General features: G+C 57.3%; 55 protein-coding genes and 1 tRNA gene (1 of these 56 only partly in view). 30 read left to right on the top strand and 26 right to left on the bottom strand.

Features of this window, described 5'->3' with window-relative positions:
• Positions 1 to 3115, top strand: the 3' portion of a protein-coding gene (gene putA, locus E8M78_RS10710) for a trifunctional transcriptional regulator/proline dehydrogenase/L-glutamate gamma-semialdehyde dehydrogenase (RefSeq protein ID WP_137135047.1). It extends 590 nt beyond the left edge of the window; only the last 3115 of its 3705 coding nucleotides appear in the window; its start codon lies beyond the left edge, outside the window; the stop codon is at positions 3113 to 3115.
• 70 nt (positions 3116 to 3185) lie between these two features.
• Entirely contained in the window at positions 3186 to 3791 is a 606-nt protein-coding gene (locus tag E8M78_RS10705) for a DUF922 domain-containing protein (protein WP_137135046.1), read from the top strand.
• Between the two features lie 88 nt (positions 3792 to 3879).
• Here the strand turns inward: E8M78_RS10705 and E8M78_RS10700 are convergent, their stop codons facing one another.
• Positions 3880 to 5208 carry a dicarboxylate/amino acid:cation symporter gene (locus E8M78_RS10700; protein ID WP_137135045.1) on the bottom strand — a complete coding sequence of 443 codons (1329 nt, stop codon included), beginning with the start codon at positions 5206 to 5208 and terminating at the stop codon, positions 3880 to 3882.
• 257 nt (positions 5209 to 5465) lie between these two features.
• On the opposite strand from E8M78_RS10700, the gene E8M78_RS10695 reads away from it, so the two are divergent.
• The 3 genes from E8M78_RS10695 to E8M78_RS10685 all read left to right on the top strand — a co-directional run bounded on the left by E8M78_RS10695 (position 5466) and on the right by E8M78_RS10685 (position 10030).
• Complete coding sequence (locus E8M78_RS10695; RefSeq protein WP_246658291.1) at positions 5466 to 7280, top strand: ATP-binding protein; 1815 nt, start codon at positions 5466 to 5468, stop codon at positions 7278 to 7280.
• Positions 7277 to 8638 (top strand): sigma-54 dependent transcriptional regulator, encoded by a 1362-nt coding sequence (locus E8M78_RS10690; RefSeq protein ID WP_137135043.1) that lies wholly within the window; start codon positions 7277 to 7279, stop codon positions 8636 to 8638. Before E8M78_RS10695 ends, E8M78_RS10690 begins: the two co-directional genes overlap by 4 nt.
• Positions 8639 to 8728: 90 nt before the next feature.
• Positions 8729 to 10030, top strand: a complete 1302-nt coding sequence (locus E8M78_RS10685; protein WP_137135042.1) for a UDP-glucose/GDP-mannose dehydrogenase family protein — start codon at positions 8729 to 8731, stop codon at positions 10028 to 10030.
• A 10-nt stretch (positions 10031 to 10040) separates the two neighbouring features.
• Here E8M78_RS10685 and E8M78_RS10680 read toward each other — a convergent pair whose 3' ends face one another.
• Positions 10041 to 10493 (bottom strand): response regulator, encoded by a 453-nt coding sequence (locus E8M78_RS10680; RefSeq protein ID WP_137135041.1) that lies wholly within the window; start codon positions 10491 to 10493, stop codon positions 10041 to 10043.
• Complete coding sequence (locus tag E8M78_RS10675; protein WP_137135040.1) at positions 10490 to 11626, bottom strand: PAS domain-containing protein; 1137 nt, start codon at positions 11624 to 11626, stop codon at positions 10490 to 10492. Before E8M78_RS10675 ends, E8M78_RS10680 begins: the two co-directional genes overlap by 4 nt.
• A gap of 156 nt (positions 11627 to 11782) precedes the next feature.
• Here E8M78_RS10675 and E8M78_RS10670 point away from each other — a divergent pair.
• A tRNA-Pro gene (locus E8M78_RS10670) sits at positions 11783 to 11859 on the top strand.
• A gap of 69 nt (positions 11860 to 11928) precedes the next feature.
• Here E8M78_RS10670 and E8M78_RS10665 read toward each other — a convergent pair.
• The gene (locus E8M78_RS10665; protein WP_137135039.1) at positions 11929 to 12900 is read right to left on the bottom strand and encodes a helix-turn-helix domain-containing protein; all 972 of its coding nucleotides are present in this window, start codon (positions 12898 to 12900) and stop codon (positions 11929 to 11931) included.
• 164 nt (positions 12901 to 13064) lie between these two features.
• Between E8M78_RS10665 and E8M78_RS10660 the strand changes: the two genes are divergently transcribed.
• The 11 genes from E8M78_RS10660 to ccoS all read left to right on the top strand — a co-directional run bounded on the left by E8M78_RS10660 (position 13065) and on the right by ccoS (position 24326).
• Positions 13065 to 13817, top strand: a complete 753-nt coding sequence (locus E8M78_RS10660; RefSeq protein ID WP_137135038.1) for a YqcI/YcgG family protein — start codon at positions 13065 to 13067, stop codon at positions 13815 to 13817.
• Between the two features lie 24 nt (positions 13818 to 13841).
• Positions 13842 to 14537 carry a class I SAM-dependent methyltransferase gene (locus tag E8M78_RS10655; RefSeq protein ID WP_170973389.1) on the top strand — a complete coding sequence of 232 codons (696 nt, stop codon included), beginning with the start codon at positions 13842 to 13844 and terminating at the stop codon, positions 14535 to 14537.
• 110 nt (positions 14538 to 14647) lie between these two features.
• Complete coding sequence (locus E8M78_RS10650; protein ID WP_137135036.1) at positions 14648 to 15919, top strand: APC family permease; 1272 nt, start codon at positions 14648 to 14650, stop codon at positions 15917 to 15919.
• Positions 15920 to 16175: 256 nt separating this feature from the next.
• Positions 16176 to 17801 carry a cytochrome-c oxidase, cbb3-type subunit I gene (gene ccoN / locus E8M78_RS10645; RefSeq protein ID WP_137135035.1) on the top strand — a complete coding sequence of 542 codons (1626 nt, stop codon included), beginning with the start codon at positions 16176 to 16178 and terminating at the stop codon, positions 17799 to 17801.
• 12 nt (positions 17802 to 17813) lie between these two features.
• Entirely contained in the window at positions 17814 to 18545 is a 732-nt protein-coding gene (gene ccoO / locus E8M78_RS10640) for a cytochrome-c oxidase, cbb3-type subunit II (protein WP_137135034.1), read from the top strand.
• A gap of 12 nt (positions 18546 to 18557) precedes the next feature.
• Complete coding sequence (locus tag E8M78_RS10635) at positions 18558 to 18710, top strand: cbb3-type cytochrome c oxidase subunit 3 (RefSeq protein ID WP_137135033.1); 153 nt, start codon at positions 18558 to 18560, stop codon at positions 18708 to 18710.
• A gap of 2 nt (positions 18711 to 18712) precedes the next feature.
• Complete coding sequence (gene ccoP, locus E8M78_RS10630; RefSeq protein WP_137135032.1) at positions 18713 to 19576, top strand: cytochrome-c oxidase, cbb3-type subunit III; 864 nt, start codon at positions 18713 to 18715, stop codon at positions 19574 to 19576.
• Between the two features lie 226 nt (positions 19577 to 19802).
• Positions 19803 to 21383, top strand: coding sequence for a cytochrome c oxidase accessory protein CcoG (ccoG, locus tag E8M78_RS10625; protein ID WP_137135031.1), 1581 nt, complete (start codon positions 19803 to 19805; stop codon positions 21381 to 21383).
• Positions 21380 to 21874, top strand: coding sequence for a FixH family protein (locus E8M78_RS10620; protein WP_137135030.1), 495 nt, complete (start codon positions 21380 to 21382; stop codon positions 21872 to 21874). The genes ccoG and E8M78_RS10620 overlap by 4 nt, the downstream gene beginning before the upstream one ends.
• Entirely contained in the window at positions 21871 to 24177 is a 2307-nt protein-coding gene (locus E8M78_RS10615) for a cation-translocating P-type ATPase (protein WP_137135029.1), read from the top strand. Before E8M78_RS10620 ends, E8M78_RS10615 begins: the two co-directional genes overlap by 4 nt.
• Positions 24174 to 24326 carry a cbb3-type cytochrome oxidase assembly protein CcoS gene (gene ccoS, locus E8M78_RS10610; RefSeq protein ID WP_137135028.1) on the top strand — a complete coding sequence of 51 codons (153 nt, stop codon included), beginning with the start codon at positions 24174 to 24176 and terminating at the stop codon, positions 24324 to 24326. Before E8M78_RS10615 ends, ccoS begins: the two co-directional genes overlap by 4 nt.
• Before the next feature lie 12 nt (positions 24327 to 24338).
• On the opposite strand, the gene E8M78_RS10605 is transcribed toward ccoS, so the two are convergent.
• From E8M78_RS10605 to E8M78_RS10560, 10 genes are all read right to left on the bottom strand, one after another.
• Positions 24339 to 25034, bottom strand: coding sequence for a ParA family protein (locus tag E8M78_RS10605; RefSeq protein WP_137135027.1), 696 nt, complete (start codon positions 25032 to 25034; stop codon positions 24339 to 24341).
• 156 nt (positions 25035 to 25190) lie between these two features.
• Positions 25191 to 26276, bottom strand: a complete 1086-nt coding sequence (locus E8M78_RS10600; protein WP_137135026.1) for a chemotaxis response regulator protein-glutamate methylesterase — start codon at positions 26274 to 26276, stop codon at positions 25191 to 25193.
• 3 nt (positions 26277 to 26279) lie between these two features.
• Positions 26280 to 27137, bottom strand: coding sequence for a protein-glutamate O-methyltransferase CheR (locus tag E8M78_RS10595; RefSeq protein ID WP_137135025.1), 858 nt, complete (start codon positions 27135 to 27137; stop codon positions 26280 to 26282).
• 13 nt (positions 27138 to 27150) lie between these two features.
• Entirely contained in the window at positions 27151 to 27639 is a 489-nt protein-coding gene (locus tag E8M78_RS10590) for a chemotaxis protein CheW (RefSeq protein WP_137135024.1), read from the bottom strand.
• A 1-nt stretch (position 27640) separates the two neighbouring features.
• Positions 27641 to 29560, bottom strand: a complete 1920-nt coding sequence (locus E8M78_RS10585; RefSeq protein ID WP_137135023.1) for a methyl-accepting chemotaxis protein — start codon at positions 29558 to 29560, stop codon at positions 27641 to 27643.
• Positions 29561 to 29645: 85 nt separating this feature from the next.
• Complete coding sequence (locus tag E8M78_RS10580) at positions 29646 to 31328, bottom strand: methyl-accepting chemotaxis protein (protein ID WP_137135022.1); 1683 nt, start codon at positions 31326 to 31328, stop codon at positions 29646 to 29648.
• An 18-nt stretch (positions 31329 to 31346) separates the two neighbouring features.
• The gene (locus E8M78_RS10575; protein ID WP_137135021.1) at positions 31347 to 31862 is read right to left on the bottom strand and encodes a chemotaxis protein CheW; all 516 of its coding nucleotides are present in this window, start codon (positions 31860 to 31862) and stop codon (positions 31347 to 31349) included.
• Entirely contained in the window at positions 31859 to 33880 is a 2022-nt protein-coding gene (locus tag E8M78_RS10570) for a chemotaxis protein CheA (protein ID WP_137135020.1), read from the bottom strand. Before E8M78_RS10570 ends, E8M78_RS10575 begins: the two co-directional genes overlap by 4 nt.
• The gene (locus E8M78_RS10565; RefSeq protein WP_137135019.1) at positions 33877 to 34245 is read right to left on the bottom strand and encodes a response regulator; all 369 of its coding nucleotides are present in this window, start codon (positions 34243 to 34245) and stop codon (positions 33877 to 33879) included. Before E8M78_RS10565 ends, E8M78_RS10570 begins: the two co-directional genes overlap by 4 nt.
• Positions 34245 to 34568: an STAS domain-containing protein gene (locus E8M78_RS10560; protein WP_137135018.1), complete on the bottom strand. Its 324-nt coding sequence runs from the start codon at positions 34566 to 34568 to the stop codon at positions 34245 to 34247. Before E8M78_RS10560 ends, E8M78_RS10565 begins: the two co-directional genes overlap by 1 nt.
• A gap of 296 nt (positions 34569 to 34864) precedes the next feature.
• On the opposite strand from E8M78_RS10560, the gene E8M78_RS10555 reads away from it, so the two are divergent.
• Positions 34865 to 36595, top strand: coding sequence for a chemotaxis protein (locus E8M78_RS10555; protein WP_137135017.1), 1731 nt, complete (start codon positions 34865 to 34867; stop codon positions 36593 to 36595).
• Between the two features lie 14 nt (positions 36596 to 36609).
• Here E8M78_RS10555 and E8M78_RS10550 read toward each other — a convergent pair whose 3' ends face one another.
• A complete protein-coding gene (locus E8M78_RS10550) occupies positions 36610 to 37362 on the bottom strand; it encodes a siderophore-interacting protein (RefSeq protein ID WP_137135016.1) in 753 nt (250 codons plus the stop codon).
• A 145-nt stretch (positions 37363 to 37507) separates the two neighbouring features.
• On the bottom strand, positions 37508 to 38578 hold the full coding sequence (locus E8M78_RS10545) for a DUF475 domain-containing protein (protein ID WP_137135015.1): 1071 nt from the start codon (positions 38576 to 38578) through the stop codon (positions 37508 to 37510).
• A gap of 466 nt (positions 38579 to 39044) precedes the next feature.
• On the opposite strand from E8M78_RS10545, the gene rbfA reads away from it, so the two are divergent.
• The 5 genes from rbfA (at position 39045) to E8M78_RS10520 (ending at position 44362) form a co-directional block, all read left to right on the top strand.
• Entirely contained in the window at positions 39045 to 39461 is a 417-nt protein-coding gene (gene rbfA / locus E8M78_RS10540; RefSeq protein WP_137135014.1) for a 30S ribosome-binding factor RbfA, read from the top strand.
• Positions 39462 to 39468: 7 nt separating this feature from the next.
• On the top strand, positions 39469 to 40398 hold the full coding sequence (gene truB / locus E8M78_RS10535; protein WP_137135013.1) for a tRNA pseudouridine(55) synthase TruB: 930 nt from the start codon (positions 39469 to 39471) through the stop codon (positions 40396 to 40398).
• A 159-nt stretch (positions 40399 to 40557) separates the two neighbouring features.
• A complete protein-coding gene (rpsO, locus tag E8M78_RS10530; protein ID WP_062554961.1) occupies positions 40558 to 40827 on the top strand; it encodes a 30S ribosomal protein S15 in 270 nt (89 codons plus the stop codon).
• 305 nt (positions 40828 to 41132) lie between these two features.
• Entirely contained in the window at positions 41133 to 43268 is a 2136-nt protein-coding gene (gene pnp / locus E8M78_RS10525; protein ID WP_137135012.1) for a polyribonucleotide nucleotidyltransferase, read from the top strand.
• Positions 43269 to 43345: 77 nt separating this feature from the next.
• Positions 43346 to 44362 (top strand): class I SAM-dependent methyltransferase, encoded by a 1017-nt coding sequence (locus E8M78_RS10520; protein ID WP_137135011.1) that lies wholly within the window; start codon positions 43346 to 43348, stop codon positions 44360 to 44362.
• Positions 44363 to 44438: 76 nt separating this feature from the next.
• On the opposite strand, the gene fabI is transcribed toward E8M78_RS10520, so the two are convergent.
• From fabI to fabA, 3 genes are all read right to left on the bottom strand, one after another.
• A complete protein-coding gene (gene fabI / locus E8M78_RS10515; protein ID WP_137135010.1) occupies positions 44439 to 45245 on the bottom strand; it encodes an enoyl-ACP reductase FabI in 807 nt (268 codons plus the stop codon).
• Between the two features lie 4 nt (positions 45246 to 45249).
• Complete coding sequence (gene fabB / locus E8M78_RS10510; RefSeq protein WP_137135009.1) at positions 45250 to 46473, bottom strand: beta-ketoacyl-ACP synthase I; 1224 nt, start codon at positions 46471 to 46473, stop codon at positions 45250 to 45252.
• 70 nt (positions 46474 to 46543) lie between these two features.
• Positions 46544 to 47059 (bottom strand): 3-hydroxyacyl-[acyl-carrier-protein] dehydratase FabA, encoded by a 516-nt coding sequence (fabA, locus tag E8M78_RS10505; protein ID WP_062554966.1) that lies wholly within the window; start codon positions 47057 to 47059, stop codon positions 46544 to 46546.
• 289 nt (positions 47060 to 47348) lie between these two features.
• Here fabA and irrA point away from each other — a divergent pair, with 289 nt between their 5' ends.
• A complete protein-coding gene (gene irrA / locus E8M78_RS10500; protein ID WP_137135008.1) occupies positions 47349 to 47765 on the top strand; it encodes an iron response transcriptional regulator IrrA in 417 nt (138 codons plus the stop codon).
• Here the strand turns inward: irrA and E8M78_RS10495 are convergent, their stop codons facing one another.
• Positions 47766 to 48422, bottom strand: a complete 657-nt coding sequence (locus tag E8M78_RS10495; protein WP_137135007.1) for a trimeric intracellular cation channel family protein — start codon at positions 48420 to 48422, stop codon at positions 47766 to 47768.
• 159 nt (positions 48423 to 48581) lie between these two features.
• On the opposite strand from E8M78_RS10495, the gene E8M78_RS10490 reads away from it, so the two are divergent.
• The gene (locus E8M78_RS10490) at positions 48582 to 49037 is read left to right on the top strand and encodes a hypothetical protein (protein WP_137135006.1); all 456 of its coding nucleotides are present in this window, start codon (positions 48582 to 48584) and stop codon (positions 49035 to 49037) included.
• Here the strand turns inward: E8M78_RS10490 and E8M78_RS10485 are convergent, their stop codons facing one another.
• From E8M78_RS10485 to E8M78_RS10460, 6 genes are all read right to left on the bottom strand, one after another.
• Complete coding sequence (locus E8M78_RS10485; RefSeq protein WP_137135005.1) at positions 49038 to 49811, bottom strand: YdcF family protein; 774 nt, start codon at positions 49809 to 49811, stop codon at positions 49038 to 49040. It abuts the gene before it with no gap.
• Positions 49812 to 49816: 5 nt separating this feature from the next.
• The gene (locus E8M78_RS10480) at positions 49817 to 50524 is read right to left on the bottom strand and encodes a YoaK family protein (RefSeq protein ID WP_137135004.1); all 708 of its coding nucleotides are present in this window, start codon (positions 50522 to 50524) and stop codon (positions 49817 to 49819) included.
• A gap of 125 nt (positions 50525 to 50649) precedes the next feature.
• A complete protein-coding gene (locus E8M78_RS10475; protein ID WP_137135003.1) occupies positions 50650 to 51477 on the bottom strand; it encodes an alpha/beta hydrolase in 828 nt (275 codons plus the stop codon).
• Positions 51478 to 51495: 18 nt separating this feature from the next.
• A complete protein-coding gene (gene kynA, locus E8M78_RS10470) occupies positions 51496 to 52335 on the bottom strand; it encodes a tryptophan 2,3-dioxygenase (protein WP_205910234.1) in 840 nt (279 codons plus the stop codon).
• Positions 52332 to 53531 carry a kynureninase gene (gene kynU, locus E8M78_RS10465; protein ID WP_137135002.1) on the bottom strand — a complete coding sequence of 400 codons (1200 nt, stop codon included), beginning with the start codon at positions 53529 to 53531 and terminating at the stop codon, positions 52332 to 52334. The genes kynA and kynU overlap by 4 nt, the downstream gene beginning before the upstream one ends.
• 118 nt (positions 53532 to 53649) lie before the next feature.
• Positions 53650 to 54207, bottom strand: coding sequence for a DNA-3-methyladenine glycosylase (locus E8M78_RS10460; protein WP_137135001.1), 558 nt, complete (start codon positions 54205 to 54207; stop codon positions 53650 to 53652).
• A gap of 121 nt (positions 54208 to 54328) precedes the next feature.
• On the opposite strand from E8M78_RS10460, the gene E8M78_RS10455 reads away from it, so the two are divergent.
• From E8M78_RS10455 to E8M78_RS10435, 5 genes are all read left to right on the top strand, one after another.
• Positions 54329 to 54583 carry a hypothetical protein gene (locus tag E8M78_RS10455; protein WP_137135000.1) on the top strand — a complete coding sequence of 85 codons (255 nt, stop codon included), beginning with the start codon at positions 54329 to 54331 and terminating at the stop codon, positions 54581 to 54583.
• 193 nt (positions 54584 to 54776) lie between these two features.
• Complete coding sequence (locus tag E8M78_RS10450; protein WP_137134999.1) at positions 54777 to 56177, top strand: DUF6538 domain-containing protein; 1401 nt, start codon at positions 54777 to 54779, stop codon at positions 56175 to 56177.
• Positions 56178 to 56518: 341 nt separating this feature from the next.
• Positions 56519 to 56890, top strand: a complete 372-nt coding sequence (locus tag E8M78_RS10445) for a Rha family transcriptional regulator (RefSeq protein ID WP_137134998.1) — start codon at positions 56519 to 56521, stop codon at positions 56888 to 56890.
• An 81-nt stretch (positions 56891 to 56971) separates the two neighbouring features.
• Positions 56972 to 57268, top strand: a complete 297-nt coding sequence (locus tag E8M78_RS10440; RefSeq protein ID WP_137134997.1) for a hypothetical protein — start codon at positions 56972 to 56974, stop codon at positions 57266 to 57268.
• 15 nt (positions 57269 to 57283) lie between these two features.
• On the top strand, positions 57284 to 57625 hold the full coding sequence (locus tag E8M78_RS10435) for a hypothetical protein (RefSeq protein ID WP_137134996.1): 342 nt from the start codon (positions 57284 to 57286) through the stop codon (positions 57623 to 57625).
• Positions 57626 to 57671: the final 46 nt, after the last annotated feature.

The following is a 57671-nucleotide window of genomic DNA, read 5'->3' as shown; positions in this document are numbered from 1 at the left end:
TACCGGCGAGACGATCGATGAAGCTCTGAGTCGTGCCCGCGAGATGGAGCAGAAGGGCTTTGGCTATTCCTACGACATGCTGGGAGAAGCAGCCACAACGAAGGCCGATGCCGAGCGTTACTTTCGCGACTATGAGAATGCCATTCACGCTATTGGACGGCAAGCAAATGGGCGTGGAGTGTATGCCGGTCCAGGCATTTCCATCAAGCTGTCTGCCTTGCATCCACGCTATTCGCGCTCCCAGGCGGCACGCGTCATGGCGGAACTTCTGCCACGGGTGAAAGCCCTATGTCATCTGGCAAAGGGTTACAACATTGGCCTCAATATCGACGCTGAAGAGGCGGACCGACTTGAGCTTTCGCTCGATCTTCTCGAAGAAATCTGCTTCGATCCTGAACTTGCAGGCTGGGACGGCATCGGCTTCGTGGTGCAGGCCTATGGCAAGCGGTGCCCGTATGTCCTCGATTTCATCATCGATCTTGCCAGCCGCTCAGGACACCGCATCATGGTGCGACTGGTCAAGGGCGCCTATTGGGATGCTGAAATCAAACGTGCGCAACTGGACGGTCTAGAGGATTTTCCGGTCTTTACCCGTAAGGTGCATACGGATGTTTCCTACATCGCCTGCGCGCGCAAGCTGCTGGCAGCGCGCGATCTGGTCTTCCCGCAGTTCGCCACTCATAATGCCCAGACGCTGGCCACCATTTATCAATTGGCCGGGCCGGAATTTTCCATTGGTAGCTATGAATTTCAGTGCCTGCATGGCATGGGCGAGCCTCTTTATGAGGAGGTTGTCGATCCGGCCAAGCTGGCGCGCCCATGCCGCATCTATGCGCCGGTAGGCACACATGAGACACTTTTGGCCTATCTTGTACGCCGTCTTCTTGAAAACGGTGCCAACTCATCCTTTGTCAATCGCATTGGGGACGAAACGGTCAGCATTGATGACCTGATTGCCGATCCGGTCGAAGTCACGCGCGCTCAGGTCAAACCTGGATCCAAACATGACAAGATCGCGTTGCCCCGAGAACTCTTCGGGAAGAGCAGGTTGAATTCTGCCGGTCTTGATCTTTCAAACGAACAGACCCTTCAGAGCCTTTCAAGTTCATTCGAGGCAGTTGCAGCCATTCTCGTACAGGCAAGGCCGCTTCTTGCCTTCGAGCCAGACCTCGGCGAAGAGCAGCCTGTTCTGAATCCTGCCGACCATCGCGATCGGGTTGGAAGTGTTATCGCTGTCAACGCGCCGGACGTCGTTCAGGCCGCAACAGCTGCGTCTGAAGCTCTTGCGCATTGGCAGGCTGTGACAGCCTCCGAGCGAGCCGATCTGCTGGATCGATCCGCCGTTCTTTTGGAAGAGCGCATGGATCACCTGCTGCCGCTGATCATGCGGGAGGCCGGAAAGTCGCTTCCCAATGCCATCGCCGAAGTGCGTGAAGCGGTCGACTTCTTGCGTTACTATGCGGAACAGGCGCGCCGGACCCTTGGCGTAACGCACCTGCCGCTCGGTCCCATTGTCTGCATCAGCCCGTGGAACTTCCCGCTCGCCATCTTCCTCAGCCAGATCTCTGCTGCTCTGGTTGCCGGGAACACGGTTCTCGCCAAACCGGCGGAAGAAACGCCGCTGATTGCCTACGAAGCAATTCGGATTCTGCATGAGGCAGGTATTCCAAGAAGCGTCATCCAGCTTCTTCCGGGTGATGGTCGCATCGGTGCTGCTCTTGTGGCTGCTCCCGAAACCGCGGGCGTCATGTTCACCGGCTCGACGGAAGTGGCAAGGCTGATACAGAAGCAACTGGCGGGCCGTCTCTCCGCTACAGGCAAGCCCATTCCACTGATTGCTGAAACGGGCGGTCAGAATGCCATGATCGTGGATTCGTCCGCTCTGGCCGAACAGGTCGTTGGCGACGTCATTGCTTCCGCATTCGATAGTGCTGGCCAACGCTGCTCGGCACTTCGCGTCTTGTGCCTGCAGGACGACGTTGCCGATCGTGTTCTGACAATGCTGAAGGGCGCGCTTGCCGAGCTATCTATTGGCAGAACGGATCGGCTTTCCATCGATATTGGCCCGGTCATCACAGAAGAGGCGCGCCAGACTATCGAAGGTCACATAGAGCGCATGCGCATTCTGGGGCGCACCATCCATCAGGCGGCAATGCCGAAGGAAACTGAACTCGGCACCTTCGTTGCCCCCACGATTGTGGAACTGACCTCAATCAAGGATCTGCAGCGTGAGATTTTCGGTCCAGTCCTCCACGTCATCCGTTTCAAGCGAAACGACCTGGACCGGCTGATCGACGATATCAATGCAACGGGATACGGCTTGACCTTCGGCCTCCATACGCGCCTGGATGAAACCATCGCTCACGTGCTCAGCCGCGCGAAGACCGGCAATCGCTATGTGAACCGTAACATCATCGGTGCCGTTGTGGGTGTACAGCCGTTTGGCGGCCGTGGTCTGTCCGGAACCGGTCCAAAGGCCGGTGGTCCGCTCTATCTCGGTCGTCTTGTCCAGACACCGCCGGTGCCGCCGCAGCTGAGCTCTGTCCATCGTGACGCGGCCTTGAGCGATTTTGCCCGTTGGCTTGATGATCGCCAGCAGACGCAAGCCGCCGAATTGGCGCGCACGATTGGCGGCGCTTCGGCGTTGGGGCTTGAGCTACAGCTGCCAGGACCCGTTGGCGAACAAAACCTTTATGCCCTGCATCCAAGAGGTCGCGTGCTGCTGGTTCCGCAAACCGAAACCGGTCTCTATCAGCAACTGGCTGCGGCCCTTGCGACCGGGAATATCGCCGTCGTCGACATCAGTAACCCGATGTTCGCTGACCTGCTTCACGCGCTTCCGATGAGCGTGACTGCACGCTTGCAACGCACGAAGGACTGGAAAGCGGATGCGCCTTTCGCCGGTGCCTTGATCGAGGGGGAGGGAGAGTTGCTGACAGAAGCGCTTCGGCGCCTGGTAGCACTTCCCGGTCCGCTGGTCCTTGCACAGGCTGCGTCATCACAGAAGATGGCGAAGCCCGATGCCTATTGCCTGAACTGGTTGCTGGAGGAAGTGTCCACCTCGATCAACACTGCAGCAGCAGGCGGTAATGCGAGCCTGATGACGATTGGATGAGGCAGGGCTTGCCTTGTTTCTCCTTAGGCAGCAATAGTCGCGCCGGGTTAATCTCGGCGCGAGACAGACAGTGCGACTTCAGACAGCGACGCTTTTCATTGGCTTTTCCATCAGTGCTTTGACAGCGCTTGGCGCACAGGCCACGGCTGCGGACTGGCAGGCGGTCGAGCAGATCAAGACCTATGCCATTTCCGGCAAGACGGGCATTGATCTCTATCGATCTATCGGCGAAAAAGGCCCGCAGGCCGGTGTGCAGGCCATCGCTCATACCAGTTTCAAGCTGACCTGGACGCGCAAATACGAGGTTCAAGGCACGGCCTGCGCCATTACTGTGGCGATACCGAAGCTGGTCATCACCTATACCATGCCGAAGCCCGCCAATCCGCTGCCGCCCGATGTTGCGCAGAACTGGGCTCGTTTCATCGCAGGCGTTGAGAAACACGAGCGTGTCCATGGTGGCTTTACCAAGGAGCTCGTGCAGCAGATACAGGATTTCAGCCTCGGTTTGCGGGTTGAAAATGATCCAGAATGTAAACGTATCCGTGAGGTTCTGACCAAACGTCTTGGCGAGCTTTCCAAGGCGGAGCGTGCCAAGAATGCAGAGTTTGATCGGATCGAGCTGAGCGACGGTGGCGCCGTTCATCAGTTGATATTGGCTTTTGTGAACGGTCCGTGATCCGATCGGACGTGAAAAAGCCCGCCGGGATGAACCAGCGGGCTCGTCATGGGGGCTCTTTCACAAGAGCCCTTTTCCTTGGGAGGAATTATTCCGCAGCCTGCAAGGTGCCACTGGTAACCGGCTCTGGGGCCTGTCCGGCCAGCGCCTCCTGAAGCTTGGCCTGATCGAGTTCATTTTCCCAGCGTGCAACAACGATGGTGGCAACGGCATTGCCCACGAAGTTGGTCAGGGCGCGGCATTCCGACATGAAGCGGTCAATGCCAAGGATCAGCGCCATACCGGCCACGGGAACCGAAGGAACCACGGAAAGCGTGGCGGCCAGTGTGATGAAGCCTGCGCCCGTGATGCCAGCCGCACCCTTCGAGCTCAACATGGCAACGAGCAGCAGTAGGATCTGATCCGCGAATGACAGCTGGATATCGGTGGCCTGTGCGATGAAGAGCGCCGCAAGGGTCATGTAGATATTGGTACCGTCGAGGTTGAACGAGTAACCCGTCGGAATGACGAGGCCGACAACCGAACGCTTGCAGCCTGCACGTTCCATCTTCTGCATCAGGCCCGGCAGTGCGGCTTCCGAGGAAGATGTTCCTAAAACCAGCAGCAACTCTTCCTTGATATAGCGAATAAGCGCAAAGATCGAAAAACCGTTGTAACGGGCAACAGCACCCAGCACCACGACGACGAATAGAAGCGAGGTCAGGTAGAAGGTGCCGATCAGGAAAGCGAGGTTGGCAACGGAGCCGATGCCGTATTTGCCGATCGTGAAGGCCATGGCGCCAAAGGCCCCAATGGGGGCAGCCTTCATGAGGATTGCCACCAGCTTGAAGATCGGAGCTGTGACTGCATGCAGGAAGTCGGTCACAGGCTTGGCCTTGTCACCAACCATTGCCAGCGAAATACCAAACAGCACCGAGAAGAACAGCACCTGCAGGATATCGCCCTGCGCAAACGCGCCGACGATCGTTTCCGGGATGATATTCATCAGGAAGCCGGTGATCGTGGTCTCATGGGCTTTGGTTGCATAAGTGGCAACAGCCTTGGCATCCAGGGAGGCCGGATCGATATGCATTCCTGAGCCCGGCTGTACGACATTTGCAACCAGCATGCCGACAGCAAGCGCAAGCGTCGAAAAGGTCAGGAAGTAGATCATTGCCTTTCCGGCAACGCGGCCCACCTTCTTGAGGTCGGTCATTCCGGCAATTCCGGTCGCAACCGTCAGGAAAATGACCGGTGCGATGATCATCTTCACCAGACGAATGAAGGCATCGCCCAGTGGCTTCAGCGAAGCGCCGATATCCGGATAGTAATGGCCGAGGATGATACCTGCGGTAATGGCAACCAGTACCTGAACATATAGCTGCCGATAAAGCGGCACCTTGCCGCGCGGGGCGGCAGCATCGAGATTCAATTCCATGTTGATCCTCCTTCGCGCCCCTACCCAATGGTTCTCCCGAGGCGACATTTGATGATGAGGCCAGTGTTGCAATGGGCGTGCCAGATGGAATTTCTCTGCTATAATATTGATTTTACTTTCTAAAATAATAGGCTCAGGAGAAGGTAAGCCACATTTGTGCGATTTTCCGCATGGCTCGGATTGCGTGATAAGGTAGTTTGTGTGATTTTCCGCACATGGATTCCAGCGAGTTTCATCCTTCACGGGAAATGCCGTCGGTGCATCAGACGCGCCGCCCATGGCTGATTTTCGCCGTAGTGGCTGTCCTGCTCATCACCGCCACCCTGATGACGGTTCGTAGCATCGCCATTGATGCGGCAATGCAGGATCTTGAACAGCAGGGTCGTATCGATGCGGGCCTCAAGGTTGCATTTCTCAAAGCAGTGCTTGAACGGCCGCGCGCTTTGCCGCTGGTTCTGGCCCGTGACCGGGATGTTGCAGACACGCTCACCGCCCCGACGCAGGAGCATCTTGATGCCTTGAACCACAAGCTCCAGGATCTCGTGGAAGTGACAAATGCGTCCGTCATCTACGTGATCGACCGCCGCGGTATTGCCATTGCTTCCAGCAACTGGCGCGACCCGTCAAGTTTCGTGGGTGTCGACTATAGTTTTCGCCAGTATTTTTCTCGTGCAATGGCGGAGGGGCAGGCGGAACACTTTGCGCTTGGCAGCATCAGCCTGCGGCCGGGTCTTTACATCTCGCAACGGGTGGGTCCGCCGGACAATCCAATCGGTGTCGTGGTCGCAAAGGCTGAGTTCGACCAGTTGGAACGAGACTGGCGCGATGCGCAACGCCCGACCTACGTCACGGATTCTCATGGCGTCGTGCTGATTACCAGCATCGAGTCCTGGCGTTTCATGGTCGAGGCGCCTTTGCCTCCACCGATACAGGCCGAAATCAGAAGTAGCCTGCAATTTGGAGATGCACCGCTTCTGCCCTTGCCGATCACACAAGAACGACAGCTCTCCGAGGATGCCGCTACAATTGATGCCCTGCTCCCGGGTACGTCGGTTGCCGGCTTTGTCGAAATGACTCTCCCCGTTCCCTCCACGCCTTGGTCTCTCAGATATCTGCTGCCCGTCCAGCCGCAACTCGACAATGGTGTGGGGCAGGCGCAACTCTTGTCCATGGCCATCCTTCTGCCTCTCCTTGGCCTCGCAGCACTTCTGATCTGGCGTAGACAGGCATCTCTTCGTCGAATGGCGACCGAGCATGCGGCCCGGATCGAACTGGAACGGCGGGTTCTTGAGCGAACGACGGATCTGAGCCGGGCGAGAGACCGGCTTGAAGCGGAAATTGCCGATCATAGGGCCACCGAAAGCCGGTTGCAGGGTGTCCAGGAGGAACTGGTTCAAGCAAACCGGTTGGCTATTTTGGGGCAGGTGGCGGCCGGTGTCGCCCATGAAATCAACCAGCCAGTCGCGACAATTCGCGCCTATGCTGATAATGCCATGACCTATCTAGACCGTAAGCGAGAGGACGCAGCGCGTGGCAACCTTCTGGAGATCGCCGGACTGACTGAACGGATCGGATCCATTACCGAAGATCTGAAGGCCCTTGCGCGGCGCGGTCGATCTGCTGCCGAGCCCGTGGATATACGCGAAGCGATAGCGGGCGCACTGGTTCTGTTGAAGAGCCGTTTCTCAGGACGCCTCGAGCGGGTCGAGATTCGGGCGGAAGACCAGGATCTCTATGCGATCGGCAACCGTCTTCGGTTGGAGCAGGTGCTGATCAACCTGATCCAGAACGCGCTGGAGGCAGTCGAGCCTGTCGCTGACGCTACGGTGCTTGTTCATGCTACCTCTTGTAATGACAGGATCTATATCAGGATTGAGGATAATGGAGGCGGGATTGCCCCAGAGATCCAGGAACAGTTGTTCTCGCCCTTCAACAGCTCCAAGGAAAAAGGGCTTGGTCTCGGTCTCGTCATCGCCAAGGACATCGTGACGGATTATGGCGGCAAGCTATCGGTGGAGACCTCGTCGCAGGGCACAATCTTCCTCATTGATTTGAAGCGGGCTGACAGATGAGCGATGCAACACCTGTTCTCCTGGTCGACGATGACCGGGATCTGTTGAAAGCAACTGCACAGACTCTTGATCTCGCTGGTTTCACCGTCACGAGCCGGACTTCTGCGCTTGAAGCATTGAGCAGTCTCGATTGCGACTATTCCGGTGTCGTCGTCTCAGATATTCGAATGCCTGCTATGGACGGGCTGGAGTTTTTCGATCGTATTCGATCCATTGACCCCGATGTACCTGTCATCCTCATGACCGGGCATGGCGATATTCCCATGGCTGTGGCCGCCATTCAAGCCGGCGTCTATGATTTCATGACCAAGCCCTTTGCCGCCGATCGTCTGGTCCAGTGCGTCAGGCGTGCTGCTGAAAAGCGCAAGCTCGTGCTTGAGAACCGCCGTCTGCGCGAGGCGGTGCAGGATGAAGGACAGGGCGATGTAACCCTGCTCGGCCAGACCCCGGTCATGCAGCGGCTGCGCAACACCATCCGCCAGATTGCCGACACAAATGTGGACGTCCTCCTGACGGGCGAAACCGGCACCGGAAAGGAGGTCGTGGCGAGCCTTCTGCACCGATGGAGTAGCCGTTCAAAGGGCAATTTCGTCGCCTTGAATTGTGGGGCATTGCCCGAGCAGATTCTGGAGAGCGAATTGTTCGGGCATGAGACAGGCGCCTTTACTGGAGCCCAGAAGCGGCGGGTCGGTCGCATTGAGCATTCCAGTGGCGGCACCCTTTTTCTTGATGAGATCGAAAGCATGCCGCCAGCCTCCCAGGTCCAGATGCTGCGGGTTTTGGAGATGCGAGAAGTTACGCCCCTGGGTACAAACGAGGTGAGGCCAGTCGACCTGCGTGTCGTTGCTGCCGCCAAGGTTGATCTTGGCAACCCGCTGGAACGACGGGATTTCCGTGAGGATCTCTATTATCGACTGAATGTGGTCAGCCTGTTGATTCCTCCCTTGCGTGAGAGGCGGGAAGACGTGCCGCTGCTTTTCCGCTTTTTCTGCCAGCGCGCGGCCAAGCGCTTTAATCGCGACTTGCCACCGCTGACGATGTCTCTCAATCGCCATCTGCAGGACCACGCATGGCCGGGCAATGTGCGAGAGCTCAACCATTTCGCTGAACGATTCGTTCTGGGCCTGGAGACAATCGCAGTTGATCCGTCGGGACCGGAGGTCGACGTCACAGTTGGCTCCGGAACGCTGCCGGAGCGTATGGCAAAAATCGAGGGGGAACTGATACGGGAGGCGCTTCAGGCAAATGAGGGGGACGTCAAGCGTACGATCGAGGCCTTGGGAATTCCCCGAAAGACATTCTACGACAAGCTTCAGCGGCATGGGATTTCCCGCACGACTTTCGTCAACGGCAGCTGAATGACATTTGAAAGTTAAACGCATGGCCTATATGCCAGCCTCTGAACCCTTCATGCTCCCGTGCGGGAGAACGTCAAGCGAGAGCTCTTCATGCGTATCACGATGATCGGTGCCGGCTATGTAGGTCTGGTATCGGGTGTGTGCTTTGCCGATTTCGGTCACCATGTGACCTGCGTGGATAATGTCGAGGAAAAGGTTGCCGCCCTGAAGGCAGGCACCATTCCCATCTACGAGCCTGGACTGGACGAACTGGTAAAGTCGAATGTCAAGGCAGGGCGTCTGATGTTCACGACGGATCTGAAAGCGGCGGTCGCCGAAGCGGATGTCGTCTTCATCGCTGTCGGCACGCCCTCGCGTCGCGGCGATGGCCATGCCGATCTTTCCTATGTTTACGCCGCAGCGAAGGATATCGCGCACGCCATGACCGGTTTCACGGTTGTCGTGACGAAATCGACGGTACCGGTTGGAACCGGTGACGAGGTGGAGCGGATCATCCGCTCGGAGCGCCCGGATGCTGAGTTCGCGGTGGTTTCCAATCCGGAGTTCCTACGCGAGGGTGCCGCCATTGCCGATTTCAAGCGACCCGATCGCATCGTCATCGGCTCGGAGGATGAACGCGCAAGCGAGGTGATGCGTGAGGTCTACCGTCCGCTCTATCTCAACTCCGCGCCTCTGTTTTTCTGCGATCGGCGGACGTCTGAGCTGATCAAATATGCGGGCAATGCATTTCTTGCCATGAAGATCACTTTCATCAACGAAATGGCGGATCTTTGCGAGAAGGTCGGCGCTGATGTTCAGAAAGTGGCCAAAGGCATTGGAATGGACAAGCGCATCGGCGACAAGTTCCTGCATGCAGGTCCCGGTTACGGCGGCTCCTGTTTCCCGAAGGATACGATGGCGCTGGTGAAGACGGCGCAGGACAATGATAGTCCGGTGCGCCTGATTGAAACGACGGTGGCCGTCAACGATATCCGCAAGCGGGCGATGGCGCGAAAGGTAATCGCAGCCTGCGGAGGCTCCGTGCGCGACAAGAAGATCGCTGTGCTGGGGCTGACCTTCAAGCCTAATACGGATGATATGCGGGATGCCCCCTCGCTTTCGATTATTCAGGCGTTGCAGGACAATGGGGCGCTCGTAAATGCCTACGACCCCGAGGGTATGGAAGCCGCGCGCGAATTACTGCCAAACGTCACTCTCGGCGACAGCCCTTACGACATCGCCGCAGGAGCGGACGCCCTCGTCCTCGTTACTGAATGGGACGAATTCCGGGCATTGGACCTGCGCCGGTTGAAGCCGATCATGAAGGCGCCTGTCCTCGTTGACCTGCGCAATGTCTATCCGGCCGACGAAGTCCACCGTTACGGCTTCGAGTATCACGGCGTCGGGCGGTAACGAGCAGCAACTATGACTGTGATTGGGGTTGCTGTCTGCTTTCGGTCATCTGTCGCTGGCGCAGCCAAGGCGATGGCACAAGGCTCGGCGGGATATTGCCGCGATTTTCGCCGCGCACGAACGTTTCAATGAAGGATAGCGCATTCTCCAGCCCGTTCATCGTATAGGGTTTCTCGATCGCTCCTATCGCTCCGGCAAAATCTTCTGGGATACGCTTCAGGTTGCCGCTGACGAAGACGTAGGAAATATCCTTGCTTTCGAGGTGGCGGCCAACATCAATGCCTGTTGGACCATCCAGCAGATGAATGTCGACGAAGGCGAATTCGGGGTGCGCTCGGTCAATGATAGCTTTTGCCTCCTGGCTCGACATCGCAACACCCACGATCGTGTGTCCGGCATTTTCCAGCTCGCTTTCCAGTTCCAGCGCCAGCAAGGCCTCGTCTTCAACAATCAGAATATTCACGCTTTCCTGCTCTCCTCGACGCTTCCGACCGGCAGACGAATATCGACGATCGTGTCGTGATGGTGTTGGTGTCGTTCTATCTTTGCATTCACCTGTCGCGCACAGGTTTCCAAGATGGTGCGACTGAAGGCTTCGGCTTCGCTATCCACCTCCACATCGACAGGTGGCATCGTATCCTTCACGCGGATCTGGAAGTGACCGTTCAGGCGTCGGATGCAAATGTCGATGGCGCCTCCGCTATCCTTCAATCCTCGTCGCACCGCATCGCCGACAAGCTCATTGATAATGAGTGCCAGAGGTGATGCCTTTATGGCCGGTACGAGCACTGGTGATAGATCGAAATGAACCTTGATGTCGTCACGTCGCAATGCGCCGATCATGTCGGTAATGAGGTCTCGAGCGAAATCAGATACATCGAAGCGTTCCACATCTGCGGTCGTGAAAAGTTTCCTCTGGACCGTGCTGAGAGCTTCGACACGGTCCAGAACCGATCTTAGTGTCTTCTGAACAGTCGTATCCGCACTGGTTCTTGCCTGCAGTTTGAGAATGGATGCGATGGTTAACAGGTTGTTCTTGACGCGATGATCGACTTCGTGAACCAGCAAGGTTTTTGCATCCAGGGCATCACGCAAATCCTTGGTGCGGCGCGCGACCTCCTGCTCCGCGGAACTGCGAGCCGCAGCGAGTTCCTTCTGCTTGTCTTTCACATGCGTGAAATCCAGCTGAGATGCGAAAAAATAGATGACTTCGCCTTCGCTGTTACGAACTGGACTCATGAAAAGCGCATTCCAGAAGGTCGAGCCATCTTTTCGGTAATTGAGGATATCAACCTCAAGGCTTCGCTCGGCGGCGATGGCTTCGCGAAGCTGTGTGATGGCTCTTTGGTCGCTTTCAGGGCCCTGCAAAAGCCGACAGTTACGACCGACCAGCTCATCCTGGGAATAGCCGGTAAGCTGTGAAAATGCCTTGTTCGAAAAGATGATCGGGTTATCGGGTTGCCGCGGATCGGTAATCAGCATCGGCATGCGCGTTGCCTTGAAAGCCGCAGCAAACGGATCTTCCGATACATGTTCCGCAAGAAGACGGTCGCCGGCTTCCCTTGCGTTCTGCTTTGAATTCTCTTCGCTGTTCATACAATGTGAGCCGCCTGAAAGAGTGCGAAACCAGAGAATGAAATAAGGCGGGATTGGTTCCTGAAAAGTACTTCTCCCCACTGCGGGTGACTTAAAAAAATCGTGCCAAGTGCTTGTGAAAGCCGTAGGCCTCGGTTATAGGAGCGCCACTGGTCACGGAGTGTAGCGCAGTCTGGTAGCGCACCACGTTCGGGACGTGGGGGTCGAGTGTTCGAATCACTCCACTCCGACCAGTCGAAAAGCCCGCAGTCGTGGGCTTTTTTCGTTTTTCTGGGACATCTTGACCTATTGATCGGAAGAGCTCAGGCACCTGAGCTACCCGAGTCGGAGCAAAAGCGCCGCCGATAGGCTGCCGGAGACGTATGAAACTGTCGCTGGAAGTGATGGCGGAAGGTATCGATTGTCCCGAAGCCGACAACCAGCGCGATGTGTTCCAGGGGCATGACGGTTTCTTCAAGCAGTTCGCGAGCGCGCGCCAGCCTCTGTTGTATAAGCCATTCCGCTGGTGCAGTGCCGGTTGCCGCCTCGAAGCGGCGAATGAATGTGCGGCGGCTCATCAGGGCTTTTGCAGCCATGTCATTGACTGAAATCCTTTTCTGCAGATTTCGCCCCATCCACGCACAGAGGTCGGCAAGGCCGTCTACTTGCGTCTGGGCCGACGCAGGGATGTATTGACTCTGATCGCCATCGCGATGCGCCGGAATGACCATTCGCTGCGCCACAGCTCTGGCGATCCTGCCGCCTTGGTCCTTACGAATGATGTGGAGGCAAAGATCCAGGCCGGCGGCTCGTCCGGCTGAACTCATCACGTCCCCGTCATCCACATAAAGAACTTTCGAATCCACCTGTATGCGCGGAAATCTTTGGGCAAGAAGCCGTGCCTGCGACCAGTGAACAGCCGCCCGGCGCCCGTCCATGATGCCTGCCTCCGCAAGAAGAAAGACGCCTGAGCAGATGGATACGATCCTTGCTCCCCTGGCGCTGACACTCTGGATTGCATGAATGGCCGCACGAGGCGGCGGACCATCAACGTCGAGCCAGCCAGGCACAATGACGGTATGGGCGTTGAGAAGCGCTGAAGGACCTGCTTCGACATCAAGGCTTACCGGTCCAGCCGAGATCCTGCCTCCCTCGCGGGCGGCGCAGACAAGAACCTCATAGCAAGGCTGAAAAGCATTGCTCAAGGTGAATATTTCGAGCGCGGCCCCCAGCTCAAAGAGGTTGACGCCGTCATAGGCGAGGATCGTAACACGCGGGAGAGATTTAGAATCCATCACTCACTATCCTTGCAGGGCAATTTGGCACGATTTTCGGCAATACTGTCACATCCGACCGTTGTGAACATCTTACCACAAATGTGAAGTTTGCACCCGGCCGGGCAAGTATGACCGATAACCGATGACGGCATCAGTCGCGACCCATTTCAAAGGGTAATTATATGATTTTATTATCTTCTCATATTCAGTCACTGGGCGCGCCCAGTGCGGCAGATCTGAATTGGTCAGGTCATTTGATGCAGCAGATTTCCTCGCGCTTCGAGCCCAAGGATGGACCGGAGTTCCCCTGCGTATTCGCGCAAAACGCGCATCAGCGAGGCAACATCCTTTGCCTCCCGATCCCCTTCCAAAGCAATTGCGGAACCTACCGGTTTGAAGTGCTTTACGAGGGGTTGAAAGCCTATCTTAATGCAGAGTCCAAGTGGGACGGTTCAGTCAACACTGCTCGCCCGCTGTTGGTTCTGTTTCAGCCCGTGGAGCACCTTTCGACCACGAAAGACTACGAGCGGATCTTCGTCGAAGCACTCCAATATCTTATCGACAACGATCAAGTTCCGTGGGTGAACGGAACGCCGACGAAGCCTGAACAGGAATACTGGTCGATGTGCTTCGACGGCCAGCAGCTCTTCATCAATGTGAGTCATCCCCAGAATGTTAATCGGCTAAGCCGCAACCTATGTGATGCCATGGTTCTGGTCATCAACCCGCGAGAACGTTTTGACGTGGTCGCCGGTGCCCACAAGCGCGGCTACGCGGTGCGCGAAAAGATCAGGAAAAACATAGATCTGTATGATCGGATCTCGCATAGCCCGCTTCTCGGTCACTATCAGGCCGGCGATCTCGAATGGCCGCAATACATGCTTCCAGATAACAATGAGGCGCCTCCCATGAGGTGCCCTTTAAGATTTCGCTGATTGATGGGGAAATGGGAGCAGTCAATGGCAGGTTTGGCTTTTCGTATTCCAGAGCCGGAATACATGACGGAAGAGGAAGAATATTTCTACGCGCTGGCGGACTACAGTGTTCCGCATGAGGCGCTGGCGAGAGAAATCGTTTTTACGGTCGACAGACCATCGGTGCGGGCGCTCGATATCGGCTGTGGTCCTGGAGACGTACTGGTGCGGTTGCGCAATCATGCGCCAAACTGGACGCTCTTCGGCGCCGATATCTCGGCGCGGATGTTGACGATTGCCCGCGACGCGGCACAAACGAGGCTTGCAACGCAGCACCAGGGCATCAACTGGATTTTGACCAACGGGCGCAGTCTTGGTTTTGAAGACGGCTTCTTCGACGTCATTCTGAGCAATAGCGTGTTGCACCATGTCGCAGATGCGGATCAATTCTGGCGTGAGATCGGTCGTCTTGGGGCCGACGGCTGTCATATCTTCGTCCGGGATCTGCGGCGGCCTGCCAACGAGGAAGAGGCGCGCCGACTTGTAGAATTGCATGTGGGACAGGAATCGAGTGTGGTTCAGGATCACTATCTCAGCTCTCTGAAGAGTTCCTACACTTGCCAGGAAGTCCGGACGCAACTGGATGCCGCAGGGCTGGAAGGCCTGCAGGTCGAGGCCCTTGAAGACCGTTATCTGACGGTAAGCGGCCGACTGCGCCGTGCCGTTACGCCGGAGAGCTGAAACAGCAGCGTGTTGAAAACGGGTGAGCGGGTCCGAGCGGTTCGAATGTGCTTTCATGCCAGTCGTCGCCCGGCCCGGAAGAACTGTAAAGGACCGGGTGGAGAATTGCCATGTCACTCAAGAAATCGATGTCGGTTCCACAGGGCGTCGTCCTCGCCATATGCACCATCATCGGCTCCGGACTGCTTGGCCTTCCCGGTCTGGCCATAGAGGCAGGCGGAGGTGCGGCAGCCGCATTGGCCTGGCCGTTGACCATGCTGATCTCTCTTCCGCTCGTCATCATCTTCCTCAGCCTCTCATTGCGCGTCCAGAGTTCCGGCGGCGTTGCCCGCTATGCAGCGATGGCCTTGGGCGACTGGGCGGAAACGGCCGTTTCCCTTATCTTTGCGATCACGTTCATGCTGTGTATTCCGATCGGGACATACATGGGATGCATTTATCTGCAAAAGATTTTCGGGCTGCCGGAAAGCTCGGTCATATGGTTGACGATCGGCGTTCTTGCCGTCTCGACCGTGGTGAATTTCTTTGGTTTGCGACCCGCATCCTGGATCAACGTTGCATCGGCGCTTTCGCTCGTATTGCTCGTCCTACTCATTGTCATCAGCCAGCCCGATTTGCTGGCAAAAGGAACGACAGCCTACCGGCACTACGTGCTGTCTCTCCCGGATGTCCCAATCTCCTCGCTCTGGACCGCCGCCGCTGTGCTTTTCTGGGCATTTCTGGGATGGGAGAATCTGAGTTTCGGCACTGAAGAGGTTTCCGGCGGCGCAAAAGCGATCAAGACGATTTTTGCGGTCGGGTTTGTTCTGGTAACGGCAATCTATACTGCACTTGCCATTGTTGCTTCAGGGGCCGAAGCATCGGGATTGAACATCCACGGCGTTGCCGGGCTTCTGGGGTTGCTGGATGGGAGCTCCCTTGTAATTGTCGCATATCCACTCATTGTTCTTGTGGTTCTGGCCAATGTGAACGCCTGGGTATTTGCCGCCAGTCGTCTGATCTATTCCGCGGGGCGAGCCCACATCTTGCCGTCATTTCTGGGCCATCTCGCGGGAAATGGCATGCCGAGACGGTCGCTCGCGTTCATGCTGGTGGCCTATGTGGGCATCTGCACAGCGCTTCACCTCGGTCTGTTCACCATCACGGATGGATTGATGCTGGCAAACCAGAACTTCATCGTCATCTATCTGGCTGTCATCCTCTGCTATGCTCGGCTCAATCGCGGTCTGTTCGCAAGGCTGCTCGCTCTGCTTGCTGTCGTTTCGAGCCTTTTCCTGGTTGCTGGATTCGGTTGGACATTGCTGGTCCCGCTCGCGCTGATCGTTGCGGGCCATCAGTTGGAACAGCGTCGGCGGCTGCGACCTGTCGCGCTCGTAAGCTGAAAGTCTTCGCTACCCATGCCTCCCAGGCACGGCCTGCTGCTTCTCTTGCCGGAAGCGGCAGGCCGTTGAGCTGGATCGTGTCGAAGCATCCTGAATGGGCTGAGAGAATTATTTCAGATCCAACCAGGACTTCGGAAATCTCTGTTGATTCAGATCAAGGCCCTCTTCTCCCGATAATGTGATTTCTCCCAAGCGAAGGGGTTCCTCGGTCCAACCGGTGCGGATCCTGCAATTGACGTCTCTGGGGGATGTTCCTATGAACAATACCATACCCGTCGTGGCGCTGACCCTGGGAGCCTTCGTGGCCCTCCTGGGGGCTGGCTTTGCCAACGACAGCCTCTTTGCCGCACATATGTGGGTGCTCTTCTTCACCCTGGCGGCATTTACAATCATTCTGCTTCGGCGGGTCAACTTCGCTTCCGTTGCAAAGGTGGCGTCGGCTTCCGATCATTCCGGCTACTTCGATGAAGTGGTGAAATACGGCGCGATCGCTACGACCTTCTGGGGTGTCGTCGGCTTTCTGGTCGGCGTGGTCGTTGCACTGCAGCTCGCATTCCCCGACCTCAATTTCGGACCATGGTTCAACTTCGGGCGCATGCGTCCCTTGCACACATCTGCCGTCATCTTTGCGTTTGGTGGCAATGCGCTGCTGTGCACCTCGTTCTACGTCGTGCAACGAACATCGCGTGCACGCCTGTTCGGTGGTGACGGTCTCGGTTGGTTCGTCTTCTGGGGTTATCAACTCTTCATCGTCATGGCCGCCACCGGCTATCTCCTCGGCATCACACAGGGCCGCGAATATGCAGAACCTGAATGGTATGTCGATCTTTGGCTGACTGTCGTCTGGGTTGCTTATCTGGTCGCTTTCCTCGGCACGATCCTGATGCGCAAGGAGCCGCATATCTATGTGGCAAACTGGTTCTACCTCGCCTTTATTGTCACGATCGCGCTCTTGCATGTCGTCAACAATCTGGCGATCCCCGTCTCGTTTCTGGGTGTAAAGAGCTATTCGGCCTTCTCGGGCGTGCAGGATGCGCTGACTCAGTGGTGGTATGGCCATAATGCAGTAGGCTTCTTCCTGACCGCCGGCTTCCTGGGCATGATGTACTACTTCGTTCCCAAGCAGGCCGGTCGTCCGGTCTATTCCTACCGCCTGTCGATCATCCACTTCTGGGCCCTGATCTTCATGTACATCTGGGCCGGCCCGCACCATCTGCACTACACGGCACTGCCGGATTGGGCGCAAACGCTCGGAATGGTCTTCTCGATCATGCTGTGGATGCCGTCCTGGGGTGGGATGATCAACGGTTTGATGACGCTGTCCGGCGCCTGGGACAAGATCCGCACGGACCCGATCATTCGCATGATGGTCATCGCGATTGCCTTCTATGGCATGTCGACCTTCGAAGGCCCGATGATGTCGATCAAGGCCGTCAATTCGCTCAGCCACTATACGGAATGGACCATCGGTCACGTCCACTCGGGCGCCCTTGGTTGGGTCGGGATGATTTCCTTCGGCGCTGTCTACTTCCTCGTGCCGAAGCTATGGAACCGCAATCGGCTCTATAGTTTGGCCATGGTCAACTGGCACTTCTGGCTGGCCACACTCGGTATCGTTGTCTACGCCGCGGTGATGTGGGTTGCCGGCGTGCAGCAGGGTCTGATGTGGCGCGAATACGATAATCAGGGCTTCCTGGTCTATTCCTTCGCCGAAACCGTGGCGGCCATGTTCCCTTACTACGTGCTGCGTGCCGTTGGTGGCCTCATGTATCTCGCTGGTTCGCTGATCATGGCCTTCAACATCACAATGACCATCCTGGGTTACGAGCGGCGTGAAAACGTACCGGGTGCTATCCCGGCCGCCCTTCAGCCCGCCGAATAAGGAGTGGATCCCATGTCCATTATGGAGAAACACCAGTTTATAGAGCGCAATGCGACCCTGCTTCTGGTCGGCTCGCTTCTCGTCGTCTCGATTGGCGGTATCGTGGAAATCGCGCCGCTTTTCTACCTGCAGAATACGATCGAGAAGGTGGAGGGCATGCGCCCCTACTCGCCGCTCGAACTGGCTGGGCGCAACATCTACATCCGGGAGGGGTGCTATGTCTGTCATAGCCAGATGATCCGTCCCTTCCGCGATGAGGTCGAGCGCTACGGCCATTACTCGCTCGCCGCGGAAAGCATGTACGACCACCCCTTCCAGTGGGGTTCCAAGCGTACCGGTCCGGATCTTGCCCGCGTTGGCGATCGTTATTCAAACGAATGGCATGTCCAGCATCTGATCCGCCCGCGTGACGTGGTGCCGGAATCAATCATGCCCGGTTATGCTTTTCTGAAGGAAACGCAACTCAAGGTGACCGATGTCACCATGGACCTGAAGGCCAATGCTTTGGTTGGCGTGCCGTATTCGGAAGAAATGTTGCAGAACGCTAAGGCCGACCTCGCTGCTCAGGCCGATCCCAACGCAGACTCAGCCGGCCTTCTGGCGCGCTATCCGAAGGCAAAGGTTGGAGATTTTGACGGCAATCCGGCAAAGCTCACCGAAATGGATGCGCTGGTTGCCTATCTCCAGATGCTCGGCACGCTGGTCGACTTCACGACCTATGACGACGCCACCGGCTATCGCTGAGGAGGGGGACCCATGGAAGTCTACACCGCAATGCGCCACTTCGCCGACAGCTGGGGGCTGTTGGCAATGGCCCTCTTCTTCGTCGGCTCGGTCCTTTTCGTTCTGCGCCCTGGCGCAAAGCGCCAGGCTCAAGAAGCTGCAAGCATCCCTCTGAAGGAGGATTGATCATGGCAGACAAACATATTGATGACATCAGCGGAGTCGAAACCACCGGCCATGAGTGGGACGGTATCCGCGAATTGAACAATCCGCTGCCACGCTGGTGGCTCTGGACCTTCTATGCCACGATCGTATGGGCCTTGGCCTACACGGTGGTCTATCCTGCCTGGCCTATGCTCACCAGTGCCACCAAGGGTATCTGGGGGTATTCGAGCCGCGCGGAACTCAGTGCAGAACTGGCTGCAGCAAAGACGGCGAAAGGCGACATGCTCCAGAAGATCGCCGCGACGCCGGTGAAGGACATTCTCGCCGACCCTCAACTGGCCAAATTTGCGACTGCCGCCGGTGCCGCAGCTTTCAAGGTCAACTGTGTCCAGTGCCATGGTTCGGGTGCCGCCGGCGGAGCAGGCTATCCTAACCTCAACGACGATGAATGGCTGTGGGGTGGCAACATCGAGCAGATCCATCAGACGATCTCGCACGGTATCCGCTTCCAGGATGATGCGGAAACCCGAACCTCCGAAATGCCGGCCTTTGGCGATATCCTGAAGCCGGATGAGATCAAGCAGGTTGCGGCCTATGTTGTGAGTCTGACCGACAAGCCGCACAATGCCGCACTCGTTGAACCCGGCAAGCAGCTGTTCGCCGACAACTGCGCTTCCTGCCACGGCCAGGATGCCAAGGGTAACCGCGAATTCGGAGCCCCGAACCTTGCCGATGCCATCTGGCTGAAGGTCAGGGGTGAGGAGCAGATCATAGCCCAGATTCGCCAACCCAAACATGGCGTCATGCCGGCCTGGAATGCGCGCCTCGGCGATACGACTGTGAAGGAGCTGGCAGTCTACATTCATTCGCTCGGTGGCGGCGAGTAACGATCTCCCGGACGAAAGCGAGTTCAACACCCGTCCTGAATCAGATTGAACCCGTCCCAAAAGCCGTCTCTTCGACAAGAGGCGGCTTTTTTTCCGTTTTGCCAAAGAGACTTTGGTGTCCATCGCGGTGCGACATCCCGGCGCGGCGGACCCATTCTTGACCTATATCAAGGTATGCTTTCGCATCCGGTGCGAAAAGGCTGAGAGATCATACTGGATCCTTGCCATGAACCTTTACACAGCCCCATCCACCAAAGACCGGAAGAAGACAGAGGCCGAGAAGCGCCCCGCTGCGTCGCCGCCTCACGAGCCGCTCTACGAAGCCCAGAAGAAGATTTTTCCTAAGGAAATCAAGGGTCGCTTCCGGCGCTTCAAATGGCTGGTCATGTTGATCACGTTGGGTATCTACTATTTGACGCCGTGGATCCGGTGGGACAGGGGGCCGTTTGCTCCTGATCAGGCGGTGCTGGTGGATCTGGCCAACCGCCGCTTCTATTTCTTCATGATCGAGATCTGGCCGCAGGAGTTTTTTTTCGTTGCCGGTCTACTGGTCATGGCAGGCTTTGGCCTTTTTCTCGTGACGTCTGCGGTCGGTCGCGCCTGGTGCGGCTATGCCTGTCCGCAAACGGTGTGGGTCGATCTCTTTCTGGCTGTCGAACGCTTTGTCGAAGGCGACCGTAATGCGCGCATGAAGCTGGATGCGTCACCCTGGAGCGTGCAAAAGCTGGCTAAGCGCACTGTCAAACATGCGGCATGGCTCCTGATTGCCATTGCAACAGGCGGCGCCTGGATCTTCTATTTCTCCGATGCGCCTTCGCTGGCCTTTGATTTTGTCACTGGCCATGCGGCTTTCGTCGCCTATTCTACGGTCGCCATCCTCACCGCGACGACCTATGTGCTGGGCGGGCTGATGCGCGAGCAGGTCTGCATCTACATGTGTCCCTGGCCCCGCATCCAGGGGGCCATGCTGGATGATAATTCGCTGGTTGTGACCTATAACGACTGGCGGGGCGAGCTGCGCGGCAAGAGCTCAAAAAATGCGGCAGTGGAAGAACGAACCGTCGGTGATTGCGTCGATTGCAACGCCTGCGTCGCAGTCTGTCCCATGGGGATTGATATTCGCGATGGTCAACAATTCGAATGTATCACCTGTGCGCTATGCATCGATGCCTGCGACAATGTGATGGACAAGCTCGGACGCGAACGCGGCCTGATCGCCTATGCTACCTTGAACGAATATCAGTCCAACATGGCGCTTGCGACCGACTGTGGGCGCTCGAGCATCGACCCGAACCGTGTACGCAAGTCCGACGGAAGCTTCGTCGATCAGATCCGGCATTTCGACTGGAAGATCCTGCTTCGTCTACGCACGCTTCTCTATATGGGGATCTGGAGCGCGGTGGGGCTTGCGCTGCTGGTCGCCCTGCTCAGCCGCGATCGTCTGGAGATCAACGTTCTCCACGACCGAAACCCGCAATTTGTTCTGGAATCGGATGGTTCGATCCGCAACGGCTACACGGTGCGCCTTTTGAACATGATACCTGAACGCCGCACGGTATTCCTGTCATTGCAGGGATTGCCCGGCGCGGAAATGAAGATCCCCGAAATCTCGACCGATTATGCGGACCGCGTCTTCGCCATTCCGCTGGATCCGGACAAGGCAACGCCACTCAAAGTCTTCGTCACTTTGCCCAAGAAGGCGATCTTTGATCCGAGAGAGGGCTTTAACTTCGTCCTGGAAGACCGCGCCAGCGGCGAGACGGATGTCTACCACGCAAACTTCAACACCCCGGGAGCCAGCAAATGACAACGCGCAATGCAGGCAACTTCACCTTTACAGGCTGGCATATGCTGGGAGTGATCGGCCTCTTTTTCGGTACGATCATATCGGTGAACTTCTACATGGCCTATCAGGCCGTCCATTCATGGAGCGGGCTCGTCGTCGAAAATACCTACGTCGCGAGCCAGCAGTTCAATGCGAAGGTCAATGAAGCAAAACAGCTGAATGCATCAGGCATGACGAATGTACTGACCGTCACACCCTCGAAGATCGAAATCCTCATCACCGATGCCATGGGGCAGCCGGTCTTTGCAGATGAGGTCTTTGCGATCTTCAAGCGGCCGGTGGGCGACCATCAGGATTTCAGAGAGACACTTCAGCCATTGGGCAGAGGCTTTTACGCTGTAGAACGAACCGTGCAGGGGGGACACTGGATCGTTGATATCAGCGCCCTTAAGGATGGAAGCCGCATCCTGCATCATTCGCAGCGGATTGCCGTCATGGGAGAGGCAAGATGAGCTGCTGCGCGCCCGGTACCGAGGCTGCGCTTGAACTGGTCGGCACCTCACACACATCTCCTTCTTCCGAAGAACTGATACTGGCAAGCCGGGATGTCGGCGATGGATACCGTCAACTGGATCTCAGCGTTCCGGGCGTCCACTGCGGTGCCTGCATCACAGCGGTGGAACAGGCCTTGCGCGAGGTTCCGGGCGTTCGGAGGGCGCGCGTCAATCTTTCAACGCGGCGCGTTTCGATTGTCTGGACTGCGACCGCCGAAGGGACCGGACAAGAAACGGATCCGCGATCTTTCCCAGCGGCCATCTGGAAGCGAACCGGTTACGAATCTCATCTCTTCTCCGCAGAGCTCGAGGGAGACGATGAGATCAAGTCACAACTTCTCCGCGGCGTTGCAGTCACGGGCTTCGCCGCCGCCAACATCATGTTGCTGTCTGTATCTGTCTGGTCAGGAGCAGAGGCGGCGACGCGTGACCTGTTTCACTGGATCTCGGCCTTCATTGCAGCCCCCGCGCTTATCTATGGGGGGCGGTTCTTCTATCAGTCGGCTTGGACTGCGCTCAGGCACGGACGCACGAACATGGACGTGCCGATCGCGCTTGCGATCACGCTGTCCTATGCCGTCTCCCTTTGGGAAACGATCAACCATGGCGAACATGCATGGTTCGACGCGACCGCTTCGCTCCTGTTTTTTCTGCTGATTGGTCGTACGCTGGATCATATCATGCGCGATCGGGCCCGTTCCGCCATCGTCGGTCTTGCACGTCTTTCGCCAAGGGGCGCCATGGTCATTCAGCAGGATGGTTTGCGTGAATATCGTCCGCTGGATGAAGTAAAGCCGGGCGACCGTATCGCCATCTCTGCGGGCGATCGATTGCCAGTCGACGGGATCATCAAACAGGGCAGGAGCGACGTCGACCGCTCCATCGTCAACGGCGAGTCTGATCCATGCCCGGTTGGCCCAGGAGCTAATGTTCAGGCGGGCACCATGAACTTGACCGGCGCTCTCGTGATCGAGGCGACGGCGTCGGCACGTCAATCGTTCCTGTCCGAAATCATTGGGCTCATGGAAGCAGCTGAAGGTGGCAAGGCACATTACCGGCGTATTGCCGATCGGGCTGCCCAGATCTATGCGCCCTGCGTCCACGTTCTGGCGCTCGCAACCTTTATGGGATGGGGCATTTTCGGCGGTGATTGGAAACAGGCGCTTCTGATCGCCATTGCTGTTCTGATTATCACCTGCCCTTGCGCCTTGGGGCTTGCCGTTCCCGTCGTGCAGGTGGTTGCGGCCGGACGCCTTTTCAAACATGGCATCATGGTGAAGGACGGCTCGGCAATGGAGCGCCTCGCTGAGGTTGAAACGATTGTCTTCGACAAGACGGGAACACTGACCTTGGGGAAGCCCCGCCTCGTTTCAAGCCGAGGAAAACCCGCACATGTGGCAATGGCGGCATCGTTAGCCGTCCACTCGCGACATCCGCTCTCCCAGGCGATCCGTGCGAGCGGCGGCGGACCTGTGCTGGCCTTCGACGGCGTCGAGGAATTTGCAGGGCAGGGGATCGAGGCCAGAACGAAAGAGGGTCTTTACCGTTTGGGTCGTCGCAAATTCGCTTGCCCTGAATCGATGGAAACCGACACTGGCGGCTACTCCGAAGTTGTCCTGTCGCTCGATGGACGGGAGCTCGCGTCGTTTCTGTTCGAGGATATGCTTCGTCCCAATGCACTTGACGCACTTGAGGAACTGAAGCGCGAAGGTCACGACCTCATTCTTCTCTCCGGTGATCGGAAGAGCGCTGTGGCAAGGGTGGCCGACCACTTGGAAATCAACGCCTGGCGGGCTGAACTGACGCCGCGTGACAAGTGCGAAGCCCTTGCAGAACTTACACAAACCGGCAGAAAATCGCTGATGGTTGGTGACGGTATCAATGATGCGCCCGCTCTCAGGACAGCCTACGTGTCAATGGCGCCCGCCACCGCAGCAGATGTTGGAAGGCAAGCCGCCGACTTCGTCTTCATACACGAGGGGCTGGATGCGGTGCCGAGGGCTATCAGCATCTCAAAGCAAGCCGGTCGCCTCATCCGGGAAAACTTCGCCTTGGCAATCGGCTATAATGTCATAGCCGTTCCAATTGCCATTGCCGGCTATGCAACACCGCTCATTGCCTCCATTGCAATGTCCACATCATCGCTGATTGTTGTGGCCAATGCCCTGCGTCTCAATGGAATCGTCAGGTCACGGGAGAATTCGGCTCCTCGGCAGGCCGTGTTGCCGACAAGCGAAATCAGAGAGGTGCACGCAGCATGAACATGCTGATCTATCTTATCCCGGTCGCTTTGGCCTTGGGTGGATTGGGTCTTACGGCCTTCCTCTGGTCGCTCAAGAGCGGCCAGTATGACGATCTGGATGGTGCGGCCTGGCGGGTGCTGGAAGACGACGACAGGCCGAAGTCTTGAAGGTTGAGCTACTTAGGCGGCGGTGCGCGACTTTGCCGCTTGTTGGGTGCGTGCAACACGCTGCATGACATCCTCGGCATAGAGGCGAGCGTTTTCACGCGCCTTGTCCAGATTGCTGACCCGACCAAGATCCATGGTGTGAAGTGTGCCTCCGCAATCGAACACGTCGCGGAAAGCCGACCGCTCGATGATCGGAACGTTGAGAACGTCCACATTCTTCTGGGCCAACAGTCCTTTGACGGCCAAGAGTGCGCGTGTCGTCACCATTGAATTGACCCGCGTGAGGATCACGGAATGAGGAACTTTCAGCCCGAGCTTGTCATCCAGGTATTGCAACAGCTCAAGAACATGCGCGCCGCCCTGTGCATCCATCGCACATCCCTGAATTGGTATCAGCACATGATCGGAGAGCCCGATTGCCTTGGCAAGAAGCGGGCTGCGTGCACCGGGAAGATCGATCAGAACATAGTCCGATTTCTTCCGCGCTTCCTGCAGATGGCGGTCGATCGAGGATTGCGTCACATAGGGGATGACATTGAGGCGTGCGACGGGCTGCGATAGATCGTACCAGCGCGACATCCAGTACTGCGGATCGGCATCTAGGACTGTCACCCGGTGGCCCACCTGGGCCAATTCTGTTGCGAGCAAAAGTACGGCGGTTGTCTTACCGGCGCCGCCCTTGGTGTTGGCAAAGGTGATAACGGACATGGTCGATCCTGATCAATGAAATCATGAGGCTGCATCGCTCGGCTGCTGCACGCTCATCGTGTGATTGCATTGTCGGTCTTCATGGTTAATCAACGGTATATAAACAAATAAAACAATAGCTTTTCAGAGGTTTGATCCAGTCCTTGCCGCCAGATTTCACCGGCGCCGGTCTGCCGCCATGATTTCTTGTGCGATCTGTTGAAGCGACACGATACGATCAACGCCGCCGCGTGCGATGGCTTCCTTTGGCATGCCGAATACGACGGATGATGCCTCGTCCTGAGCTAGTGTAAAGGCACCTGCCTGATGCATTTCCTCCATCCCACGGGCACCATCGTCTCCCATGCCGGTCATGATCACGCCCATGGCATTGGCACCTGCGGCTCGCGCGGCGGAGCGAAACAGTACATCGACGGATGGTCTGTGGCGGCTGACAAGCGGACCGCTACGAACAGAAACATGGTAGCGCGCGCCACGACGCTCAAGCAGCATGTGCTTGTCGCCCGGTGCGATCAGTACATGGCCGCGTAGAACAGGATCGCCATCCTCTGCTTCTTTCACCTCGACTTCGCATAAGCCATTGAGGCGTTTTGCGAAAGCCGCCGTGAACTTCTCTGGCATATGCTGCACGATGATGATGCCAGGCGCATTGGCGGGTAAGGTTTCCAGCATTTCGCGCAGCGCCTCCGTGCCGCCGGTGGACGCACCGACGCACACCACCATCTCGGTTGTCTTTGCCATCGCCCCCCCGGTAGCCGGTGGAAGGATCGCATCGGCGGTCAACTTTTCCTGAACTGTACTGGGAGCCTCGCTCCGGAAGCGCTTCAGTTTGTTCATTCGGGCACGGGCGGCGCCCTTGACGGCGGTCCGAACGCGCTCGGCGCTTTCGGCAAGTTGATCGGCGGCGCCGATCTTCGGCTTCAGGATGATGTCGACTGCACCCGCCTCCAGAGCCTGCATCAGCGTTTCCGAGCCCTGTTCGGTCAGCGAGGAGCACATGACCACCGGAATGGGATGCTGGGACATCAGCTTGCGCAGGAAGGTGATGCCGTCCATCTGCGGCATCTCGACATCGAGCGTTATGACATCCGGGATCTCCTCGCGGATCTTGCGTGCTGCCATGAACGGATCGGTAGCCGCACCGATCACCTCGATTTCGTCATCTTCGGAGAGGATCTTGGTGAGTGTCTGCCGGATGCTGGCGGAGTCGTCGACGATGAGAACTCGGATCTTTTTCTTCATCAATCAGATTCGCTTGAAGATGGTGTTCGCGACCTGCTTGATCGGCAGATCGAGCCCTGTGGCGGATTCAGAGTGACCGATGAAAAGATAACCTCCTGGAATTAAGCAATCGCAAAGGTTGGAGAGAACGTGCTTTTGCGTCGGCTTGTCGAAATAGATCAGCACATTCCTGCAGAAGATGATGTGTTGCATATCCCGTAAGGGGTATGCCTCGTCCATCAGGTTCAAACGGCCAAAGCCAACCTTGCGACGGAGCGATACGTCGATCCGGACCTCCCCTCTATCGCGGTCGACATGATCCAGCACGTATTTCCGGCGAAGACCACGGGGTACGGGATCAACCATGCCAACCGGATAGATTGCTTTCCGGGCTGTCTCTAGCACTTCCGTGGAAAGGTCGGTGGCGATGATCTGGTAATCCATGTTGGGATCGCGTGATCCGAGTGCTTCGGAAAGCACCATGGCCAGTGTGTAAGGTTCTGCACCGATCGAGCAGGCCGCACTCCAAACCCTCAACTTTCCCGAGATATCTCTCAACAGATCCGGCAGGGCTGTGTCGATGAGATATTCGAAATGTTTTGGCTCCCGGAAGAAGTCGGTCTTGTTGGTCGTCACCGCATCGATGAGGAAGATTGCTTCTCTTTCTAGCCCATTGTGCTCGAAAAGATAATTGCAATAGTCATCGAACGTGGCGATGTTGCACACGCGCAGGCGTTTGCGAAGGCGACCTTCCAGCATAGTCACCTTTGTGATCGGCATCTTGATGCCGCTGTACTTGTAGATGAACTTTGCCAGACGATCGAAATTCCGCCTGCTTAAACGGTCATCCGGAGACTGGGAAACCTGTCTGGCTACACTCAACTCGAAGACTCCGTTACGCTACATTTTGTACGCGGGTAGCGCTTGCCAGGGCGCTACTGCTGTCGGAAAACAATCGGGCAAGGTCGATGATGACGACGAAGCCGCCATTTCGGCGAACGACACCGGAAATGTAGTCGGATCGCCACTGAATCCCGATATCAGGTGCCTCCTCGATCTGATCTCGCAGGAATGGCACGACTTCGAAAACTCGGTCCGCGACCAGCCCGAGGGCAAGAACGCGATTCTCGACGGGAACATCGAGAACCAGGATACGTGTATGAGACGTCTTGACTGTTGGTGTCATCCCAAGGCGAACGCGAAGGTCGATGACGGGCACACCCTGGCCTCGCACGTCCCGGAGGCCCAGAAGATAGTCTGGGCCATGAGGGATCTTGAACGCATCCTCGTGATCGAGGATTTCTCGGACGACTTCGACAGGTACGGCGAAGATTTCTTCGCCGAGACTGAAGGTTACGAACTGCGCTTCGGTTTTCTGGGCCATGTCAGGCAATCCTCTGAAAATCGTGATCATCCTCATCTGGACCGCCCATATCCAGCGCGAAACCCTTCACGCGAGATTGTTGGGCCGCAACTGAATGATCCGGACGTCTGGCCGCTACTGGCTTCTGCGCGCTAGGCCGAACCGGCTTGGCAACCTGGGCAGAACGCGCTTGTGTGAGGTTATAAGATGCGCCACGCTCCACTTTGAAGAACGCGATGGACGCCTGCAGTTCTTCTGCTTGCGCTGCCAGTTCTTCCGAAGTTGCCGACATCTCTTCAGAAGCGCCGGCATTTTGTTGGATCACCTTGTCGAGCTGCTGGATCGCCTCGTTGATCTGGCTTGCACCAATGTCCTGTTCGCGGCAGGCCGCTGAAATCTCGGCAACGAGTTCCGCCGTCTTCTGGATGTCCGGCACCAGCCTATTGAGCATTTCGCCGGCTTCTGTTGCTACCTGAACAGTTTCACTGGAAAGGCCGGAGATTTCAGCAGCGGCTGCTTGGCTGCGTTCTGCAAGCTTGCGCACTTCGGAGGCGACGACGGCAAAGCCCTTGCCATGTTCACCGGCACGAGCCGCTTCGACCGCCGCATTGAGGGCAAGCAGATCCGTCTGCCGTGCGATTTCCTGTACGATCGAGATTTTCTCGGCAATGGTACGCATGGCGCCGACCGCCTTGTTCACGGCCTGGCCGGAGGCTTCCGCATCGCGTGAGGACTGGCGGGCAATCTTTTCCGTCTGGGCAGCGTTGTCGGCATTCTGCTTGATGTTGGCCGCCATCTGCTCCATCGAGGCGGAGGCCTCTTCCGCAGCGGAAGCCTGTTCCGTCGCACCTTGGCTTAGTTGCTCGGAGCTGGCAGATAGCTCCTGGCTGCCACTGGAGACATTGTCAGATGCCCCCAGTGCATCGCTGACGATCATACGCAGGCGCGCAATCATGTTTTCAAGCGCAAGGCCAAGAGCATCCTGTTCCGACTGCCGACGCGCGTTTACAGTGAGATCACCCTCAGCAATGGTCTGCGCAAGCGCGGCTGTCTGCTGCAAATAGCCGACCATTCGTTCCATCGCGATGCCCAGCGTGTCCTTGTCCGAAAGTGGCTTGACCGCCACGCCGATATCGCCTTCGGCGATGCGATCCGCAACTTCGGCAGTTTGTCGCAAATTGGCAGTCATCAGGTTGACGGTATCGATGACATCCTTGATTTCGTCATTGGTCTTCACTTCGAGCTTGAGGTTCAGATCACCGATAGCCACGGCGCTGGCAGCTGTTTGTATGGATGAAAGACCCCGCCGGATGCCTCTCAGGATCAGGAAGGCTGTAACCGAGCCCAAGGCAAGTGCAGCACTCAATCCCAGGCCAACGACAAGTATCGTCGTTGATCGTGTGGCATCGGCATGGTCTTCCGCCTGCTGCATCTGGTTGCGATTGGTCGCAAGGCGACCTTGCAACATGGTTTCGATCTGCCCCATCAAGGGCGCGCTCTGGCTCTTCACCAAAGCGAGCGCCGCCTTCTGATCTCCTGCCTTGATCAGGGTGCGAATCTGGTCGTCGATCCGGCCCAGTTCACCTGAAAGCCTGACAATCTCGGCATAAGCCTTTTTGCCGGCATCCGTCTCAGCAGCCTGCGCAGCCCAAGCCGCGCCATCAGCTAGCGCCTTGCGACTGGCGTCGCTCTCCTGGATCAGGCGGTTGATCTCATCAGCATTTTCGGCGTCGACCAAGCTCAGCTGGTTACGGGCAATCACCAACTGATCCTTGACCATCGTGAGTGCATTTGCCTGGCGCGCGACCGGACCAGTGATGACATTATGGAGGGTTTCGCCGGAGTCGCTGACGGCGTAGAGGCCGTAGCCTCCAGTGGTCAGCATTAACCCCAAAAGGAGTGCGAAGGTTGCGGTCAACTTCGTTTTGATAGTCAGGCGCATCACGCTGATCCTCAAGAGCTAGGAAAGTGAGACGGTCCGATCCCCCCAGAACGGCCTATCTCAGGTTTGGAGTGGTGGAGAGCGCTTACGCGCTCTGCCGAAAGTGTGCGTCTTCCTCATCGGGTCCGCCCATATCGAGCGCGAACCCCTTGACGCGGGACTGCTGGCCAGCCACGCTGTTGTCTACCCGCCGTGCTGGAGCGTTTTTGTGCTGAACTGCAGGACGCTGGGTCTTCGTGGCCGTCGTCGTTGTCCGGTGCCCACCGGTCCGCTCGACGCGGAAGAACGCGATGGATGCCTGGAGTTCCTCGGCCTGTGCGGCGAGTTCTTCCGAGGTTGCCGACATCTCTTCCGATGCCCCCGCATTTTGCTGCGTCACCTTGTCGAGCTGCTGGATCGCGTCGTTGATCTGGCTTGCACCAATATCCTGTTCGCGGCAGGCCGCTGAAATCTCGGCAACGAGTTCCGCCGTCTTCTGAATATCCGGCACCAGCCTATTGAGCATTTCGCCGGCTTCTGTTGCTACCTGGACGGTGTCGCCAGACAGCGTGGAGATTTCGGCAGCGGCTGCTTGGCTGCGCTCTGCAAGCTTGCGCACTTCGGAGGCGACGACGGCAAAGCCCTTGCCATGTTCCCCGGCACGTGCCGCTTCGACCGCCGCATTGAGGGCAAGCAGATCCGTCTGTCGGGCGATTTCCTGAACGATGGAGATCTTTTCCGCAATCGTACGCATCGCACCGACCGCCTTGTTTACGGCCTGGCCGGAGGCTTCCGCATCGCGCGAGGACTGGCGGGCAATCTTTTCCGTCTGGGCGGCGTTGTCGGCATTCTGCTTGATGTTGGCGGCCATCTCTTCCATTGAGGCGGAGGCCTGCTCGGCAGCAGAAGCCTGCTCAGTCGCGCCCTGGCTCAGCTGTTCCGAGCTGGCAGAAAGTTCCTGGCTACCGCTGGAGACGTTGTCGGAGGCAGAGAGCGCGTCGCCCACGACGCTCCGGAGGCGCTCGATCATCGTGTTGACGAACCCAAGCAGATCGCCGATTTCATCGCGGGATTTGATCTCGGCAAGCTTTGTCAGGTCCCCTTCGGAAACTCCCTGCACCGCCCCAACGGCGTTGCGCAGACCGCGATTGATACCGACCGCTACGAAAATGCCGACGGCGCAGGAGAAGATCAGCAATGCTGCTGTTCCCGCAATCAGGGTTGTGCGTGATTGAGCGTAGAGCTGATTTGTTTCCTCATCGATCTGGACCAGTTCATCCGCAACCGCTTTGTTTACGGCTTCAACTGCTTGCAGCATCCGGTTAACCATTTGTGCACCTTCACCCATCGAAAGCTCACCAGCCTTACGATTAGATTCGTCGGTGTTTTCAACCGCTAGTGCCAGAACACTATCCTGCAGACGCTCAAAGCCTTCGAATGTAGCGCGGAATTCCTGCAGCTGCTTCTGCAGCTCCTTGTTTTTGCTTTCCTGAAGCGCGGCGAGGCTCTTGCGGACCTCGGCGCGCGCATTCTTGGCGCCCTCGACAAAATTCGGGATGCGCTTGGGATCGGTGTTAAGAATTGCGTTTTTCTCGAAGCGAATGCTGTTCAGCACGGCTTTACCCATCGCGCCGGAATCAGCAAGGTTCTCGGCTGGTCCCTTGACGATGTCTGTGATTGCCGAATTGAGCGTGGCAAGATTGCTGATAGAGAGCGCTGCCATTGCCGCCGACATCAAAACGATCAACGTGAATGCGACTGTCAACTTTAACTTTATGGTTATCCGCATGTCGATCTTCCTTTTGGCTCAGGTCTGCAACGACGTCCCGCCTGGGCGTTCACGCTGAGCCGAGAAAATTGTGTGAAGGTTCGGTATGATGATGAATTCCCCGCCGCGTCGAACGAGGCAGTCGATGAAATCAGGACGCCAGCGCATGCCGACGCTCGGAGGCGGTTCACCCGCGGATTTCATCAGGGTGGTGACTTCATTCACCTTGTCCGTACGGAGACCGACAAGCGTCGGCTCCCCTTCTATATCCAGCTGGATGACGATGATCCGGCTGTCGATCGTGGTGCGTGTGGCCTCCATGCCGAAGGCCAGGCGTATATCTGCAAGCGGAATTACCTTTCCGCGAAAGTTGATCACGCTTCCTACAAACGCTTTCGCGCCTGGAACACTGGTTTCTGGAACAAGATCCAGGATTTCCTGAACCTTGATGGCTTCCAGCGCAAACATTTCGCCAGCAATATCAAAGGTCAGAACTTCCAGTTCCTCGGCATTTCCCCAAAGTTCGTCCGGGAGCTTTCGTATGGCTTCACTCATCCTGCTGCGCGCAACTGCGCCTCCTGGTGCTGCCCTGCCGCGACCAGATGGCCGACGTCGAGGATAAGGGCGACCCCGCCATCGCCAAGGATGGTTGCACCGGAAAAGGTCGCGACATCATGGTGCAGTTTGGACATGCTTTTGATGACGGTCTGGTGGTCGCCAATGATCTGGTCCACCACGAGACCGACACGTTCCGAGCCAGTTGAGATCACGACGACCTTCTGGAAGGGATCTGGCGTCGTGTTCGTATTGAAGAGATCCCGCAGGCGGATGAAGGGAACCAGGCTGTCGCGCAGCGAGATGAAGCTTCGTCCGCGAGAACGCATGTCCTCTTCCGGCGAAAGCTCAAGGCATTCCTCGACGGCGGAGAGCGGTATCACGTAGCGACCGGCGCCAACCCGCACCAGCAGCCCATCGATGATTGCAAGCGTCAACGGAATGGCGAGTGAGATTTCAGAACCGGTCCCGTTATGGCTGGTCACATCGATCGAGCCGCGCAGCGCGTCAATGGTCCTTTTGACAACATCCATGCCAACGCCGCGACCGGAGAGATTGGTAACCTGTTGTGCGGTGGAAAAGCCCGGCTGGAAAATGAGCTGCAGAAGCTCCTGATCTGCCAGCACGGCATTGGGTGCGATGATGCCGGACGCTTCTGCCTTGGCGCGCACGCGCTCGCGGTTGATACCGCGTCCGTCATCCTTAATCGTGATGATGACTTCTCCTGCTGCCTGACGCGCAGAGAGAAAGATGCGTCCCACCGGATCCTTGCCGGCAGCACGACGCTCCTCCGGTGTTTCCAGACCATGGTCGCAGGAATTGCGTACCAAGTGCACGAGCGGATCTGCGAGACGTTCGACCACGCTCTTGTCCACCTCCGTGGTCTCACCTTCCGTAATCAGTTCAATGGCTTTGCCAGTCTCAATCGCCAGGTCGTGTACCAGTCGGCGGAACCGGCCGAACAGTTGCGCCACCGGAACCATGCGCAGGACCATCATGGTGTCGCGCAATTCGCCGGAAAGCCGTTCGACATCTTCCGACACCGCGCGCAGTTGAAGATCGCCACTGGATCCGGCAAGCTGGCTGAGGCGCGACTGGGCAATAACCAGCTCGCCAACCCTGTCCATCAGTTCGTCCAGACGTTCTGCGGGGACACGTACATTCTCACTGGATTTTGCCTGCTTGGCATCCTGTTGTTGAGGAGCCGCCTTTGTAACCGCTGTGCTCTCGGCACGAACGGGCGTGCCAGAGGCATTGTTGGACTTAGCCTCCGTAGGCGCTGCTTCCGCTACCGGCGAAGCCTCGTCAGCCTGCTCATTCCGGGCATCAACGATTTCGAGGCTGAGCTCCATCTCGTCCATGACGAAAATGAAAACGTCGTCGATGGCAGAACGTGGCTGCGCCGTCTTCAGGTTTACTGTCCAGGAGAGATAGAGGTCACCCGCGCTGAGATCGTCCAGTGCAGGAATGCAGCTCTTGTGTACCTCAACGGTGCATTCACCGAGCTCGCGCAATTCATCAAGCAGCGGCAGAGGATTGGTGCCGTTGGCCATTGCATTGCGAGGAAGGCTGAAATGCAGCCTGTAATGCGTCATTCTGGGCTCTGCTGCTGGCTTTACAGGGGTCCCGGCGTCCGGGTTGCCTGCCTGTTCGACCGCAAGCCTGAGAGTTGAAAGCAGATGTTCGCTCGCAGCATCATGATCACCCGCCGGCACCTCGATCAGAGCGCGCATGTGGTCGGTCGCGTTGAGAACGGCACTGACCAGGTCGTGCGTGGCCGGGACAACACCCTTGCGGACTTGATCGAAGGCGCTTTCGCAGTGGTGTGTAAATGCTGCAAGCGCCTCGAAACCGAACATGGCGCCCGATCCCTTGAGGGTGTGCAGCCCACGGAAGACGGCGTCGACCTGATCCTTGTTGGCCAGGTCATGATTGAGATCCAGCAAACCGGTTTCGATTTGCTCAAGCAATTCCGCAGCTTCCGTACGGAAAACCGCTATTGGATCGGGAAAACTCATCTGCCGAGAACCTTCTTGACAATCTTGACCAGACTTTCCGGGTCAAAGGGCTTGGTCAGCCAGCCTGTCGCACCGGCGGCCTTGGCTTGGCTCTTCAGTTCGTTATCGGATTCAGTCGTGAGAAAAATGACCGGGACCCCCATATAGGCCGGGAGCTTGCGAAGCTCGCGGATCATGGTCAGCCCGTCCATCTGAGGCATGTTCAGATCGGTGACGATCAGATCGAATTGACCGCTCCGCATCTTGCTCAATCCGTCCATCCCATCCACGGCTTCCGTAATGGTATAGCCTGCGTTACTCAGCGCGACGCGCGTTGTCAGGCGAATACTGGCGGAATCATCAACAGTCAGAATCTTGGCGGCCATTATTTTACTCCATCATGCAGCCAGAAGCTGGCATCTTCTGGCGATATGTTATGCAGGAACCCGCCCCGCTCGAGCACGTCGCGCAGGTTACCTGTGGCGGGCCTGAGCAATGTCAGCTTCTTGCCAGATGTGGAGGCAAAGATGCGGGCTGACTCTATAAGTTGAACGAAGCTGAGATCTGCTGGTTCGTCATCAGAGATATCGAGAGCAACTGCTGATTTTGCGATCAGGGCTAATAAAAGTTCATCATGATGCTTAGAGATGGTCCGAAGCGTAAGGCCATCGTGCCAGAAGAGTGTCGTTTCCGAGGCGTTACTGCTCATCGTCAATGGACCCTATTGATAGACGCTGATTCAACTTTGGGTAATGTGGTTCCGGATGCTTAACAAGACCCTAATAATTTATGCTCACTTCTATCGAATAATTTCCTGTGCCCAGAAAACTTGGGTAATTCACCAAAAAGAAAATTAACCAAGCTGCGGAAATGAGACGTTCCATTGGCGAAGCTTTAACGCCCGCTGCGCCAATAATTTCACGCGCAGGTCGTGCAACCCGATTCGGATGTTGTCCCTCCTGGGCGAGAGCGGGGCAATTCTGTCCGAAACCGGAGATAGATGGCGTGGCAATGGCAGCAACCAGACAGGAGATGATCGTTCCGCAGGTGACATCATCTTATGCGGACCGGTTGGAGGAGGCGCGAACTCGTATCGAGCAGCGTTTTCTCGATGGCGGGGCGGTTCTGCTTTCCATTCTCGACATTCTCAACAAAATGGTGACGTCGCTGGACGCGCTCACCGGGTCTCTCGATGAAGGGACGGCGAATGCCACCATGGGCGAACTCGAGGCTACAGTCGCCGCCTTGTCTAGCCTGACGGAGGCTGAAGCAAAGCGCCAGAGTGGCTTCCGGGATATTGCCGAAGCGGAACGTGTGCTGCGCCCGCAAATCAGCCGGATGCAGGAAACCCTGCGCTATCTGCGAACCTTTGCAGTCACCGCGAAGATTACGGGCGCCGGGGTTCCAGATTTTGCGGGCTTCGCAGAAGAGATTCTCGAACGCATCCAGGATGGCAGCCAGCAGGTAAACGGTCTTTCACAGAAGCTGGCTGAACTGGGCTCCGGACTTGGACCCGTTATCAGCAAGGGCTCTGCTACACTTGATCGCTATAGCCAGACCATCCCGTCCATAGTTTCCGGGCTGGGTCGCGGCGTCGATCAGATCAACGCTCACAGACAAGAGCTGAATCAGCGTGCTGAGCAGGTCAAGATCATTGCGCGGGGCATTCAGAACAAGCTCGCCTCGACGCTGTCAGCCATGCAGGTGGGCGACATTACGCGTCAGCGCGTCGAGCATTGCCAATCATCCTTCTCGATACTTGAGGACTATCTGGCATCGGCGGAGGCGTCTTCTCTGACCCGAGAGGCCCAGGAAGCGCTAAGGGCGCTGATCCGCCAACTCGTGGCCGCGCAATTGCAACAGACGCGTCAGGACTTTGAGCGCGACACAGCGAAGATCGTCGAAACCATTGCCAGCTTCCGCCACGAACTTGGCCAGATCACCGAAATTCAGCGCGAGATGATTGGCGAGAGTGACAAGCCATCCAATCGATCACTGCGTGATCTGGAAACGGGTATCGGACAAGCCCGTTCTGCCGTTACCGAAATTGAGGCCGTCGCAGAGGAGGCGGGCCTCATGACAAGGCGCACCCTGTCTACGGTGGAAATGCTGCTGAAGGACATCGGCATTGTTCGGGTTGTCCGCGGTGATATCCACTACATGGCGCTGAACACCAATCTCCGTTGCGGCAAGATCGGTGAGGAGGGTAAGGCGATCAATGTCGTGACGGCTGAACTGCGCATCTTCGCTGGCCATCTGGACGAAGCGGCTGAGCAGATCCTGGAACAGCTGAAGGTGCTGGAAGGGGCGGCGAAGGGACTTTTGTCCGATGCGCCAGAAACCGCTTCAGCCGAATCCCTTGATGAGCGCCTGCGGCGAGCGCTTGAGCGCATCGGTGCCGTTGGTCAGGCAATGGACAGCGATCTTGCCAACCTTGCACGCGAGGGTGCGTCGGGTGTTGCGGAGATGAATGCTGCGCTTCAGCGCTTGGATTTTCGCGCAGATCTCGGAGAAATTCTGCATCGATGCCAGGAAGAGCTTCACACCGCAGCTCTTCAGCCCATCGACAGAACTGGCCTGGAGGCGGCCATCGAAACCGTCGGCCCCAGGATCAACCGGATTTACACCATGGCCTCCGAGCGTGAATTGCACGCCACCATTCTGGGAACCGCTGTGCCAGAGGAGGCGCCGCTCACTGTCCTGTCGGACGATGACCTCGACGCCGCCCTCTTCTGATCAGGTGTATCGTCTCAATCGTCAACGTGATCGTGGCCGCCATTGCGACCCGGACGCCAATAGCCTTCCGATGCGATCCGATCCCGGCTGAAGCCACGTTCGATGAGATAATGGCGCTGAGCTCGTACATTGCTGGTCTCACCGATGATGAGAGCCTGCCCATGTCCGCCAGGAAGCTCGAAGGAGCTCAGTCGATCAACCATCACGGAGCTTGGGCGCGCACTGCCGCGGGCAATCCATTCAATGGAAACCTCGCCTTCAGTCTCAAAATCCTGCTTCCAGCTTTCGTCTTCAACCTCGATGAAGGCAAAAGCACGTGCCTGAGCAGGTAGGTTTTCCAGAATGTGCAGGATGCCGGGGATACAGGTTTCGTCGCCGGTCAAGAGATGCCAGTCGGCATCCGGCTTGAAGACGACCCGTCCGCGCGGCCCCTTCACCTCGACCTGATCGCCCGGCTTTGCATTCCGAGCAAAGCTTGGACCGACGGAATCGCCGTGCAGGACAAAGTCCACAGAGAGTGTGCCGGCATCCCGATCAATTGCGCGCACGGTATAGTGCCGGCGTCCATGGCCGCCTTCTGGATCATTCAAGAAGAAGACTATGTCCTGTCCTGGTTTGTATTCGAACTGGTCGACGTTCTCGACGCCGAAAACGACGCGACGCATCTTTGGCGTTACGTCAAAGCTATTGATGACTGTGAGTGTCCAAGAAGGCAGATTGGGGCCTCGGCGAGGCGTGTCCATCGCAGTTGGGGAAACCTGATCCATGGCAAAATCCTGAAAATCGAAGACAGCAGATTACTCTGAATAGAACTTAATTCCTGCTTTTAAAAGTCATGTTTCATTACGGTTATGTCATGATGTGTATCGAAGAGAAATCGGGCCCATAAAGGGCCCGATATCGTATCTGAACTCAAGTAAGTGCCTCGGCGCCATGTTCCTGTTCGCGTCGATTGTACCGAATGGATGACCAGAGCGAGAGACCGATCAGACCTGCACCGCCGAGGCCGGTGATGACCTCCGGGATATGATACAGCGTCTGCACATACATGATGACCGACAGGATCAGGATGGCATAGAATGCGCCGTGCTCCAGATAGCGATACTCTGCAAGCGTGCCCTTCTCCACCAGCATGATGGTCATCGAGCGCACATACATAGCGCCGATACCAAGGCCAATCGCAATGATGAACAGGTTCTGCGTCAGGGCGAAGGCCCCGATGACGCCATCGAATGAGAAGCTGGCATCGAGTACTTCGAGGTAGATGAAGGCGCCGAGGCCACCTTTGGCCGCTTCGCTCATCGTCTTCTGTGACGCATCAAGAACGCCGCCCAGTACTTCCACCAGAAGAAAGGTCAAGAGGCCATAGACGGCCGCATGCACGAAGGTCGAGGCATCGGCTTCCGGCAGCAATTGCGAGAACAGCATGATGAGCAACAGGACGAAAGCGATCTCGACGCCCTTGATCGTCGCGAAACGTGCAATACGGCTTTCGAGGAATTCAACCCAGTGCACATCCTTCTCATGGTTGAAGAAGAAGGTGAGGCCGACCATCATCAGGAAGGTGCCGCCGAACGCGGCAATCGGCAGATGCGCCTCGTGCATGATACGCGAATATTCTTCCGGACGCGACGCCGCCAGAACGATGGCATCGATGGGCCCAATGCCTGCTGCGATTACAACGATCAGCAGCGGGAAGACGATACGCATGCCGAAGACGGCAATCAAGATGCCCCATGTAAGGAAGCGCTGCTGCCATACAGGCGTCATGTCTTTGAGCTTGTTCGCATTGACGATGGCGTTATCGAATGACAGGGAAATCTCCAGCACGGCCAAAACCGCACAGATAAAGAAGACCGTGAGAGTTCCGCTTACGGTTCCCGTCGACTGCCAGCCGAGAACGCCACCCAGCACAAGTCCGACAAAGGTGACGATGAATGCCCATCGGAAATAACCGAGGGTCGATGACGTGGGTGCGCTCATGGACGCACCTCGCGGTACTTGTCGTGTGAATGCATGCGAGAAATTACAGGCAAACGCGAAGCGATACCCGTCAAACGGATTGGATATAAGGTCATGTTGTTTATCCGCCGGCTAAGCTGCAGGCGGTACCGACATCGCGAGAGCGCCGTAAAAACTCTCGCCAGAGGGGCCCGGCACCAATGTTCAATCCCCGGCTTCGGTTTAGCCATGGGGGAGACAGGCGATAAAATGGAGGATTCTCATCAAACGTCAAGTTGGATGTGCGACATGGTAACGCATGAGGTCAAAAATTCGTGGGATTGGGTTATCAAAAACTCAGCTCTTCGTGAACGCATGTCTGGCAGATCTGCCCAGAAACCTTGACGTTTGGCATCAAGCGAGGCATTGAGCACGCCTGCCCGCGCCAACCGGTCCGGATTCTGCTATTCTGGCATCTTGAGATTGGCCGAAGGAAAGAAAAACAACAATGAGCAAAGCAACTTCTTCAGCGCCTTCCCAGCGCATGCTGCGCGTTGGCGAACAGGTTCGTGCCGCTATTACGCAAGTCCTGCAGCGGGGCGAGGTGCGCGACGATATCATCGAGCGCACGGTCATTTCAGTGTCGGAAGTGCGCATGTCACCGGATCTCAAGATCGCGACCGCCTATGTTACGCCGCTTGGCGTCGCCGACCACGCCAAGGTGATCGAAGCCTTGAACCGCAATGCGAAATTCATTCGCGGACGCTTGGCCGGCGCACTTCGCCAGATGAAATACATGCCCGAGGTTCGCTTCCGCGACGATACGAGCTTCGACAACTACAAGAAAATCGATGAGCTTCTGCGCTCACCGGAAGTCAGTCGTGACCTCGCCACTGACGCCGAAAAAGATGACGAAAACGAATAAGAGCAAGATGTCCAAACCGCGTAAACCAAAGGGCCGGGCCATTTCCGGCTGGCTCGTTCTCGACAAGCCTGTCGATTTTGGCTCCACCGAAGCTGTTGGCAAGATCAAATGGCTGTTCAACGCCCAGAAGGCAGGCCATGCCGGCACGCTCGATCCGCTTGCGTCCGGCATGTTGCCGATCGCTCTGGGTGATGCGACCAAGACCGTGCCTTACGTCATGGATGGCCGCAAGATCTACGAATTCACGGTTTCCTGGGGCGAGGAGCGAACGAGCGACGATCTGGAAGGCGAGGTGACGCAAACCTCTGACCAGCGTCCGACAGAAGAAGAGATTCGCGCCCTGCTGCCGAATTATACCGGTGTCATTAGTCAGGTACCGCCGCAGTTTTCTGCCATCAAGATCGCTGGCGAGCGCGCTTACGATCTGGCCCGTGACGGCGAAACCGTCGAGATCCCCTCTCGTGAGGTGGAGATCCACCGGTTGACGCTGCTGAGAGCGGAACGGGACCGCGCCTTCTTCGAAGTCGAATGTGGCAAGGGCACCTATGTCCGCTCGCTGGCACGCGATTTTGGCCGCGACCTTGGATGCTATGGCCATATTTCCGGTCTCCGTCGCACGTTTGTTGCGCCCTTCGCCGAAGAGGCGATGGTGCCACTGGCTGAACTGGTGGCTCTGGAAGAGATTGAGGATCGCGACGAGCGTCTAGCGGCACTCGACGCATTCCTCATGGAGACGAGCGAAGCCTTGTCTGCGCTGCCGCAGATCCGCATCAGCGACGATCAGGCCTATCGTATTCGCATGGGCAATCCGATCATCCTGAGAGGGCGTGATGCGCCTGTCGATGAGCCGGAGGCCGTGGCGCTCGCTGGTGGCAAGCTGGTGGCCATTGGCGAAATCGGTCAGGGCGAGTTTCGTCCGAAGCGCGTTTTTGCCTGATTTGCGGCGAAGAACATAGCTCTTCCCATCAATGGCCGAATGGTTTATAGCCACGGCCAGCTAGGGTGCGCTTTGCGTACCCTTTGCGTTCACGGCCAAGGCTGGACGACATCCCGGCCTTTGGTGTCTTTATTCCTAAAATTCAGAAAGGATTGTCCGATGTCGATCACTGCAGAGCGTAAGGCTGCCCTCATCAAGGAATATGCAACCGTTGAAGGTGATACCGGTTCTCCGGAAATCCAGGTTGCCATTCTGACCGAGCGGATCAACAACCTCACCGAGCACTTCAAGGGCCACAAGAAGGACAACCACTCCCGTCGTGGCCTTCTCAAGATGGTCTCGAGCCGCCGTTCGCTGCTCGACTACTTGAAGAAGAAGGACGAAGGCCGTTACACGAAGCTCATCTCGAGCCTCGGTATCCGTCGCTAAGACCAGATTCGGCGGACGATCCAAAGGGTCGTTCGCCGCATTTCATCCGGGCGCAAGACCCGGAAACGGCCGCAAGGATTGCGGCAGACTTGGCAGGCCCGGATCCGCCGTTCCTGCTAACTTAACCGATGACCTGTCATGGGGCAGGATTGCCGGATGCTTTCGCCAGACACGTGGTCTGGCTCATTGAAAGCCTCTTGTTGTCTTGCCCGTGATCTCGTCACACGAAGCGCTGAATGCGGCTTTCGGCATGCTCCCCTTGGCGGGTGAGGTGCAAGGCCGCCGCGCATGAAGGACCGAAAATCATGTTCAACACACATGCTGTCGAAATCGAGTGGGCAGGCCGCACGCTCCGACTGGAAACCGGCAAGGTAGCTCGTCAGGCTGATGGTTCCGTTATCGCCACCTACGGCGAAACCGTTGTCTTGGCGACTGTGGTCTCTGCCAAGGAGACGAAGCCGGGCCAGGACTTCTTTCCGCTGACCGTCAATTATCAGGAAAAGACCTATGCTGCCGGCAAGATTCCGGGTGGCTATTTCAAGCGTGAAGGTCGTCCTTCGGAAAACGAAACGCTGGTTTCGCGCCTGATCGACCGTCCGATCCGTCCGCTTTTCCCGGAAGGCTACAAGAACGACACGCAGGTTGTCGTAACCGTTATCCAGCATGACTTGGAAAACAATCCGGACATCCTGTCCATGGTTGCAACCTCTGCGGCCCTGACGCTCTCTGGCGTTCCGTTCATGGGCCCGGTTGGCGGCGCACGCGTTGGCTACATCAACGGCGAATACGTCCTGAACCCGCATCTCGACGAGATGGACGAGTCGACACTCGACCTCGTTGTCGCCGGTACATCCGACGCGGTTCTGATGGTTGAGTCCGAAGCCAAGGAACTCAACGAAGAAGTCATGCTTGGCGCCGTCATGTTCGGCCACAAGGGTTTCCAGCCGGTCATCGACGCCATCATCAAGCTGGCTGAAGTGGCTGCCAAGGAGCCGCGTGAATTCGAACCGGAAGATCATTCCGAACTCGAAGCCGAAATGCTGAAGCTTGCCGAAGCCGAACTGCGCGACGCCTACAAGATCACCCAGAAGGCAGACCGTTATGCGGCCGTCGATGCCGTCAAGGCAAAGGTCAAGGCACACTTCCTGCCTGCCGAAGGGGAAGCCAAGTATGCGCCTGAAGTTGTCGCAGCTGTGTTCAAACACCTGCAGGCAAAGATCGTTCGCTGGAACATCCTCGACACCAAGAGCCGCATCGACGGTCGCGACCTCGAAACCGTTCGTCCGATCATCTCGGAAGTCGGTATCCTGCCGCGCACACACGGCTCCGCTCTCTTCACCCGCGGTGAAACGCAGGCGCTGGTTGTTGCAACGCTCGGCACGGGCGAAGACGAGCAGTACGTCGACAGCCTGACGGGCATGTACAAGGAGCAGTTCATGCTCCATTACAACTTCCCGCCCTATTCTGTTGGCGAAACCGGCCGCATGGGCTCCCCGGGCCGTCGCGAAATCGGTCATGGCAAGCTCGCATGGCGCGCCATTCATCCGATGCTGCCGAGCCCGGAGCAGTTCCCCTATACGCTGCGCGTTGTCTCTGAAATCACCGAGTCCAACGGTTCGTCCTCCATGGCAACTGTTTGCGGTACCTCGCTCGCACTGATGGATGCAGGCGTTCCATTGGCCAAGCCGGTTGCCGGTATCGCCATGGGCCTGATCCTTGAAGGTGAGCGCTTCGCGGTTCTCTCCGACATTCTGGGTGACGAAGATCACCTCGGCGACATGGACTTCAAGGTTGCCGGTACCGAAGCTGGCATTACCTCGCTGCAGATGGACATCAAGATCGCCGGTATCACCGAAGAGATCATGAAGGTCGCTCTGAATCAGGCCAAGGGTGGCCGTAACCACATTCTCGGCGAAATGGCGAAGGCCATTACCGAGAGCCGTGGTCAGCTCGGCGAATTTGCGCCGCGCATCGAAGTCATGAACATCCCGGTCGACAAGATCCGTGAAGTCATCGGTTCGGGCGGCAAGGTCATCCGCGAAATCGTCGAGAAGACCGGCGCCAAGATCAACATCGAGGACGACGGTACGGTCAAGATTGCTTCTGCTTCCGGCAAGGAAATCGAAGCAGCCCGCAAGTGGATTCACTCCATCGTGGCAGAGCCGGAAGTTGGCGCCATCTACGAAGGCACCGTCGTCAAGACGGCGGACTTTGGCGCATTCGTCAACTTCTTCGGCGCACGCGACGGCCTCGTCCACATCTCGCAGCTTGCTTCCGAGCGCGTTGCCAAGACCTCGGACGTCGTCAAGGAAGGCGACAAGGTCTGGGTCAAGCTGATGGGCTTCGATGAGCGTGGCAAGGTTCGCCTGTCCATGAAGGTTGTCGATCAGGCAACCGGCCAGGAAATCAAGAAGTCTGAAGGCGACGCTGCCGCTGAATAAGGTTTCTTCGTGAGACCATTCCTGGGGCGCGGGATCGTTTCCGCGCCCTTTTGCTATCCAAAGACCCGGAACCCATCATGATCCGCGACGCCGCAAAGACCCTTTTCCATCCCTTCGCTATCGGCACGCTGGACGCGCCGGGCGAGGGCAGCCGTTTCCTCTTTCTTGCCGCAGAAGTGGCACCTCGCTTGCCCGAGGACTTCAAGGCTGAGATCCTGAACATTCAGCCGCTTCGCCCGCTTTTCCGCCCTTTGAGTGCCACCGGCGCACATGTGGCGCCGGAAGTGGAAGGTGAAGGCTTCGATGGCGCTCTCATCCTGTGCAGCAAGCACAAGGGCGAGAACGAGAACAACGTAGCCGAAGCCCTGACGCGTGTGCGTGAAGGTGGTGTCATTGTTCTGGCCGGCGCCAAGGAAGACGGCATCCAGCCGCTTCGCAAGCAGCTCGCCAATCTTGGCTTCGATGTTGAGCACATGCCCAAGTATCACGGCGTTGTTGTCTGGTTCACACGCCCGGCGGATGTCACCACAGCGGTGGTCAAGCTCTCCAAGTCGGCTCAACTCGTCGATGGTCGGTTTGAAGCCGTGCCGGGAACCTTCTCACACGACCATGTCGATCCGGGCTCGGAGCTGCTCGCCAGCCGCCTGCCGCGTGATTTCGACGGAAACGCGGCTGATCTCGGCGCTGGATGGGGCTATCTCTCAGTGATGCTCAAAGAAGCTTCACCGCGGACCAACCGCATCGATCTGTTCGAGGCCGATCACCGCGCGCTGGAATTCGCCAGAAAGAACCTTGCCCGCAACTGCCCGGATCTCGCGACCCGCTTTTTCTGGCAGGATCTGGTGGCTGAGCCGATCAAGGAGAAGTACGATCTCGTGATCATGAACCCGCCATTTCATGAGGGCCATGCGGCCGATCCAGCCATCGGCCAGACTTTCATCAAGGCAGCATCTAGCGCCTTGCGCATCGGCGGTCAGTTGCTGATGGTAGCCAACCGCGGTCTCCCCTATGAGCCAGTCCTTAAGGCAGAATTCAAGGAAAGCAGCGAAGTCTGCCGCAACGCCCGCTTCAAGGTGCTTCAGGCGCGCAAGTAAGCAGGATGTAAGACACGAAAAAAAGGCCCCCGGATCGGACGGTTCGGGGGCCTTTAGCGTAGTGAGTTCTACCAGCTTACTCGGCGTCTGCGTTACGCAACCGGTCAAGGTTAGGCAGCGAGGTGATGTTATAGCCGGCATCCACATAGTGGATTTCGCCTGTCACGCCGCGCGAGAGATCTGACAGAAGGTAGAGGGCGGAACCGCCGATATCCTCAATTGTCGCAGTACGGCGCAGCGGCGAATTCTTCTGGTTCCACGAGTAGATGGCGCGTGCATCGGAAATGCCTGCACCCGCCAGCGTGCGTACAGGACCGGCAGAGATCGCATTGACGCGAATTCCTTTCGGGCCATAGTCCGCTGCCAGATAGCGCACAGAGGCTTCCAAGGCTGCCTTCGCAACACCCATAACATTGTAGTTCGGAATGACGCGCACCGAGCCGCCATAGGTCAGTGTCAGCATCGCGCCATCGTCTGTCATCAGTTCTGCGGCGCGCTTGGCGATTTCCGTGAAGGAGAAACAGGAGATGACCATGGTGCGGCTGAAGTTGTCGCGCGTCGTGTCCGCGTAAAGACCCTTCAGTTCGTTCTTGTCGGAGAAGCCGATCGCGTGGACGATGAAGTCCAGCTTGCCCCAACGCTCCTTGATGGCATCGAATGTTGCATCAACAGATGCCAGATCCTCGACATCGCATGGCAAGACAAAGTCCGAGTTGACCTCTGCGGCCAATGGTTTGACGCGGCGGCCAAGTGCATCACCCTGAAAGGTGAATGCCAGTTCCGCCCCCTGTGCCGCAACCGCCTTGGCGATGCCCCAGGCGATCGAGTGATTGTTGGCGACGCCCATGATGAGCCCGCGCTTACCCTGCATGATACCGCTCATGGGATTATCCGTTATAACGCTGGAAGACGAGCGTGGCGTTGGTGCCGCCGAACCCGAAGGAGTTGGAGAGGGCAATGTCGAACTTCGCATTGTCGATCCGCTCACGGACGACTGGCATGTCGGCAAACTCCGGATCGATCTCCTCGATATGCGCGCTTTCGCCGATGAAGCCAGCCTGCATCATCAGAAGCGAATAGATCGATTCCTGAACGCCTGCTGCCCCCAGCGAATGGCCGGTCAGGGACTTGGTGGACTGGATATGCGGGATCTTGGAGCCGAACACTTCGCGAATGGCGCCCATTTCCTTGGCATCGCCAACCGGCGTCGAGGTGCCATGGGTATTGATGTAATCGACCTCGCCCTTAACTGTAGAGAGCGCCTGCCGCATGCAGCGGATTGCACCTTCGCCGGAGGGGGCGACCATGTCGTAGCCGTCGGATGTCGCGCCATAGCCGACCACTTCGGCGTAGATCTTCGTGCCACGCGCCTTGGCACGCTCCAGCTCTTCCAGAACCAGAACGCCCGCGCCACCAGCGATGACAAAGCCGTCTCGGTTGGCATCATAGGCGCGCGAAGCGACCGCGGCGCTATCGTTGTACTTTGTGGACATCGCGCCCATGGCGTCGAAGAGGTCGGACATCGTCCAGTCCAGATCCTCGTGGCCGCCCGCGAACATCATGTCCTGCTTGCCCCACTGGATCATTTCAACGGCATTGCCGATGCAGTGCGCCGAGGTGGAGCAGGCAGAGGAGATGGAGTAGTTGACGCCGTGCAGCTTGAACCAGGTGGCAAGTGTTGCAGAAGCGGTGGAAGACATGGCCTTCGGCACGGCAAACGGGCCGATGCGCTTAGGGCTGTTGTTCTGCCGTACGATGTCAGCTGCTTCAACGATCTGGCGGGTTGAAGGACCACCGGAGCCCATGATGATGCCCACGCGCTCGTTCTGCGCATAATCGGCCTCTTCCAGTCCGGCATCGGCAATGGCCTGCTTCATGGCAACATGGTTCCACGCGCCACCCTGGGAGAGAAAGCGCATGGCGCGCCGATCCACCAGCTCGGCTGGATCAAGAGTTGGCTTACCCCAGACCTGGCACTTGAAGCCGTGTTCGGCAAAGTCGCTGGAGAAGGTGATGCCGGATTTGGCATCGCGAAGCGAGGCGGCCACCTCATCGGCATTATTGCCGATCGAAGAAACGACACCCAAACCCGTGACAACTACCCGTCGCATGACAATGAACCTTTTGAAGTCGTTGAAAAGAGAAAGCCGACATCGCCGGCTTCCTGGCACTGGCCTGCAATCAGGCCGCCTTGTCCTTGGAAAGCCCAACGCGCAGGTCGGTCGCCTGATAGATCGTCTCGCCATCGGCCTTCAGCCAGCCATCGGCGGTGCCAAGAACGAGGCGCCCACGCATGACACGCTTGAAGTCGATGCCGTATTCCAGGAGTTTTGTATGCGGGCGAACCATGCCCTTGAACTTGACTTCGCCAGTTGAGAGAGCCATTCCGCGGCCTTCTTCACCCAGCCAGCCAAGGAAAAAGCCTGTCAGCTGCCACATCCCGTCAAGGCCGAGGCATCCTGGCATGATCGGATTGCCTTCGAAATGGCACGGAAAATACCAGTCGTCCGGCCGCACATCGAACTCGGCGCGCAGAAAGCCCTTGTCGAAGGCGCCGCCAGTTTCGGAAATTTCCGTGATGCGGTGAACCATCAGCATGGGCGGCAGCGGCAATTGCGCATTGCCTGGCCCAAACAGTCTGCCGTGGGCGCACTCGATCAGTTCTTCGTATGTGTAGCTGGATTGTCTGCTGCTCATGAGGTCTTTCCGTTCCCCCTCGTCTTTGGTCCACAGCGTGTTTAAAGCAAGACCGCTGGAAAATGAAGCGCGAGGGTTGGGTCTCCTGCGGATAAGCAGAAGCTTTTCGCGCCATCTTGGTGGTCGGCATATAGGAAGCGGCACCCGCAAACCAGAGGCTTTAAGCGCATTTTTCGCATTTCGACCAATTGGGACCGACAGATGCTCGAATCGTCGCTATTGAAAGTAACCGCCGCAAAAGTTATATCAAAAACTTGAGTACATTGGTCTTGATGGAGCAAGGCAACGAATGGCGGACGCCACAGTTCAAGTGGAAACAAGACTTCGCGCGTGCGGCTTGCGCCCGACGCGTCAGCGCGTTGCGCTGGCCGATCTCCTGTTCGCCAAAGGCGATCGTCATCTGACGGTCGAAGAACTGCACGAGGAGGCCTCCCAGGCAGGCGTGCCGGTGTCGCTGGCGACCGTCTACAATACGCTTCACCAGTTTACGGAAGCCGGACTGATTCGCGTACTGGCCGTTGAGAGCGCGAAAACCTATTTCGACACGAATGTGTCCGATCACCATCACTTCTTCGTCGAGGGACGCAATGAGGTGCTGGATATTCCCGTCAGTAATATCGAAATCGGTAATCTTCCCGAAGCTCCCGAGGGAATGGAAATCGCCCATGTGGATGTGATCATCCGCCTGCGCGAAAAGAAATCCTGATTATCTCTGCCGTTTGTTTTTCGTCTTCAGGGCCTCGTCTGCGGGCCGGCCTGGACGCGGGCGATAGCGCGGCAGCGTCCATCCGAAGTACAGCGCACCTCCGCGAAGCGCAAAAGCGATGAAGATGCCTGCCGCGGAACTCGCGACAAGTGGCAGCTCCAGCAGTTGTGCAGCTGTGAAGGCGCTGGCGCCAGCGAGAGCAGCAGTCACGTAGATTTCAGGGCGCAGCAGAATTGACGGCTCGTTGGCAATCAGATCGCGCAGAATGCCGCCGAACGTGGCAGTCATCGTGCCCGTAACGATGGCGATGGTTGGCGAACCGGTGGTCGCGAGACCCTTGGCCGCGCCCATGACGCTGTAGGCCGAGAGACCGATCGCATCCAGCCATATCAGCAGCTGGTAGCGCCATTCGATCATGTGCGCTGTGAGAAACACGATGATCCCGACCGCGACGCAGATGAGCAGATAGGTCGGGTCCGCGACCCAGAATACGGGCTTGCCGAGCACGAGATCACGCAGAGTGCCGCCGCCTACCCCCGTTGCAGCCGAGAAGAACAGAAAACCAATGAGATCCAACTGCTTGCGTGATGCTGCGAGCGCGCCCGTTGCAGCAAAAAGGGCGACACCTGCGTAATCCAGCAATCCAAGCATAGCCATGGCAGGCCGTTCCCTTCAGTGTTCGCAAGCGTCGCACAAGTACGGCGCGATTATATGCGCGGCATCTGATTTTGATGCCGCCGTCCCGGCAGGTTTGTATGCCGTGAGAAAGCATCGGGGAAGTCGATCGTGTTAAAAAGCTGCAGCATTCTTTTCTTGATGTCATCGCTCGTCATCTTCATGGCATTCGTGCCTTCGCTTGCCATTGCGCAGCAGCAGTTGTTAAGCGATCCCGAGATCTACGAGAAGGATCACTATCGCAAGGAATGCCCCGGCGTTTTGTTCGGCGATGGCTTCATCAAGCGCTTTGACGTCAATAATGATGGTTTGATCGACGCCGTTGTCAATCATGGAGAAATGACCTGCAAGGGCCAGAAGGGCATCGGCTGCAATGAGGAAGGCTGCCCCAATAACTTCTATCTGCAGGTCAAGGAAGGCGGTTACTTCATGATCGCCACCGCCCAGATTTATGGCTATGATTTCGTCAAGCGGTTCGGCAACATGGTGTTCGTATTCAAGATGCACCCGAAGTATTGCAACCGCACAGAAAAACCCGATTGCGCAATGACGGTCCGGATCCGTGGCGCGCAGATGGTGACGATCTCGAAGAAATAGTCACTTTGTTCGACCGGCTAGCCGATAGGCGATAATCGCCAGCCATTCCCGGACCGCCGTTGCCATGTTCTGGGCATTCAGCGAAGGTTGGGTGAAATCGAAGCTGAGGCTTGTCTTACCCGTCGTGCGATAATCGACAGGGTAAGGGACGACGCTGATCCCCATTTTGGCAAAGAGCGCCATGGCGCGTGGCATGTGGAAAGCCGATGTCACAAGCAGGCAATCAGCCAGTCCATTGGCGCTCAGCACATCTTTTGTATTGGCCGAGTTCTCGAAAGTGTTGCGCGATGAATTCTCCTTGATCAGCCGCTCGGCCGTGATCCCAAAATCCGCAAAGAAGCCTTCTGTCGCCTTTGCTTCACCCTCATAGCGACCGCTGAACGAACCGTCACCGCCGGAAACGATCAGCTTGGCGTGCGGGTATTTGAGAGCCAGGTTCACCGTCTGCGTATAACGGTCGGCGGCTGCATTGAACTCGATGCCGCCGCGTGCATCCATCACGTCGTTTTCGATCGCGCCGCCCAGCATGATGATACAGGAAACGGAGGCGGGATGCTGTTGAGGGCGAACCGCTTGGTTCTCGAGCCTTTGTAGAAGAACATTGCCGGTTGTCGTATAAAGCGTCACGAACAGCATAAGCGCAGCAAGGCTTGAAAACAGGAAACCGGATCTCCGCCATCCCGCGAGGCTGAGAAGCAGTGCCAGCAGGATCGCCAGGAACACAAGCGAAAGCGGCTGTGCGACCAGCCAGACGATCTTCGAGAGATAGAACATGAACATTATCTGCGTGAGGTACTGGCTGAGCGATGATTATAGCGATGATGAAGCGTCTTGCGGATGAAAAGCGACGAAATGGCGATGGTCATCGCAAAAACCGCCGCAAGGAATAATGATTCGCGCGCAAATGCCCCGCCGATCAGGGCGCCGCAAAGAGCACCTGTCACCATGCCGGACCAAGGTACGATCTGGATGGACCAGTCCAGCCGCCTGTTTCCCATGATGAAACGGCCAATGCCGCGCCCCAGACGCGATAACGCCCCCGTCACATAGGTCAGACCGATGGGCAGGCCTTCAATCTGCTCGACAGCGGCATTCACGACGCCCATGGCAAGAACGACGAGGTAGAAGCGCAGCACGCCAAACTGCGGTTGGTCCAATATTGACGCGAGGCTGAGGAGCAGGGCCACCGCGGCCAAGACGCCGAAGATCCTGCGTCGAACGATACTGGCCATGACGATTCCCAGCGCGTTACCCATGACGAAAAGCGCAATGGCGCCGAGCAGCACCAGTCCATGTCCCCAGTTGCCGTCCACGATGAAGATGGCGGCACGCGTTGTATTCCCGGTCATGAAGGACACAAAGTCACCGGAAAGCCGCAGGCCGATGGCATCGGTCATTCCGGCCAGGAAAGAAATCGCAGCAACGAGCGCAATCCCTGTCCAGGCGCGTTGCGCACGAATCAATCGCTTTCGTCTTGCCACGGTCATTTGTCGTCACCCGGTGATTCGCATCCTGCCCAGCTCAACCTAGATCTGCGTCAGCCTGAAGGGGAGGGGCCATTCAATCGTCGAGTGCTCACATTTTGCAGACGAAAACGAAGAAGCGTGAAAGGTCAGGAGAGAAGGGTCGTCACCAGCGGATGATGAGGATCGGCAAGCCCATCGACAATCGTGAAATGGTGCTTGTCAGGTTCCGCATAGGCTCCGGTTGCCGCGCCGAGACCGAGCCAGACGCTGGCCATCAACGTATTCTGGCGAACGAATTCCGAACGCTCGTTCGCACCCACCCAGCAGAAAAGCCGTGTGTCGCGACCGGGTCGCATCAAGACGGGACTTTCCTGAGCGGCCTCCTCATCGTCAAGCCGCAGCTTGGCATTGAGGTTGGTGTTCACCAGTGGCCGCAGATCATGAACACCGGAAATCGAAACCACCGTCCGCACCCGGGAACGAACCTCGTTGGGCAGGGGTGAATTTTCGGCCACCATGCGCGTGACAAGATGGCCGCCGGCGGAGTGGCCCGTCAGGTGGATTGGCCCATCGATCTCACCGGCTGCATCTGCAATGGCGGCGGCGACTTCCTGAACGATGTCACCCACATGCACATCCGGACACAGCGTGTAGGAAGGCATGGCCACCGCATAGCCATGCTCGATGCTGCCATTGGCCAGATGCGACCAGTAGCCTTTGTCGAGCGCCTGCCAATAGCCGCCGTGGACGTAGACGACGAGGCCCTTCGGAGTTCCTTGTGGAAGGAAAAGATCGAAGCGATTGCGCGTGCTTGCTCCATAGGAAAGATCGAGCCGGGCGCGACCTGCTTCGACCATGCGTTCGCGATAGAGCCTTGCCGGTTCTACCCAGGATTGCGGCCATGCCTCGCCGTGCGGGATGTTGCCGCCATTTGTATAGGCGTCGCTCCAGTCATCGATCCGGTAAAACAGCATCAATCCCTCCCGCTGGTGTCAAAGTACGGTTCTGACGCGCCACAATTCTGGAAAGAGTTCCACCTCCAGCATCTTCTTCAGATACTGGGTGCCAGACGTCCCACCGGTTCCGCGCTTGAAGCCGATGACACGCTCGACGGTGGTGACATGGTTGAAACGCCAGCGACGGAAATAGTCTTCGAAATCCACCAGCTTCTCTGCCAGCTCGTAAAGCACCCAATGTTTGCCGGGTGCCGCATAGACGGCTCGCCAAGCTTCCAGCACCTGCTCGCTCTCACCACGCTTTTCACGCCAATCCTGGCGTTCGCCGTCAGCGCCGATGTCGAAACCGCTTCGTCCGAGAAGCAGAATGGCTTCGTCATACAGACTGGGGCGGGAAAGAATGTCTTCCAGATGCGCCAGCAGGTCGGGTCGATGCTGGTGTGGTCCCAACATGGCTGCATTGCGATTGCCCGCCAGAAACTCGATTGCGCGATACTGATAGGACTGAAAGCCGGAAGACTGACCAAGCGCATTGCGGAAATCGGTATACTCGCTTGGCGTCATCGTGCGCAGAACGTCCCAGGCGCTGTTCAACTGCTCGAAGATGCGTGCCACGCGTGACAGCATCTTGAACGCGGGCTGCGGATCGTCCCGGCGAATAGCCTGCATGGCGGAGGTGATCTCGTGGATGGCCAGCTTCATCCAGAGTTCCGACGTCTGGTGCTGGATGATGAACAGCAATTCGTCATGTGCGCTGGAAAGCGGTTTCTGTGCAGACAGGATCGGGTCAAGCTGCAGATAGTCCGTATAGGACATGCGCTCGCGGAAGGACATTTGCGCCCCTTCCTTTGCGGGATCATAGGGCTTGTCGGTCACGTTACGAGCGCCTTCTGCTTGAACTGCGGCTGGTCCCAGAGGGTGTTGGCCATGATATCCGCCAGAATGTCGACGGCAGCGACCACATCGGCCTCATCGATGTAGAGCGGCGTGAAGCCGAAGCGGATCGCATTCGGCGCGCGAAAATCGCCGATCACGCCGCGGCTGATCAGCGCCTGCATGATGGCATAGCCTTCTGCATGAATGAACGACACCTGGCTGCCACGTTTGGTCCCTTCTCGCGGCGAACCGAGTGTCAGGCTCGGGCACTTGGCCTCCACTTCGCGGATGAAGAGATCGCAAAGCGCAATCGATTTTTCCCGTACATCGACCATCTCAACCCCGTCCCAGGCATCGAGCGCGGCATCCAAAGCCGCCAGCGCAATGATGGGCGGCGTACCAACGCGCATGCGGTCGATTCCGTCGCCCGGTTGATAGGTGAGATCGAACGCAAATGGTCTTTCGTGGCCCAGCCATCCCGAGAGGGCAGGGCGTGCTTGATCCGCCCATTTTGGCGCAACATAGATGAAGGCAGGCGCACCCGGCCCACCGTTCAAATATTTGTAGGTGCAGCCCACGGCGAAATCGGCTTCAGCCCCCGCGAGGTCAACCGGGATGGCGCCCGCAGAATGCGCCAGATCCCAGATCGCAAGTGCATCCACGGCATGGGCCTTGGCGGTCAGCGCCTTCATATCGTGCAGACGACCTGTACGATAATCCACTTCCGTCAACATCGTCACGGCCACGGTTTCGTCGATCGCCGCCTCCACTTCGTCCGGCGCGACAACCTTGAGTACATAGCCGCGATCAAGAGACTCGATGAGCCCTTCTGCCATATAGAGATCGGAGGGAAAGTTGCCGCTATCCGACAGGATCACCCGGCGGCTTTTGTCTTCAACGAGATCCAGGGCAGAGGCAAGTGCCTGGTACACCTTGATGGAAAGCGTGTCACCCATGACCACGGTTCCGGCAGGTGCACCGATCAGCCGGCCAATACGGTCGCCCACCCGGCGGGGCATGGTCATCCACTGTGCCTCGTTCCAGCCGCGGATCAGCATTTCGCCCCACTGATCTGTCATCAGCGACGAGACCCGCTCCACGGCAGAATGGGGCAAAGGCCCGAGCGAATTCCCATCCAGATAAATGACACCTTCCGGCATGTGAAACAGTGTACGTGTCCTAGCGAAATCCATCATGCCGACAATCCCATCATAAACCTCAACGTCTCGTCACAGCCGAAGAAAACAGACAAACGATAATCCAGATGTTTTAGGTTTAAAATAGTCTTGGTGAGGTCACTGCCAATTTTACCAATTAAGGCGACCTGAATTTTTTGCTCAGGTAGACGGAGTCCTGCAGGCCGAATCGCCAGAGATGATCCACCGCCTTGCTAATGCCGATTCTTCTGTCAGTAACCACCAACGCCGGTTCGCGAATTATCGTCAATTCGAAGGGAGGCATTCCTAGCGGCAGTCCATCATGCCGGATATCAATGCCAAGCGCTTGGGAAACCCTGCCGGGTCCAGCGCATAGCAGCAATGGATCGGAAACCCTGCGCCGTTCTTCCATCTCTGCCAGGCCGTGGACCGGCTGGATGGCGCGGATCAGCACCGCGCTCGCGGGAAGGCACACGAAGTTCAGGCACCAGTGAATGCCATAGGAACGGTAGACATAGGCGTGTGCTGCTGGCCCGAACATGGAGCGGTTGCGGTTGGTCTGACCGCGAAAACTATGCGATGCCGGATCATCGGGCATATAGGCCTCCGTTTCGACGATAACCCCGCCGATCCCGTCAACGCAAAGGCTCGCACCGATGAGATCGCGGGCAATCTCGACGGCGCTCCTGTTAAAGAACAGTTCGAATTCCTGCACGCGCCTTTATCTCCGTTTCTCTCTCGATATCTGGAGGTGGTTTTGACATCCCGCAAGACATTGTCCCAGCGATCGAGCCATGAGGCTTGCCATCATCAAGCTACCATCTTAGGTAAGCGGCATGGCAGCGCGCGATCGATATTCCCGGAAACTTGAATGCCCTCAATGCGGACACTCTGGCTTTGCCGAGGTTTCCGAGGATGACGACCCGCGCCGCAAAGATCCCGGCTTCCAGATCGACGAAATGCCAAAGGGCTTCTCGACCGAATTCGCGTCACGCGATCCGCGCAAATACATGCTGCGCTGCCAGTGCAGTCACAAGTTTCGTTTTGAGAGCAAGAGCGTCTATGCGCCCGGCGGAGAGCCAAGGCGGTAGGTGATCTGCTAGGTCGACGACGTTGGTCTGAAAAGCCCGTCTACTACGCCAAAGGCGTCAATTCAGCTGTAGAGCTGTATTGGAGAATTTGGTGGAGCTAAGCGGGCTCTACACGGATGGTCGTTAAGCGATTGAAACCATTGATTTCACGTGCTAATCAGCCTCAGAAATTGGTCTGAATGATTGGTCTGAAATGTCAAAAAACGCCCGCCGCTACCTCGATTTGAGGGGTCTGACATGGTGGTTTAAACGGGACATTCCCGCCAAGATCAGGCCCTTCTTCGGAGGCAAAACTGCTTACCTCCAGAGCCTCGGTACTAGCGACCTCAGGGAGGCCATGGAGCGCCGTGATGAGCTGGAGAGGGTTGTTGAGCGTGCCTTCAATGATGCGCGTGAGGGACGCGCTACGGCCCCTGTGAACGACAGCATCGAAACGCTTGCGCTGGCGTGGAGGGCAGAGCTTGCTGAAGCTAAGCGGGACTCTTCGGCATGGGCAGCGAAGGTCCTTGGTGATGGAACCTTCTCGGATGGGATGGAAAACCCAGTTGACGCACACTCTCTGTTCGAAGATGCCGCCGAGCAGATCAAGCGCGAACATGGCGGACCCGCTAGGGACAAGTTCGTCAAGATTGTTCACGGCGACGTTGAGGTGGACAAGTACGTCGAAGCCTATCTCACCGAAGCCAGACTTGCACCGAAGACGACTGAAGAGCGGCGTAACCTCATCAAGCGTTTCGCTGAGTGGGCGAAGGGAAGGGATCTAGCACTCCCTGACATCACCCGCTCAGTTGCCGGGGAATACTTCTCAGAGCACATCAGCGGAATGCATGCCTCCACGGCTAAGAAGCACCACGGCAGCGTCAAGCTGTATTGGGACTACCTCATTGCTCGTGGCCTGTACGGTTCCGACAAGAACCCTTGGGAAGGCCAGAAGATGCCTCAGCGGGGCCGTAGAGCGGAGCGTGAGCAGCAGGCAGAGGAAAGGCCCTTCACGGAGGAGGAGATGCGGACGCTGCTGTATGCGCGGTTCCCGGACGGAATGAAGGAAGCCTTCAAGGATCAAATCCACGACGCCATTCGCATCTCTGCGCTTTCAGGGATGAGGCTGGCAGAGATTGTCACCCTTCTGGCTGAGGAATGCGTGACGGATGCGGCTGGCAAGCTCTGGTTCGATATCAGGCAGGGCAAGACCAAGGCCGCTGCACGCAAGGTGCCGGTTCATCCCGACTTGACGGAAATCGTCCGCAGGCGATTAAAGGGCAAATTCGCCCATCAATGGCTCTTCCATGAGCTGGCTAATGAGAGAAACCCCGGGGATATCTTCGGCAAGCGGTTTGCGCAGTACCGCAAGAAGCTGAAGGTTGATGATGCCCATGCAGGGCAGCGCCGAAGCCTCGTGAACTTCCACTCATTCCGTCGATGGTTCGTCACACAAGCGGAGCAGGCAGGCCAGCAAGAGAGCATCATTTCACTGGTAGTAGGCCACGAGCAGGGCCGTGACTTCACCCTGAAGAAGTATTCCGGTGGTGCCTCCGATGACCAAAAGAGAGCTTGTGTAGAAGCTGTCAAGTTACCGAAGCGGGCCAAGTCGTGACACTGATTTCCGTAAAACACAGACCTGTGACCCCGATTGGGACGCACCCTAGATAACACTGAGGCGTGCACCGGGCAGCCCCTTCTCAGGGTAGCCACAAACTCTCGTTTTCTCACCCACCCCGATTGGGGCCCACCCTAGCAAACCGAACTGCCCTTCCGGCCCCGTAGCTGCCCTGCTGCGGGGTTTTTCTATTTCAGGATCATCCAAGGCACACTCCAACATCAACGACCGAACCCGAAAGGCTGCTCGACCTTGCGTGTCCTGAATAGCGCGTGGGCGAACTGCAATCACCACTGAACCCCAGCGTCTTTACGCACCTGACTTCAAGGAAACTGCAAATGAACCAGATTGTGAACCTGAACACCGCTTCGACTCTCACGATGTCCAGCCGCGAAATCGCACTTGTGACCGATAAGCGGCACGCTGATGTGATGCGGGATATCAGGGCCATGTTCGTCCAGCTCGAAATAGCTGAACGCACTTTTGCGTCGAGCTACCAAGACATGACTGGCCGGACACTTCCCACCTTCAATCTCCCCAAGCGGGAGACGTTGATCCTCGTCTCCGGTTATTCGGTCGCTCTCCGCACCCGCATCATTGATCGCTGGATTGAACTGGAAGCCAAGGAGGCGCAGCAGCCGGTCACCATCCTCTCAATCCCCAACTTCGCGAACCCCGCTGAAGCTGCCCGTGCAACCACATCAACCTAAACCAGCTCTTGTTCATCTCCTCAGCGCCCCCGTTCTCACCAGAGCGGGGGTTTTTTGTTTCCGACGACCGTAGGATCACACATGCTCTATACCTCTCAGCTCCTCGATAGAAAGACCGGGGAACTTGTCCTTGTCGAAGACGGAGATTGGATCACCATCACCGAACTGGCGGAACTTCACTCAGTCGGCCCTAGCCGCATCAGGACCATCCTTCGACATATGGACTTCCTCCAGATAGAAGGCGGGGGAAGGCAACATCGTCATAGGCTATGCCCATGGGTGACTGCCAAAGGTTGGGGCAAGCGCATTCAAGCGAAGGGGACCATTCCCTTCGATGTCATCAGTCCCCTTGCCAGAGACTGGATAGCGGAATGGTGATCTCAAGCGACAACCTTGCTTGAGCTGCAAGAGAATGGTCCGGTGGCGGAAGCCAAAGCGGCATTGGAAAGCTTCCGAGATGGCCGGAACAGCTACAGACGCTCTATCCGGGAGCGGTTTCCGCACCGTGATGAGAACCCTTCAGATATGGAGATTGCCGAGATGGTCTCATGGCTGGACTGCTTCTTCCCGAAGCTCAGCCATTCCGACATCGCCACCATCCTTGATGTCAGCCAGCAGCTTGTGAGCCGCTATCTTGGGGAGCGTCAAAGGGAAAAGGCCAGATGGAAGGAGTGCAGGGAAGCGCAATTGAAGAGGAAGCCCGGTTCACTTTGGTTCTCTTGCTGGACCGTTTAGGCCGCTTAGGGGGTACGTAGGTATATTACTTAAGACCACAACACGG

Source organism: Rhizobium sp. FKY42 (genome assembly GCF_005222835.1).
In the GTDB taxonomy this organism is placed as follows: Bacteria; Pseudomonadota; Alphaproteobacteria; order Rhizobiales; family Rhizobiaceae; genus Neorhizobium.
This window is presented reverse-complemented; position numbering and strand designations above follow the sequence as displayed.

Coding starts and splice junctions, on each gene's coding strand:
- fabI (WP_137135010.1), bottom strand. CDS start 45,245: ATGAGCGGTATCATGCAGGGTAAGCGCGGGCTCATCATGGGCGTCGCC.
- E8M78_RS10450 (WP_137134999.1), top strand. CDS start 54,777: ATGTCAAAAAACGCCCGCCGCTACCTCGATTTGAGGGGTCTGACATGG.
- E8M78_RS10655 (WP_170973389.1), top strand. CDS start 13,842: ATGGCAGGTTTGGCTTTTCGTATTCCAGAGCCGGAATACATGACGGAA.
- E8M78_RS10685 (WP_137135042.1), top strand. CDS start 8,729: ATGCGTATCACGATGATCGGTGCCGGCTATGTAGGTCTGGTATCGGGT.
- E8M78_RS10700 (WP_137135045.1), bottom strand. CDS start 5,208: ATGGAATTGAATCTCGATGCTGCCGCCCCGCGCGGCAAGGTGCCGCTT.
- E8M78_RS10605 (WP_137135027.1), bottom strand. CDS start 25,034: ATGTCCGTTATCACCTTTGCCAACACCAAGGGCGGCGCCGGTAAGACA.
- E8M78_RS10495 (WP_137135007.1), bottom strand. CDS start 48,422: ATGGCTATGCTTGGATTGCTGGATTACGCAGGTGTCGCCCTTTTTGCT.
- ccoN (WP_137135035.1), top strand. CDS start 16,176: ATGAACAATACCATACCCGTCGTGGCGCTGACCCTGGGAGCCTTCGTG.
- E8M78_RS10690 (WP_137135043.1), top strand. CDS start 7,277: ATGAGCGATGCAACACCTGTTCTCCTGGTCGACGATGACCGGGATCTG.
- kynU (WP_137135002.1), bottom strand. CDS start 53,531: ATGATGGATTTCGCTAGGACACGTACACTGTTTCACATGCCGGAAGGT.
- E8M78_RS10560 (WP_137135018.1), bottom strand. CDS start 34,568: ATGAGCAGTAACGCCTCGGAAACGACACTCTTCTGGCACGATGGCCTT.
- ccoO (WP_137135034.1), top strand. CDS start 17,814: ATGTCCATTATGGAGAAACACCAGTTTATAGAGCGCAATGCGACCCTG.
- E8M78_RS10440 (WP_137134997.1), top strand. CDS start 56,972: ATGCTCTATACCTCTCAGCTCCTCGATAGAAAGACCGGGGAACTTGTC.
- E8M78_RS10675 (WP_137135040.1), bottom strand. CDS start 11,626: ATGAACAGCGAAGAGAATTCAAAGCAGAACGCAAGGGAAGCCGGCGAC.
- E8M78_RS10455 (WP_137135000.1), top strand. CDS start 54,329: ATGGCAGCGCGCGATCGATATTCCCGGAAACTTGAATGCCCTCAATGC.
- E8M78_RS10580 (WP_137135022.1), bottom strand. CDS start 31,328: ATGCGGATAACCATAAAGTTAAAGTTGACAGTCGCATTCACGTTGATC.
- E8M78_RS10480 (WP_137135004.1), bottom strand. CDS start 50,524: ATGACCGTGGCAAGACGAAAGCGATTGATTCGTGCGCAACGCGCCTGG.
- E8M78_RS10665 (WP_137135039.1), bottom strand. CDS start 12,900: ATGGATTCTAAATCTCTCCCGCGTGTTACGATCCTCGCCTATGACGGC.
- E8M78_RS10615 (WP_137135029.1), top strand. CDS start 21,871: ATGAGCTGCTGCGCGCCCGGTACCGAGGCTGCGCTTGAACTGGTCGGC.
- irrA (WP_137135008.1), top strand. CDS start 47,349: ATGGCGGACGCCACAGTTCAAGTGGAAACAAGACTTCGCGCGTGCGGC.
- E8M78_RS10545 (WP_137135015.1), bottom strand. CDS start 38,578: ATGAGCGCACCCACGTCATCGACCCTCGGTTATTTCCGATGGGCATTC.
- fabA (WP_062554966.1), bottom strand. CDS start 47,059: ATGAGCAGCAGACAATCCAGCTACACATACGAAGAACTGATCGAGTGC.
- E8M78_RS10600 (WP_137135026.1), bottom strand. CDS start 26,276: ATGAAGAAAAAGATCCGAGTTCTCATCGTCGACGACTCCGCCAGCATC.
- E8M78_RS10660 (WP_137135038.1), top strand. CDS start 13,065: ATGATTTTATTATCTTCTCATATTCAGTCACTGGGCGCGCCCAGTGCG.
- fabB (WP_137135009.1), bottom strand. CDS start 46,473: ATGCGACGGGTAGTTGTCACGGGTTTGGGTGTCGTTTCTTCGATCGGC.
- ccoP (WP_137135032.1), top strand. CDS start 18,713: ATGGCAGACAAACATATTGATGACATCAGCGGAGTCGAAACCACCGGC.
- E8M78_RS10590 (WP_137135024.1), bottom strand. CDS start 27,639: ATGGCCCAGAAAACCGAAGCGCAGTTCGTAACCTTCAGTCTCGGCGAA.
- truB (WP_137135013.1), top strand. CDS start 39,469: ATGTCCAAACCGCGTAAACCAAAGGGCCGGGCCATTTCCGGCTGGCTC.
- rbfA (WP_137135014.1), top strand. CDS start 39,045: ATGAGCAAAGCAACTTCTTCAGCGCCTTCCCAGCGCATGCTGCGCGTT.
- E8M78_RS10565 (WP_137135019.1), bottom strand. CDS start 34,245: ATGGCCGCCAAGATTCTGACTGTTGATGATTCCGCCAGTATTCGCCTG.
- rpsO (WP_062554961.1), top strand. CDS start 40,558: ATGTCGATCACTGCAGAGCGTAAGGCTGCCCTCATCAAGGAATATGCA.
- E8M78_RS10485 (WP_137135005.1), bottom strand. CDS start 49,811: ATGTTCTATCTCTCGAAGATCGTCTGGCTGGTCGCACAGCCGCTTTCG.
- pnp (WP_137135012.1), top strand. CDS start 41,133: ATGTTCAACACACATGCTGTCGAAATCGAGTGGGCAGGCCGCACGCTC.
- E8M78_RS10490 (WP_137135006.1), top strand. CDS start 48,582: ATGTCATCGCTCGTCATCTTCATGGCATTCGTGCCTTCGCTTGCCATT.
- E8M78_RS10650 (WP_137135036.1), top strand. CDS start 14,648: ATGTCACTCAAGAAATCGATGTCGGTTCCACAGGGCGTCGTCCTCGCC.
- E8M78_RS10475 (WP_137135003.1), bottom strand. CDS start 51,477: ATGCTGTTTTACCGGATCGATGACTGGAGCGACGCCTATACAAATGGC.
- ccoG (WP_137135031.1), top strand. CDS start 19,803: ATGAACCTTTACACAGCCCCATCCACCAAAGACCGGAAGAAGACAGAG.
- ccoS (WP_137135028.1), top strand. CDS start 24,174: ATGAACATGCTGATCTATCTTATCCCGGTCGCTTTGGCCTTGGGTGGA.
- E8M78_RS10620 (WP_137135030.1), top strand. CDS start 21,380: ATGACAACGCGCAATGCAGGCAACTTCACCTTTACAGGCTGGCATATG.
- E8M78_RS10585 (WP_137135023.1), bottom strand. CDS start 29,560: ATGCGCCTGACTATCAAAACGAAGTTGACCGCAACCTTCGCACTCCTT.
- E8M78_RS10575 (WP_137135021.1), bottom strand. CDS start 31,862: ATGAGTGAAGCCATACGAAAGCTCCCGGACGAACTTTGGGGAAATGCC.
- E8M78_RS10445 (WP_137134998.1), top strand. CDS start 56,519: ATGAACCAGATTGTGAACCTGAACACCGCTTCGACTCTCACGATGTCC.
- E8M78_RS10520 (WP_137135011.1), top strand. CDS start 43,346: ATGATCCGCGACGCCGCAAAGACCCTTTTCCATCCCTTCGCTATCGGC.
- E8M78_RS10550 (WP_137135016.1), bottom strand. CDS start 37,362: ATGGATCAGGTTTCCCCAACTGCGATGGACACGCCTCGCCGAGGCCCC.
- E8M78_RS10570 (WP_137135020.1), bottom strand. CDS start 33,880: ATGAGTTTTCCCGATCCAATAGCGGTTTTCCGTACGGAAGCTGCGGAA.
- E8M78_RS10635 (WP_137135033.1), top strand. CDS start 18,558: ATGGAAGTCTACACCGCAATGCGCCACTTCGCCGACAGCTGGGGGCTG.